This is a genomic window from Frateuria defendens (assembly GCF_001182895.1).
Classification (GTDB): domain Bacteria; phylum Pseudomonadota; class Gammaproteobacteria; order Xanthomonadales; family Rhodanobacteraceae; genus Frateuria_B; species Frateuria_B defendens.
In genome coordinates, this window is record NZ_LFQR01000102.1 from 1 (window position 1) to 40,671 (window position 40,671).

The 40,671-nt window shown below is 66.2% G+C and carries 33 protein-coding genes, 1 tRNA gene and 2 pseudogenes; 18 read left to right on the forward strand and 18 right to left on the reverse strand.

Features of this window, described 5'->3' with window-relative positions:
• Together ACH65_RS20840 and ACH65_RS19935 are read left to right on the forward strand one after the other, a co-directional pair.
• A pseudogene (locus tag ACH65_RS20840) lies at positions 1 to 1,201 on the forward strand (hypothetical protein); the annotation flags it as partial.
• A gap of 319 nt (positions 1,202 to 1,520) precedes the next feature.
• Positions 1,521 to 2,066 carry a hypothetical protein gene (locus ACH65_RS19935; RefSeq protein WP_161805616.1) on the forward strand — a complete coding sequence of 182 codons (546 nt, stop codon included), beginning with the start codon at positions 1,521 to 1,523 and terminating at the stop codon, positions 2,064 to 2,066.
• 150 nt (positions 2,067 to 2,216) lie between these two features.
• Here the strand turns inward: ACH65_RS19935 and ACH65_RS13720 are convergent, their stop codons facing one another.
• On the reverse strand, positions 2,217 to 3,197 hold the full coding sequence (locus tag ACH65_RS13720; RefSeq protein WP_049623173.1) for an IS5 family transposase: 981 nt from the start codon (positions 3,195 to 3,197) through the stop codon (positions 2,217 to 2,219).
• Between the two features lie 440 nt (positions 3,198 to 3,637).
• Here ACH65_RS13720 and ACH65_RS19940 point away from each other — a divergent pair, with 440 nt between their 5' ends.
• The 3 genes from ACH65_RS19940 to ACH65_RS20850 are packed head-to-tail and all read left to right on the forward strand — an operon-like array spanning position 3,638 to position 5,614.
• A complete protein-coding gene (locus ACH65_RS19940) occupies positions 3,638 to 3,982 on the forward strand; it encodes a hypothetical protein (RefSeq protein WP_153242608.1) in 345 nt (114 codons plus the stop codon).
• 3 nt (positions 3,983 to 3,985) lie between these two features.
• Entirely contained in the window at positions 3,986 to 5,023 is a 1,038-nt protein-coding gene (locus ACH65_RS20845; RefSeq protein WP_237561520.1) for a hypothetical protein, read from the forward strand.
• 24 nt (positions 5,024 to 5,047) lie between these two features.
• Positions 5,048 to 5,614 (forward strand): hypothetical protein, encoded by a 567-nt coding sequence (locus tag ACH65_RS20850; protein WP_237561521.1) that lies wholly within the window; start codon positions 5,048 to 5,050, stop codon positions 5,612 to 5,614.
• Between the two features lie 243 nt (positions 5,615 to 5,857).
• Here the strand turns inward: ACH65_RS20850 and tnpC are convergent, their stop codons facing one another.
• Positions 5,858 to 7,372, reverse strand: coding sequence for an IS66 family transposase (tnpC, locus tag ACH65_RS13730; RefSeq protein ID WP_049623174.1), 1,515 nt, complete (start codon positions 7,370 to 7,372; stop codon positions 5,858 to 5,860).
• Positions 7,373 to 7,389: 17 nt separating this feature from the next.
• Positions 7,390 to 7,761 carry an IS66 family insertion sequence element accessory protein TnpB gene (tnpB, locus tag ACH65_RS13735; RefSeq protein WP_049623175.1) on the reverse strand — a complete coding sequence of 124 codons (372 nt, stop codon included), beginning with the start codon at positions 7,759 to 7,761 and terminating at the stop codon, positions 7,390 to 7,392.
• 63 nt (positions 7,762 to 7,824) lie between these two features.
• Here tnpB and ACH65_RS13740 point away from each other — a divergent pair, with 63 nt between their 5' ends.
• The gene (locus ACH65_RS13740) at positions 7,825 to 11,184 is read left to right on the forward strand and encodes an AAA domain-containing protein (protein ID WP_082190330.1); all 3,360 of its coding nucleotides are present in this window, start codon (positions 7,825 to 7,827) and stop codon (positions 11,182 to 11,184) included.
• A 225-nt stretch (positions 11,185 to 11,409) separates the two neighbouring features.
• Positions 11,410 to 11,735: pseudogene (locus ACH65_RS13745) on the forward strand (transposase); the annotation flags it as partial.
• A gap of 158 nt (positions 11,736 to 11,893) precedes the next feature.
• On the opposite strand, the gene ACH65_RS13750 reads toward ACH65_RS13745, so the two are convergent.
• The 7 genes from ACH65_RS13750 to ACH65_RS13780 all read right to left on the reverse strand — a co-directional run bounded on the left by ACH65_RS13750 (position 11,894) and on the right by ACH65_RS13780 (position 18,360).
• Positions 11,894 to 11,969 (reverse strand) — tRNA-Thr (locus ACH65_RS13750).
• 156 nt (positions 11,970 to 12,125) lie between these two features.
• Positions 12,126 to 15,314, reverse strand: coding sequence for a pilus assembly protein (locus ACH65_RS13755; protein ID WP_237561522.1), 3,189 nt, complete (start codon positions 15,312 to 15,314; stop codon positions 12,126 to 12,128).
• 57 nt (positions 15,315 to 15,371) lie between these two features.
• Positions 15,372 to 15,926: a pilus assembly PilX N-terminal domain-containing protein gene (locus ACH65_RS13760; protein ID WP_049623178.1), complete on the reverse strand. Its 555-nt coding sequence runs from the start codon at positions 15,924 to 15,926 to the stop codon at positions 15,372 to 15,374.
• Positions 15,926 to 16,981 (reverse strand): PilW family protein, encoded by a 1,056-nt coding sequence (locus ACH65_RS13765; RefSeq protein WP_237561523.1) that lies wholly within the window; start codon positions 16,979 to 16,981, stop codon positions 15,926 to 15,928. Before ACH65_RS13765 ends, ACH65_RS13760 begins: the two co-directional genes overlap by 1 nt.
• A gap of 5 nt (positions 16,982 to 16,986) precedes the next feature.
• Positions 16,987 to 17,532: a type IV pilus modification protein PilV gene (gene pilV, locus ACH65_RS13770; protein WP_049623180.1), complete on the reverse strand. Its 546-nt coding sequence runs from the start codon at positions 17,530 to 17,532 to the stop codon at positions 16,987 to 16,989.
• On the reverse strand, positions 17,529 to 17,996 hold the full coding sequence (locus ACH65_RS13775) for a GspH/FimT family pseudopilin (protein ID WP_049623181.1): 468 nt from the start codon (positions 17,994 to 17,996) through the stop codon (positions 17,529 to 17,531). The genes pilV (ACH65_RS13770) and ACH65_RS13775 overlap by 4 nt, the downstream gene beginning before the upstream one ends.
• A gap of 4 nt (positions 17,997 to 18,000) precedes the next feature.
• Positions 18,001 to 18,360, reverse strand: a complete 360-nt coding sequence (locus ACH65_RS13780; protein ID WP_082190331.1) for a type IV pilin protein — start codon at positions 18,358 to 18,360, stop codon at positions 18,001 to 18,003.
• Between the two features lie 532 nt (positions 18,361 to 18,892).
• Here ACH65_RS13780 and ACH65_RS13785 point away from each other — a divergent pair.
• From ACH65_RS13785 to ACH65_RS13810, 6 genes are all read left to right on the forward strand, one after another.
• Positions 18,893 to 19,429 (forward strand): GspH/FimT family pseudopilin, encoded by a 537-nt coding sequence (locus tag ACH65_RS13785; protein ID WP_202594214.1) that lies wholly within the window; start codon positions 18,893 to 18,895, stop codon positions 19,427 to 19,429.
• A gap of 110 nt (positions 19,430 to 19,539) precedes the next feature.
• Positions 19,540 to 20,013 carry a type IV pilus modification protein PilV gene (gene pilV, locus ACH65_RS13790; protein ID WP_049623183.1) on the forward strand — a complete coding sequence of 158 codons (474 nt, stop codon included), beginning with the start codon at positions 19,540 to 19,542 and terminating at the stop codon, positions 20,011 to 20,013.
• Entirely contained in the window at positions 20,010 to 21,044 is a 1,035-nt protein-coding gene (locus tag ACH65_RS13795) for a PilW family protein (protein WP_064504866.1), read from the forward strand. The genes pilV (ACH65_RS13790) and ACH65_RS13795 overlap by 4 nt, the downstream gene beginning before the upstream one ends.
• 86 nt (positions 21,045 to 21,130) lie before the next feature.
• Complete coding sequence (locus tag ACH65_RS13800; RefSeq protein ID WP_049623184.1) at positions 21,131 to 21,655, forward strand: pilus assembly PilX family protein; 525 nt, start codon at positions 21,131 to 21,133, stop codon at positions 21,653 to 21,655.
• 123 nt (positions 21,656 to 21,778) lie between these two features.
• A complete protein-coding gene (locus ACH65_RS13805) occupies positions 21,779 to 25,021 on the forward strand; it encodes a PilC/PilY family type IV pilus protein (RefSeq protein ID WP_064504867.1) in 3,243 nt (1,080 codons plus the stop codon).
• A gap of 104 nt (positions 25,022 to 25,125) precedes the next feature.
• Positions 25,126 to 25,587, forward strand: a complete 462-nt coding sequence (locus tag ACH65_RS13810; protein ID WP_049623186.1) for a type IV pilin protein — start codon at positions 25,126 to 25,128, stop codon at positions 25,585 to 25,587.
• 75 nt (positions 25,588 to 25,662) lie between these two features.
• On the opposite strand, the gene mfd is transcribed toward ACH65_RS13810, so the two are convergent.
• Both mfd and ACH65_RS13820 read right to left on the reverse strand, forming a co-directional pair.
• Positions 25,663 to 29,151: a transcription-repair coupling factor gene (mfd, locus tag ACH65_RS13815; protein WP_049623187.1), complete on the reverse strand. Its 3,489-nt coding sequence runs from the start codon at positions 29,149 to 29,151 to the stop codon at positions 25,663 to 25,665.
• A 143-nt stretch (positions 29,152 to 29,294) separates the two neighbouring features.
• A complete protein-coding gene (locus ACH65_RS13820) occupies positions 29,295 to 29,903 on the reverse strand; it encodes a GNAT family N-acetyltransferase (RefSeq protein ID WP_237561524.1) in 609 nt (202 codons plus the stop codon).
• 209 nt (positions 29,904 to 30,112) lie between these two features.
• On the opposite strand from ACH65_RS13820, the gene ACH65_RS19945 reads away from it, so the two are divergent.
• Positions 30,113 to 30,256: an MmcQ/YjbR family DNA-binding protein gene (locus ACH65_RS19945; RefSeq protein WP_237561525.1), complete on the forward strand. Its 144-nt coding sequence runs from the start codon at positions 30,113 to 30,115 to the stop codon at positions 30,254 to 30,256.
• Between the two features lie 76 nt (positions 30,257 to 30,332).
• Here the strand turns inward: ACH65_RS19945 and ACH65_RS13825 are convergent, their stop codons facing one another.
• The 3 genes from ACH65_RS13825 to ACH65_RS13835 form a co-directional block, all read right to left on the reverse strand.
• Positions 30,333 to 31,241 (reverse strand): cation diffusion facilitator family transporter, encoded by a 909-nt coding sequence (locus ACH65_RS13825; RefSeq protein ID WP_049623188.1) that lies wholly within the window; start codon positions 31,239 to 31,241, stop codon positions 30,333 to 30,335.
• A gap of 73 nt (positions 31,242 to 31,314) precedes the next feature.
• The gene (locus ACH65_RS13830; RefSeq protein WP_049623189.1) at positions 31,315 to 31,818 is read right to left on the reverse strand and encodes a Slp family lipoprotein; all 504 of its coding nucleotides are present in this window, start codon (positions 31,816 to 31,818) and stop codon (positions 31,315 to 31,317) included.
• Positions 31,819 to 31,931: 113 nt separating this feature from the next.
• Positions 31,932 to 32,870, reverse strand: coding sequence for a 23S rRNA (adenine(2030)-N(6))-methyltransferase RlmJ (locus ACH65_RS13835; RefSeq protein WP_049623190.1), 939 nt, complete (start codon positions 32,868 to 32,870; stop codon positions 31,932 to 31,934).
• A 112-nt stretch (positions 32,871 to 32,982) separates the two neighbouring features.
• Here ACH65_RS13835 and ACH65_RS13840 point away from each other — a divergent pair, with 112 nt between their 5' ends.
• The 3 genes from ACH65_RS13840 (at position 32,983) to ACH65_RS13850 (ending at position 36,557) form a co-directional block, all read left to right on the forward strand.
• Complete coding sequence (locus tag ACH65_RS13840; RefSeq protein WP_049623191.1) at positions 32,983 to 33,369, forward strand: hypothetical protein; 387 nt, start codon at positions 32,983 to 32,985, stop codon at positions 33,367 to 33,369.
• 105 nt (positions 33,370 to 33,474) lie between these two features.
• Positions 33,475 to 35,295: a copper resistance system multicopper oxidase gene (locus ACH65_RS13845; protein WP_049623192.1), complete on the forward strand. Its 1,821-nt coding sequence runs from the start codon at positions 33,475 to 33,477 to the stop codon at positions 35,293 to 35,295.
• Positions 35,292 to 36,557, forward strand: coding sequence for a copper resistance protein B (locus ACH65_RS13850; RefSeq protein ID WP_049623193.1), 1,266 nt, complete (start codon positions 35,292 to 35,294; stop codon positions 36,555 to 36,557). The genes ACH65_RS13845 and ACH65_RS13850 overlap by 4 nt, the downstream gene beginning before the upstream one ends.
• Before the next feature lie 258 nt (positions 36,558 to 36,815).
• Here ACH65_RS13850 and ACH65_RS13855 read toward each other — a convergent pair whose 3' ends face one another.
• The gene (locus tag ACH65_RS13855; protein WP_049623194.1) at positions 36,816 to 37,454 is read right to left on the reverse strand and encodes an NAD(P)-dependent oxidoreductase; all 639 of its coding nucleotides are present in this window, start codon (positions 37,452 to 37,454) and stop codon (positions 36,816 to 36,818) included.
• A 106-nt stretch (positions 37,455 to 37,560) separates the two neighbouring features.
• Here ACH65_RS13855 and ACH65_RS13860 point away from each other — a divergent pair, with 106 nt between their 5' ends.
• On the forward strand, positions 37,561 to 38,457 hold the full coding sequence (locus tag ACH65_RS13860) for a LysR family transcriptional regulator (protein ID WP_049623195.1): 897 nt from the start codon (positions 37,561 to 37,563) through the stop codon (positions 38,455 to 38,457).
• A 144-nt stretch (positions 38,458 to 38,601) separates the two neighbouring features.
• On the opposite strand, the gene ACH65_RS13865 is transcribed toward ACH65_RS13860, so the two are convergent.
• Complete coding sequence (locus tag ACH65_RS13865; protein WP_049623196.1) at positions 38,602 to 39,396, reverse strand: glutaminyl-peptide cyclotransferase; 795 nt, start codon at positions 39,394 to 39,396, stop codon at positions 38,602 to 38,604.
• A gap of 28 nt (positions 39,397 to 39,424) precedes the next feature.
• Positions 39,425 to 40,351 (reverse strand): DMT family transporter, encoded by a 927-nt coding sequence (locus ACH65_RS13870; RefSeq protein WP_049623197.1) that lies wholly within the window; start codon positions 40,349 to 40,351, stop codon positions 39,425 to 39,427.
• Positions 40,352 to 40,671: the final 320 nt, after the last annotated feature.

Genomic DNA, 40,671 nt, shown 5'->3' on the forward strand with positions numbered 1-40,671 from the left:
AGATCAGAGCATCCTTAGCGTAGGGCAAGGACGAACTATTTCGGTACAAAAATTATTTTTGTACCCACTTTTGTCCCACTGCCCGAAAGCGCTGACCAAGCAAATGGCGTCATTTCGCAGGCGAGAAGAGTTCCAGTGGCAGGCTCGGGTTCGCCGCAAAGGCTACCCGGATCAGACCAAGACCTTCGACACGAAGGTCGAGGCCGAGGCGTGGGCCCGCAAGATCGAGTCCGAGATCGACCGGGGCGTATTCGTCAGCCGCACCGAGGCCGAGGCGACGTCGCTTGAAGAGGCCCTCGGCCGCTACGAGCGGGAGGTCGTGGAAACCAAGAAGGGCAAGGTGCAGGAGCAGTCGATCATCCGGCTGTGGAAGGCCACCGCCCTCGCGAAGCGGTCGATGGCCTCCATCCGCAGTACCGATGTGGTCGCGCAGCGAGACCTATGGCTCCAGCGGTGCAAGCCCGCCACAGTGCTCCGCCGTCTTGCTCTACTCTCCCACGTCTTTAATATCGCCCGCCGGGAATGGGGCATGGAGAGCCTGAGCAATCCCGTGGAGCTGATCCGCAAACCTCAACCGAACAATGCGCGGACCCGACGGATCGCCAGCGTCGCACCTGTCCAACCCACTGTGGCAGACGAACCACCTCCTGATCACGGGGAACTGGAGCGCATCATCGCTGCCAGTGGCTCTGGGGTGCTGCCCGCAGTGCTCCGCCTGGCCCTTGAGACAGCCATGCGGCGAAGCGAGATCGTCGGCCTGCGCTGGGAACACACCAGCCTGCCACGCGATCTGGCGAAGAAGCTCACGCCGGAGGAACGCGAAGAATTCCAAGCATGGTGCCGCGAACGCGACGAGAACCGGGCCAAGGAGGCTGAGCAGCGCCAGTACGTCATGGCGGCTGCGTACCTCCACGATGCTGTCATCTCCTTGGCCAACGCCAGCCGAGCCCTCGACGCCGGTATCCGCCCACGAGACCCTAAAAAGCTGTGGTCGGCGCTGGACGTGTTGTCACGAGCCCTGACCGCTGCCGGGCACCCCAAGCCCAAACAGGACCGACGGGGGCGCCCCGCGAAGGAGGATGTCGTCTTGGCCGAGGACCTGCTTTCGCCCTATGACGCCCCCATGCTCCGTGCCGAGATGGACGAGGTGCAAGAGCGCCTAGCTACCCTTCCGAACTTCATCCCTGCGGATCGCAGGTAACCGCATAGGGCACAGGCAGGCGCGCCCTCAATGGCTCGCCTGCCCGGCGGTGGTGCTATCGGCCTTTCTGGGGGCGAAGTGTGTGCAGGCGGGGGGCAAGGTGTGGGCGGCGCCAGCCGTCCATCGGCTTGTCCCCGGTCTGTGCACACGATGGCCGCAGGCCATCGTCCCCAGTTGGGCAGCAGACTGTTGGGCGTTGCGTCGCCAATCGAGGCATTCTCTGACGCCGCAGTAGGAAAATTCCTTGCCCGGAAAGGTAGGGCCAGAGTCCATCTTTGGCTAGACATGCGACCCATGTGATAGGTGGCAGGAGAACCGCATGGCCTCTGGGAATCATCGGACAGGCAGCCCCGCTCGTTTGCTCGTGGGTACGCTTCTGGCTTTGTGCGTCGGCCTGGTCGCCTGCGCTTCTAGCCAGCCAGTACAGGCAGCAAAGGCTGATTTCAATGGCGTCTGGTCGGTCAAATTGTGCGACGAAGCAAACCAGCAATTGCAATGCGGTAGCTTCGATCTGTATCTCACCCAGAACGGCGACAGGATCTGCGGAGACCACTTCGTTGCCACTCCAGGACTATCTCGGCTTGATGAAAGTGATCCTGGAACCGTGCTCGGCACATTCAACGGAAAAAGCGCGGTCCTTCTGATCAAGAGCACGCGAAACAACGCTTGGTACTTGGCGAAGGGTGAAATTTCCGGAACGGACCTTGTATGGCGCCGCGTGGGCATGGCGGTGGCTGGACTGGATGACGAGCCGCCGATCATTCCAAAGGAAAGCACACTATCCCAAACAACCGCACCCGAATACATCAAGCATCTTAAAGAACTTGAATCAGCCCCGTGCCATTGGGCAGACCAGCAGGGCTGAAATCACCAGCCCAAGGCGAGCGAAGGAGGCGTTAAGGAAGGTCTGAACAACGCGACCTGAGAACGAAAAATGCAGCGAAATTTGCGCGCCTCGCACTCCGGCCACTCGGTTTTGCGCCGCTTCCGGCGCATTTCCGGAGTATTCCCCGGTTCACAGGCGCACCTGCCCTGCAGAAGCCAACAACGGCGTTCGCTTCATCCACAGGTTCGACAGCATGAACAGCGTCAGCACCTGCGCCGTGTTCTTCGCCAGACCGCGATAACGCACCTTGACGTAGCCGAACTGGCGCTTGATGACCCGGAACGGGTGTTCCACCTTCGCCCGCAGGCTGGCCTTGGTGTGCTCCCACTTCTTCGCCGACTTCAGCTCGCGCTTGTTCCTTATCTTCTTCAACTTCGTGGGCTTCTCCGCAATCAGGAATCGCGCTTTGCACTCCTGCATTTCCTCCCGCCTCTCGATGCCGGTGTAGCCGCTGTCGCCGCACACCGTGTCTTCCTTGCCATGCAGCAGCTTGTGCGCCTGACTGATGTCCGCTTCGTTCGCCGCCGTGCATTCCACGCTGTGCACCAGCCCGGATTCGTCGTCCACGCCGATGTGCGCCTTCATCCCAAAGTGCCAGTTGTTGCCCTTCTTCGTCTGGTGCATCTCCGGGTCGCGCTCGCCCTCCTTGTTCTTGGTCGAACTCGGCGCAGCAATGATCGTCGCATCGACAATCGTCCCTCCGCGCAGGCTCTGGCCCTTGCGCGAAAGATGTGCATTGACCCGGTTAAACAGCTTGCGCGCCAGGTCATACTTCTCCAGCAAACGGCGGAAATTGAGGATCGTCGTCTCGTCCGGCACGTCGTCCAGCCCGCCGAGCTTGGCGAAGCGGCGCATCGACACCGTGTCGTACAACGCTTCTTCCATCGACGGATCGCTCAACGCATACCACTGCTGCAAAAAGTGGATGCGTAGCATCGTCTCCAACGGGTATGGCTGACGCCCCGGCTGGCCCAGCTTCGGGTAGTGCGGCTCGATCAGCGCCAGCAATGCCTTCCACGGCACCACCGCGTCCATCTCGGCCAGGAAAATCTCCCGCCGCGTCTGCTTGCGCTTGCCGTTGTATTCCGCGTCGCCGAAGGAAAGTTGCATGGGCATCACTCGTTGAGGGCGTTCGATGATTCTGGCAGATCAGAGCGAGTTGTTCAGAGTTCCCTATCGGCCTTTCTGGGGGCGAAGTGTGTGCAGGCGGGGGGCAAGGTGTGTGCGGCGCCAGCCGTCCATCGGCTTGTCCCCGGCCTGTGCCCACGGTGGCCGCAGGCCATCGTCCCCGGGCTGAGGTCAACAGATCGGGGCGTTCTCCGATGCCTCCGTAGGAAAACTCCTACACGGGGAAGTGGGACCAGAGTCCATCTTTGGCTAGACTGCACTCTACGGCAGGGCGGTAGGAGAACCGCATGGCAACTATTGGTAATCATCCGACATGCGATGCAGCTCGCCAGAGCAAAGCTACGCGCGGACCAGCCTCGCACCTTTTACACCCCATCCTGCTTTTCTTGGTCTCCATCTCATCTGCGACAGGATGCACTGCCATGAGTGACACCAACGGGCCAGATTCCAATCTGTTCCAAGATCAAAAATCCGCCAAAGAAGCCAAGGTTCAGCTTGAAAGCTGGATCACGCGGCAGAGTACGGTTGCAGATGCGATACAGAAGCTTGAATCACATGGCTTTTCCTGTGGACCAGCCAAGCAATCGTCTCCCGACGTTAGATCTTCGGTCCTTTGCATGTACACGTCAGCTCCGCCTCCGCCGCCATCTCAGCGTATTACAACCCCACCGGGACAGGTCCGCTGGTTTGTCACGCTGAACTCTAAGGACGGAATCATGGTTAGTGATCTCCACGTAGCACGTTTGCCTCCAGATATTGGAGGATGAGAGATGGCAGAAGAACAGGCCAAGATCATCGTTGGGGCAAGCCCAGTCGGAATTGACCAGCGGCACGCTTATCTTCTTTTTGAACGATCTGATGGTAGCCAGATTGTCGTCCGTGGCGGCCCCGATGCTCGCGCAGAAGGCAATGATCTTGCCAACTTCGCGGAAAGCACGCTGCTGGGCTCAGACAAGTTCGGCAATATTCGTGTTGACGCCGATCCTTACATCCCGCCATATGCCGCCGTCTTTCAGAAACAAGCGGATGGGTCCGTTCGTCCGCTACCTGTAGAGCAAGCCAATCCCAACGACCCCGCGCTCGCAAGAGACCCTCAAGGACAAATTGTTGTCCAAGAAAAAGTCGCTTATGACTGGCCGCTTCCTAGCGAAAAGCATGAGCGCGTTGTTGTCTGGCAAGGAACGGATCAAGAGCTTGAGAAGAAGTTGAATTCGGCGCTGACGGCAGGGCAACAGATCAATGATGCAAAGCTTGAATATTCTCCGCTGTACAACAACAGCAACGGTGTCGCCAGCACACTATTGAAATCAGCCGATGTTGCACCGTCTCTGCCGCTAGGCAAAGACGGGGAAAAGGTTGACGCGCCCAATTTTGGCGAGAACTTGTATCAAGACGTTGGGCTGGCCTCCAACCGCAGCGGCTACTGGTTCGACGGCAAGCAGTGGTACGACAGTGACGACCGGAAGATCAAGCCCCCTCAATCCGGGGAGCCTACGGTCCCCCTTGATCCAAACGACAAAAACAAATCGCGATCAGGGTCTTTCGACAGCAGCTTCAACGACACACAGGAAGAGAGACAACAAGAAAGGCAAGCTTTCGGTACAGGCGACCCCGATCTCGATCGGCTGGCCGCCGCGCTGTTCGCCAATGACGAGGCTGCGATTTCGCGCGTGTCCGCACAAATCGAGCAGTCCCCTCAGGTGCAATCGTTCGAGCAGTGGGGGCGCGACCTGGTTGCAGCCCAGCAGCGAGAAGAGCTCCAGCAGCAAGAAATGGCCCGACAGCAGGGCCCTGTAATGAGAATGTGATACCCAACCGGCATCGGAACGCCCATGTCTAGCGAGCAAGAACTCTCCGCCCTACTGACATCGCTTCAAAACACGCTCAAGCTGCAATCCGCGTTGATGGCCAAATTCGAGCAACGCGAGGCTCGTATGCAAGCCGCATTTGACCAGCGAATGCAGGCGCTGCAAAGCGAAGTCGCGCAGGCGCATCGCAGGGTGGACGGCATCGTGGGTGGAGCCAGTTCCCAGATCGCCAAGGAGGCCAAGGAGGCGGTAGCGCCGGTTGCGGCGCGGTACGACCGCGACGTATCAGCCACATCTGCGCAGTTGCAAAAAGCCAACAAGACCGTGTGGATGTGGTTCGGTGCCGCCGGCGCGATCATGTTGCTCGTTCTTCTCGTCGGCTGGGCGGTACTGGGCTACTACCGCCGCGAACTCTCCACCGTCAAGGAAGAGCTCCAGCGCTACGAGAACGCTATCCCTGTCCTCCAAGCCTATTACGCATCCGATACGGTCATTTGTGGTGGCCGCGTGTGCACCAATGTCGATCCCGATGGGCAACGGACGGGCGACAAGCGCCAGTATCGGCAAGCCAAACCGCGAACCCAGCAGTAAGGTCTGACTGGCGCATGCGGACAGATTCACTTGCCTACGCAGGCTACTGGCGCCATTCGCTTGCAGATGCTGAAGCAGGAAATGGGGCTCTTCAACCTGCCGACACCAAGGAATTCCAGAGCCTGTCCCGCGCGGAACTGGACGCCGGCCGGGTGGACCGAGACACCATCGATGCCTGCTTCGCCAAGGAAGCCGAGCAGACCGTAAGCGCCCGCCCGCGCCACCTTGTACCGCCAAGGCAGCTCAGCGTATGGGGCAGTACCAACTTGTCGGGAGCAGGCTGTCGAGGTGCTTGTCCAGAGTGGTGGGTAGCCGGGTCAGGACGTCGGTCAACCAAGCGTAGGGATCCAGCCCATTGGCTTTGACCGAGGCCAGCAGGCTCATGATGGCCGCGGCGCGCTGGCCGGCGGATTCGGAGCCGCAGAAGAGCCAATTTTTGCGGCCGATGGCGATGGGCCGGATGGCGTTTTCGGCGGGGTTGTTGTCAATTGGGTAGCGGCCATCGTCGAGGACGCGCGCCAGCGCGCTCCATCGCTTCTGCGTGTAGCCGATGGCACCAGCCAGCCCGGTGTTGCCGAGCACCTTCGGTTGCAGCTCGTCGAGCCAGTGTTTGAAGGCCGCCAGCTTGGGTGCGATTAAGCGCTGACGTTCGCGGTACCGTTGATTGGAGTCAAGATCGCACAATGCGCGGTCGACGGCATAGATCTCGCCGATGCGCGCGATGGCTTCCTTGGCGACGGGGCTGCCGCTGGCCGCATGGGTATCAAAGAACTTGCGCCGCGCATGCGCCCAGCAGCCCAGTTCGGTGATGCCCTTGGCGAACAATGCCTTATAGCCGGCGTAGTCGTCGACCATCAAGGCACCCTTCCAGTCGCCGAGGAAGGCGGCGACATGCTTGCCGGCGCGGGTCGGTCCGTAATCAAACAGCACGATGGGCTGCGGTTGAGCGTTGCGATACACAAACAGGTAGGCACGCTTGGTCTTGCCCGCCCCGGGATCGAGCTGGGCCACCGGCGTTTCATCGGCGTGCAACACAGGGGCCGTGAGCAGCTTGACGCGCAGCGCGTCAAACAGCGGCTGCAGCGCAAGACCCACGCGGCCCATCCACTCGGCCAGCGTCGTACGTGACAAGGCGATGCCATGGCGTGCGAAGATCGCTTCCTGGCGATACAGCGGTGCATGGTCGACGTACTTTTGAATGATGACCTGGGCCAGCAGGCCAGGTGCGGCCAGGCCGCGGTCGATGATCGCCGGCGCGACCGGCTCGGCGATGATGTTTTCGCAGGGGCGGCAGGCGTACTGCGGATACACATCGCGGCGGACAAAGAACACCAGCGGCTTGACGTCGAGCTTCTCACTGACGTGTTCGCCGATCTTCACCAGCGCACTGCCACACGCTGCGCAGTCGCAGTGATCCGGCTCGTGGATCGTGGTGACACGCTCCAGCTCGGGCGGCAGGGACCGGCGCTGTGGCTTGGCATGCTCCCTGGGTGCCGGGGCAGAACCCTTGGCCTGCGCCGCTTCCAGCGCGGCCTCCACGGCCGCGATGTCTTCGGCCATGGCCTCGTCAAACAACCCGCGCTGCACGGCGTCCATGCGCTCGGACTGGGCCGCAAACTGCCTTCGGCGCAGCCGCTTCAGCTCGTAGGTCAGCTTGCCGATCAATGCATCGCGCTCGGCGACACACGCCCGTTGCTCACGCACCATCTGGCGCAGCGTCTCGATATCGGTAATGGCTTCCAGTGAGCAAGCATCCATGAAGCTATTTTAGCCGTCTAGACGACTCTACCCAGTGAACCAGTGTCACTGGACAAACGCCGCCAATCGACACCTGCACACAACCAAGTGAACTGGCGGTGCGTAAGCGACCACAGCGTCTCGCTCGTCGACGGCCAGACAAATCGCCCCTGGTGCAAGCGACGCATCGACAACCACACGCCCTGTCCATCCACCACCAAGACCTTGACGCGCGACGTGCGGCGGTTGCAAAACACGTAGGCGCTTCCGTCCAGCGGATCGCGTCCCAACACCTCGCGCACGTGCACCAACAGTCGGTCGGCACCACACCGGAAATCCACCGGTGCACTCACCAGCCACCACGCAGACACCGCCAACCCGATGTCCGAACCCTCGATCTTCTTGCCCATCGCTTCGCTCCTGTCGTATCAGGCGCGTAGTGCAACGGGTCGTTTGAGCTTGAGGAAGGGGCGGTGGACGGACGCTTACAGCAGACCCAGCTCGTCGAGGTGATGATCCGCCCCAAGGTCTACGTTTCTCGACTCGAACACGGCAAACAGCGGCGTATCGGAACGCCGGCCATTGTGACGCCCATCGTCGCGCCCGCCATGCTGGCACGCGACGGCAGGCTCTACCCGCTCTCCCGGACGGTAGTGCCCCGCGACATTCTGGAGCCCTTGGAACGCGGTACGTTCTCTATCGGCAACGTATCCGATCAGGATGCCTATCTCACCACGAACACCATTGCCGGGATCAACGTTGCGACGGATGACGGCGAGCCGCTCAGCGATGCTGAGTTCGACCAGCAATGGGCAAGCTACATGGCCGCTTGCGATCAACTGCTGGAGCAGATCGGTCAAGGCTGGCCCGGTGCGGAAGACGGGTACGAACTCGCCGAGCATGGCTACCTCCTGAAGAAGGAGTCGTTCTCCGCCAGCCGGCACATCCTCCCCCTTTACGACCACATCCGCACCAATTCGCCAACCGTTCCTCTGTTCGACCGTTACGCCAGTACCGACATTTCTCCTCCCGAGCCCTGCCTGCCTGACAACGCCGCGTTCTCCAAGCGGCTGGCGCATGCCAGCGACCAGTTTTCATTGGCGGCAGCGCAGCGCGACGCCTTGACTCACCTGCTGGCTGCTGAAACAGGAGAAATCCTTGCGGTCAATGGACCTCCCGGCACCGGGAAGACCACACTGTTGCTATCGGTGGTCGCCACGCTATGGGCCGAAGCGGCAATCGCCGACGCAGCGCCGCCGGTCGTGGTCGCGGCCTCCACCAACAATCAAGCCGTCACCAACATCATTGATGCGTTCGGGAAGGATTTTGCAACCGGCGAGGGCCCGTTCGCCGGCCGCTGGCTGCCCGGCGTCAACAGCTTCGGCGCCTACTTCCCTTCCGCAGGCAAAGAGGCTGAGGCATCACAAAAGTACCAGACCAGCAGCTTTTTCGGGATGGTGGAGTCGGAAGCCTATGTCGCCAAAGCACAGCAGGCGTATCTGGATGCCGCGGCGGCTGCATTCCCCGACATCGCCAAGGAACAGCTCGAAATCCGGATCGTCGTGGACGCATTGCGAGCATCGATTCAAGCCGAAGCGAAGAAGCTTGCCGCCATCGAAAGCGTCTGGTCGGAGTTGATCGCCGCACGCTCAGCGGTTCGGACCGAGTTGGGCGAGGAGCCGACCATCAGTATGGCGCAGCGCCGCCAGCTGCTTGAAACGGCGATGGCCGAGAAATGCACCATCGACGAGCTATCGGAGCGATGGGAACACTATCTCGCAAAGGAGCCCCTTCTCTATACCCTCTTCTCCTGGCTGCCGCCTGTCGCGAAGAAGCGTGTACGGCTGGCTCGCCTCTTCCTGAAGCCGGTCTGGCCCGCTCAGCATGCGCAAGGCGCTTGGGAGACTATCGATCAGATCGAATCCGCCATCAAAGCCGTTGCCAGCCAAGCCGACAGGGCCCTACGCGAGCAGACCCACAGCGTCGAGCGCGGCGAAGCTGTCCTGAAAGCGGAGCGCGATTATCTGACGCGCTGGCAAGCCGCACTGGTTCCGCTCGGTGTCTCGGATCGGGCAAGCAGCTTGTCCATAGCCGATTGCGATCCGCTTGCCGACACGCATATCCGCTTCCCGATCTTTCTGCTGACCACGCATTACTGGGAAGGCCGATGGCTACTGGAGATGCAGGAACTACTGCCGAAGATCGAGGAAGTGCGGAAGCAGAGGAGGCGTGCCGCCTTGGAAGAACGCTGGCGGCGCTGGATGAAGCTGACGCCCTGCATCGTTTCGACGCTCTTCATGCTGCCGAAGCACATGGTCTTTCGTAAGAGGGGGGACGGCGGCCCAGTCGATGACTACCTCTATGACTTCGCCGATCTGCTGATCGTCGATGAAGCCGGACAAGTGCTTCCGGAAGTCGCTGGCGCTTCATTTACGCTCGGCAAGAGAGCTTTGGTGATCGGCGACACATTGCAGATCGAACCGATCTGGTCGATCCCACCGAGCGTTGACATCGGCAACCTGCACAGTGCCAAGCTACTTTCAAACGAGAACCATGAGGATGGCTACGACCACCTTTCCGAGATAGGCAAGACAGTCGCTCGCGGCAGCGTGATGCGGATTGCGCAAACGCTGACCCGATATCACTACGACCCCGATCTCGCCCGTGGCATGTTCCTATACGAACACCGCCGCTGCTTCGACGAAATCATCGGTTACTGCAACGCGCTGTGCTACCGGGACAAGCTCATTCCGAGACGCAAACTGAAGACCCAAGCGCCTGCCGATGAACAAGATGGGCTGCCGGCGATGGGCTACCTCCACATCGATGGAATTTGCCAGAAGAGCGGCGGTGGCAGCCGGCGTAACCTGCATGAGGCGGAGACCATCGCCGTCTGGCTTGCCGAGCGCCGCGCCTCGCTGGAAGCTGCCTACGGACAGCCACTGCACAAGATCGTGGGGGTGGTGACACCTTTCGGGGGACAGGTGCAAGCCATCTCCAATGCCTGCCACAGCCTGGGCATTAAGGTTGGCAATGACGACGGTGGCATGACTGTCGGCACCGTGCACTCGCTGCAAGGCGCCGAGCGCCCGGTCGTGATCTTCTCTCCGACGTACACCAAGCATGCCGATGGCGGCTTCATCGACCGCAGTGCGAGCATGCTGAATGTTGCAGTGTCGCGGGCGAAGAACACGTTTCTGGTGTTTGGCGACATGGATGTGTTCGAGTCGGCTCCTACGGCGACGCCCCGCGGCCTGCTGGCCACCTATCTCTTCCGGGATTCCACCAATGCCCTCCACTTCGAGCACCGGATACGACGGGACCTGCGAGGGGCGGGCACTGCTATTCATCCCCTACGGGACGCACAGGAACACGATACCTTCCTACTGGACGCCATCGCCAGAGCGGGACGAGAAATCCACATCGTCTCGCCCTGGATCATCCTTGAGCGCATCGAGGAGATCGGCGCCCTCGACGCCATGCGCGCTGCAATCCTGCGTGACGTAAAAGTGACGATCTACACGGACCCGGAACTCAACACCGGTAGCGCCCCCGAAGGTCGCGATGAAAAGCGCAAGACGCTGCATGCCACCGCCGGCATCCTGCGCGATGCGGGCATTCAAGTCGCTTTCGTCGCCAGAGTCCACAGCAAGGTGCTGATCGGCGACGACGATCTGTACTGCGTCGGTTCGTTCAACTGGTTCAGCGCCAGACGGGACGCACAGTACGCCCGCCACGAAACCTCTCTAGCATATCGAGGACCGGGGCTGACAGGCGAGATCGAAGTCATGCGAGCGAGCTTGCGGGACCGCATCATGGACGACTACCCCTGATTCGTCAGCCGACGATGGCGAGATGCTGGGCACAACTTGGCATCTTGTTGTAGAGAACGTGGCACCCTGGTGGTAGCAAGTGGGTAGCAAAGTGATCCAATCGTGGCGAATTTCTTCTCCGCAACACCATGAAGCCATCCTTCGCCCACCTTCCCGCCGACGTCCCCCCGGTTTTGAGTAGCACGACGATCTGGAGTCCAATCCCCAACCTGAAGGAGATTGGACGTGAAGAAGCGCTTTTCCGAAGAGCAGATCATTGGCTTCCTGCGTGAAGCCGAGGCCGGGCTGCCGGTCAAGGAGCTATGCCGCCGGCATGGCTTCAGCGAGGCGTCGTACTACCTGTGGCGCAGCAAGTTCGGCGGCATGAGCGTGCCGGATGCGAAGCGGCTGAAGGAGCTGGAGGGCGAAAACGCCCGACTGAAGAAGCTGCTGGCCGAACAGGTGCTGGAGAACGAGGTGATCAAGGAGGTCCTGCGAAAAAAGTGGTGAGCGCACCGGTCCGGCGGGAGCAGGTGCGCTACATGGTGGACAAGGGATTGAGCAAGCGCCGGTGAGGGGGATTTCCGGGATACCAGCGTATCAGCCAGAGTCACTGGCGATCACAAAATGCACCTCGTAGGCTGATCCGTTCCTCATCAGACCTATCTCAGATTCAAGCGCTTACGATGAAAAAGCCCCGAGAAGCCTGGGCTTTTCGGGGCTCTTGAGATGGTGCCGGAAATAGGAATCGAACCTACGACCTACGCATTACGAATGCGCCGCTCTACCAACTGAGCTATTCCGGCGATGAGCAGGAAATTCTAAGAGCTGGGGTGGGTTGGCGCAAGACGGCATTTCGCGCCGTGGCTGCCCTGCGGCCTTTCCAGGGCAGGTGGATGTGCGTCCGGCGCGGCCGGGAGCGTGGCGGCGGCGTGCCACGGCCGCCGCCCGGTCTTCGGTGCTTATTTCACGCCGTCGATGTACCAGTAGGTGCGCTTGCGCTTGCCCAGGGTGGGCGGGGATACCTTCTGCGCGCCCAGCGAGGAGGTGTTGTTGCCGCCGGTGGCGTTGGTCTGGTTGCCGCCACCGATCAGCACCGGGGTGATCACGCTGCCGCTTCCCTGGTCGATCGACACCAGCCCGAACACCGGCGAGGGCGGCAGGCCGCCGCCGCTGAAGGTGACGTAGCCGTCGGCGTTGAGGCCGGTGCCGTTGAGGAAGTTGATGGCATAGCCGCGTGCGATGCCCAGGTTGGGGTAGCACATGGTGGTGTCGACCTTGGGATTGGCCGGCGTGTTGGTGCCGAAGTAGGTGTAGCCGGCGACCGTGAGCGGGGCGTTCACGGCCTTCTCGCCGTTGTGGCCCAGGGTCACGTAGAAGCCCTTGTTGCCGAGGGTGGTGGAGTAGGGCGTGGTGGTGCCGCTGGCGGCGCCGGTTTCGTCGACCAGGTCGGACTCGGTGATCGGGGTCCAGGTGGTGGGCACGGTGTTGCCGGTGTTCGGGTCCTGGATCATGTACATGCGGTTCACCACGTTGTACGCGGTGCCGGCCGTGGTCGAGGCCGAATACAGCGGGTGCTCGCGGTCGCCGCTGGCGGCCATGACCGCGTCGAAGTTGCGGGTGGGCACGACGTCGGGCGGGTAGAAGAACTTGCGCGCGTTGTTGCCGGTGCCGGCGAGGCCGGCCAGCTTGGTGACGGCCCAGGTGTCCGGGGTGGCGGCGGTGGTCGCCTCCAGGTCCACGCGCCAGATGTTGCCGCCCAGGTCGGCGGCGTAGAGGCGGTCGGTGTTGCCGTCGGCGTTGCGGTCGAGCAGGGTGATGTCGGCGGGAATGGCGCGGGTCATGCCGCTTGCCGTGCTGCAGGGGGAGAGCCCCGTGCAGTTGGGCGCGGCCGCCCACACCAGCGAGCCGTCGATCGCATCGAGCACGATGATCGCCCGCCCCTGGGTGTCGCTGGTGGGGGCCGGGTCGCTGTCCTCGGCCGGATCATAGCCGCCGCCCATCACGATCACCGGGTTGGTACGGCCCTTGACCAGGGTGACCTTGGGCTGCGACCAGGTCTGGCCCAGTTCCGCGATATGGGTGCTGGACTTCTTCCAGAGGAAGGCGGGCCTGAGCGGGTCGGTGACGTCGAAGGCATAGATGAACCGTCCGCCACGCCGGGCCGTGAGGTAGATGTAGACCTTCGGATTCTTCGGGTCGCGCAGGTCCTGGTACACCGAGGTGGTGCCGTCGAAGAAATAGTCCTTGCGCCTGAGCGTGGGGTCGGTCATGCCGTACAGCAGCACGCCGGGACTGTTGCTGTAGAGGCGCTGCAGCCGGTCGAAGAATTCCGGCGCCACGAACGACCACAGTTCGCCACCGGGGCGCACCGAGCCGATGCCGGCGGTCTGGTTGCCGTTGATGGCGTGGAACATGCCATCGTTGGAGCCGTAGAAGACCACCACGCCGGTACTGCCGGCGTAGTTGATCACCGTGGGGCGCGAGTGCAGCACGTCGCCGTGGATGGACGGGCGGACCGTGACTGGCGCGCCGGGGCCACTCTCGACTTCGTTGTTTGCGATGTCGGCGCCGCGCACCCAGTTGATCAGGTCGGACGCAGTGGGCGTGGTGGTGGTGCTGCCCAGCGCCGTGCCGCTGGTCAACGCGGTGTTGGTGGCGACGAAACTGGCCATCGGGTAGGTGGTGGAGCAGCTGCTGGTCGTGGTGCAGGTGTAGACCGTGCGGTTCTTTTGGTCGGAGAGATTGTCGGCGCGGAGCATTTCGCCCACGCCGCCCTTTTCCACCACCTCGCCGTCGGGCGCGTCGAAGGCCTGGCCAACGCCCGCCGGCGCGTTCACCCAGAAACCGTTGGTGGGCCAGTTGGTGACGATGGAGTTGCCCGAGAACGTGAAGGGGCCGTCGTTGGCTGCCGAGGTGTCTGCAGTCCAGAAGCTGATGGCGTTGGGCGAGACGAAGCCCGTGCCCGAGCTGTTGATGGCCGCGTTGCCCTTGGCGTCCTCCAACTGCACGTTGTTGTCGCCGTCGAAGCCGAGCTGATACTGCTTGAGGTTGCCGAACCAGCGTGGCTTGCCGGAGCCGTCCGGCCGGAACATGCCAATGTAGACCTGGTTGAGGTAGGTGCCCTGGGTGTTCACGCTTATCGGCAGGCTGACCGAGGCGAACACGCTGTTGACGGCCTGCACCTCGTTGAAGATCTGGGTGATGTCGTTGACCAGGTCGTTGAGCGCGGTGGTGCTGTTGATGTTCACCACGAAGTTCTTGCCGCCGCCGTTGTTCGCCATGCTCTTGACGAACTGGTCGTAGTCGGGGTTGCTGTTATCGGTGACGGTGATGGTGTAGGTGATGATGTTCTGCGGGTTCGTGCTGGACTGGCCCGACAGGTCGGTCTGGTACATGAAGCGCGCCCACTCGTCCGCCCAGTTCTGCTGATAGGCGTTGCCCTTCTGCGAATTGTTGTAGGGCGGAGGGATGGTGATCTGTGCGAGCTGGGCGCTGGTCGCGCCCGCGCTCTTCAGGGCCGTGTAGGCGTCGGTGTCGCCGTTGGCGACCTTGGGCCCGTTGTTGTTCACCGCGTTGGCGATGAAGATCACGAAGCTCTTCTGGCAGTTCTGCAGGTTGGAGGTGTATTTGGCCTTCGACAGGCCGGTCTGGCTGGCGTAGTAGGCCCAGGCCTCCTGCATGATCTCGTCGGCCTTGTTGGTGTTGGTGCCGCTCTGGGTGGTGATGCCGTCCCTGACCACGCCCTGGAACGCGCTGATGCCGCTGTCGTCCATCAGCGTGAGCGGGCCGGGCGCGGGAGTCTTGCCGGGGAAGTAGAAATCGCCGCCGCTGAACTGGTTGTACATCATCAACCCCATGTTGATCTGGCCTTTCAACAGAGGGTTGTTGCCGATGCCGGTGACCGCATTGTAGAGCGCGCACCGCATGAAGTCGGCGTCCTTCGTCTTGCTGGTGGGCAGGAAGCTGGGGCAGTTGGAGCCGGCCGGGATGGTGACGTCGGCGCTCCAGGCGCTCGCGTCGTCCATCAGGATCAGCACGTTGGGCTTGCCCCCCGCGACCGGCGCGCCGGTGTACAGGTCGATGTCCTCGCCGGCGGCGAGCCCGGGCAGCGCCAGCGCCAGGGCGCAGAAGGCGACGGCTTTCGGCATCCTGCCCGATGGTTTGCGAGGCGTCATGGCGGCGTTCCCGTACGTGGGGACCAGCGGTTAAGTGCAAGTGGTGCCGTTGAGCACGCGCACGGACACGCCCTGGTGGACGGTGACCGAGGCGGCCGTGTTGCCGGTATCGGTGACGCTGGACTGCACGTCCCATTGGGTCGCCTGGCAAGGCGCCGTGGCGGCGGCGCCGCCGCTGGGGATGACGCCGGTGTTCTGGCCAGAGCCGCTGAACATGCAGCCGAGGTCATTGGGGTCGGTGGGGTCCAGGTCCTGGTTCAGCACCGGCATGGTGTTGATGCAGGTGGGCGCCGCGACCTTCGCCGTGAAATCGGTGGTGTCGTCGCCGTTGACGTCCACCGGCACGTCGGTGGTCGTGGTGATGGGCGTGGTGGTGAAGGGTTGGCTGATCACCTGCTCGATGCCCTGCTGCGCCACCGTCTTGGCCTCCAGCCGGAACTGCTGGTTGGCGGCGATGCGGGTGTTGACCATGCTCGCGCCCACCATCGAGATGGCGAGGATCATGAAGATCGCCAGGAAGATCAGCGTGGTGACCAGGGTGAAGCCGCGCGGCGCGCGGCGAAGAGGAAAGCGGGTGGTGATCATCACTTGATCTCCCTCATGCCGCCGGTGTTCCACACGCGGGCCAGCGCGCTGTAGACGTGGCGTTTGTAGTTGTCCGTGTATGGCCCGTCCTTGGCCGCACGCCCGAGGTCGTAGGTGCGCGAATCGGTCCAGCCCGTGCTGCGATCGAGGTTGCGCGAGAGCAGGCTGACCCGGATCGCGGTGACATTGGCCCAGTTGATGGCCGCGGTAGCCCAGCTGTAGGAGGGCGAGAGCGTGCAGGCGGCGCTGTTGTCCACGGCGGGGTCGCCGACGTAGCAGTCGGGCGAACCGTTGGCGTCCTGGTCCACGCCGTAGCTGTAGTGGATGTCCTGGATGCCCTGGACCAGCGAGGAGACGCTCACCGCGCCCTTGACGAACTCCGCCACCTTGAGGGTGGGAATGCCGTCCCCCTTGGTGCAGTCGTCGCAGGAGGCGAGGTAGTAGCTGCGCACCACGTACTTGCGCAGTTCGGTCTTGTCGGCGGCGCAGGTGCGCGTGCGCAGCGTGAAGGCGCTGGCCGAGGTGTCGTAGACCAGCGGCGCCGAGTCGAGGCGACAGTTGGAGAGCTGCACGTAGTACTCGGAGGCGGTCGGTGCGGCGACCGCGTCGCTGGAGGCGTAGCGCACGGTGAGCACCTCGGTGCCGGCGAGCAGGTTGGGCAGGCAGGCCGGCGCCGCGGCCGTCGTCGGCCGGCCCGCCACCGCCACGGGAATGGCCGTGCCGCCCGAGGTGCTGAAGCCCATCGCATCCTTCGCCGTGGCGCAGAGGTCGGGCAGGTTGTAGGTCACCGAGGCGCCCAGGCTGGAGCGGCCGTAGAAGCCGGACATCTCGATGTCGCGGGTGATCGACTCCAGGGCGTAGCGGCCGTTCTCGACCTGCTCGGAGGTCTTGTTGAACTCCGCCCTGGCCTTGCTGGTGGTGACGTACAGCGAGCCGAGCGCGGCCAGCAGCACCAGGCCGATGGCCATGCCGATCATCAGCTCGATCAGCGACAGGCCGGCTTGCCGCCGGGCGGCGAGCAGCCTGGAGCGCCATGCGGGAAGAGGGCGGCTCATGCGCGTCATGTCGAAAGGTTGCCGATGCGGATCGCGACGCTCACCGCGCGCCGCAGGTTTTCGGTGCCGTACTTGTCCTTGCCGCAGCCAAGGCTGGGCGCGACCGTGGGCATGAGGCCCTGCCAGACCACCGTGACGCGGTAGATCTGGTCGACGGCGTCGATCTGCTCGACGCAGCCGATGGCGTTGATCATGGCGCCCACCGAGGCGCCGCCGGCGGTCTCGCCCGAACCGAGCAGGGCGCTCTTCCAGGCGGTGAGGTCCTGGTTGGCGGTGGCGATCTGCACGGCGGTGCCGGTGGCGCAGGTCGGCAGCGTTTTGCTGGTGTCCACGCCGGTGGCGCCGCTCGAATAGCAGCTGGCGACCTGCCGGTTGGCATTGATGCGCGAGACCATGTCCTGCACCAGGGTGAGCGCCTGCACCCGCTGGTAGGACTCCATCTCGCCGCGCGAGGATTTCACCATCATGGTGGCCGTGCCGAGCAGCGCGATGGCGGCGATCAGCATCGAGACCAGCACCTCGAGCAGCAGCAGGCCGCGCTGGCGTTTCATGAGCAGGTCCCCTTGGTCGATTGCACGCGCCCGGTGGTGCCCACGGTCACGCACAGGGGCTGCTGCCGGGTGTTGCTTTCGGTCGGCTGCAACTGGAAGGACAGCGCCGTGGTCTGCATGCGGCCGTCGCCGCTGAAGCTGAAGCTGGTGGCGCTGCCGCCGGCGGAGATCGACACGTTCTGCAGCGCGCCGTAGCTGCGGATGGTCGTGCTGCCGGTAACTACCGACCAGCCCTTGGACCAGTTGCTACCGCTGGCGGTGACGTTCACCGTGGCGTTGCGCTTGAGCGCCTCGCTGCGCGCGAAGGCCACGGTGGAGGCGATGTCCATCGAGGCGTTCTTGATCCGCTGCGACTGCAGGAAGCCGCCCATGTACGGCATGGCGATCAGCATCAGGGTCACGAACACGGTCAGCGTGACCATCAGCTCGATCGTGGTGAACCCCCGGCGCGGGCGTGGGCGCATGGCGCTATTTCCAGCAGCCGGTCGTGGGACCCTTGCTGCCATCGCCACCAAGCGTGAGCTTGGTGCAGCCGGTGTCGGCGGCCTGGCTACCCTGGGCCGTGGCGGTGATGCTGTAGCTCGGCGGCGGGCCGGCGGAAACGGTCATGTCCAATTTGTAGTTGGCGCTGACCGAAACCGGCTGCGTGCCGTAGCCGAGATCGTCCAGCGAGCCGTAGCTGCGCTTGTCGATCAGGTAGCGCTCCTGGGCGCTGGCGATCTCCATCATCAGGCTTTCGGCCGCCGCACGGTTGGCGTGCAGCACGTGCCGTCGGTAGCTGGGCAGGGCGATGGCAGCCAGGATGGCGATGATCGCCACGACCACCATCAGCTCGATCAGGGTGAAACCCGGCGACGGGCGGCAACGCCCCGTCGCCCGCGCAAGCGCACGGCCTGATATGGAAAGCGCACTAGGGCAATCGGATGTTCCCACCGCCCCTCCCCCTGCTTTTTTTTGTCGTTGCCGGCACGCCACCTGGCGGGTTGGGCAATGACATTTTGTCGCAGCCTAGATGGCCGCATGATGCCTGTCAATTTGCCTTTCGTGCGGGGTCTGGCATGACTTCGAGCACGAGTGGGCCGTGACCGGCTTCGCATTGCGAGCGTGAGACTACGCCCTTTTCGGGGGCGCTTCTTGCCGCCCGTCGGGGAAATGCGTCCGCTCGTCGGCTGTCGCCGCGGCAGGGCGGGCAGGCCTGGTTAGACTCCCCGCCGGAACGACAGGGGAGAACACCATGCGGAGTGCGCCGCAGCGGCGAGGCGACTCGCCGGCTGAGATTGTGGATCGTGGCAACGCCGGCCGCCGGCCGTACGCGCCGTGTCCCGAGCGGCAACCGCACAGGGCGCGCCCCGCGCGAGGCATGGGGCCGGCGCGGCGCGGCGGCGGCTTCACCCTCGTCGAGTTGATGATCACGCTGGCCGTGGCGGTGGTGCTGCTGACCATCGCGGTGCCGAGCTTCCGGTACATCATGCTTTCCAACCGGCTCACCACGGCCGCCAACGACTTTGTCGCCGCGCTCAACACCGCCCGGATGGCCGCCATCGCGCGCAACGCCAGCGCCCAGCTGTGCAGCGATTCGGCCAGCAAGAACACGAGCGATACGCTTGGCGCGGGATGCGGTGCGCAGGCCGGCGCGGTCTACGTCGCCACCGGCAGCACCGCCACGCGGGTCCGGGATGCGGTGACCGGCATTGCCTCTCCCATCAAGCTCAACGGCAACGTGGCCGCCATCCGCTTTGGAAGCGAGGGAGTGGGGCACGTTGCCGGCGGTACGGATACGAACCCCGTCATCGCCGACCTCTGCACCAGTGCGATCAGCAGCAACAACCACCGCATCATTACCATGGCGGCCGGTTCGATCGTCACGACGACCACCTCGACGGGGACGTGCTCCTGATGGGCGACATTTCCCGAGAGGCGACGCGCATGCGTATGCCAGCATCCTTGTTCCCGATGGCCAGTGCTGCGCCGCTACCGCGCCGGCACGCCCGACCGTTCCACGCTCCGATGCAGGCAGCATGTACTTATAGGCGCGTGACTAGTCAGTCTGGGGTGGGGCTCATTGAGGTATTGGTCGCCGTGGTGGTTCTCTCCATTGGGTTCCTAGGCATGGGGGCATTGCTGGCGAGGTCGATGTCCACCAACAACAGTTCGATGGCGCGCAGCATGGCCACGATCGCCAGCTATTCGATCCTGGATGCCATGCGGGCGGATGGTCGCAACGCCAAGCAGGGCGCCTACAACACCGACGCGCCCATCACGGCCGATGCCTGCCCGACGGATACGGACACCCTCGCCAAGGCCCAACTCGCCCAATGGTGCGACCTGCTCAAGCGCAGCCTGGGCGCGGCGAGCAGCACCAGTGGCAAAGTCAATTGCCAAGGCGACGGCACGTGCGCCATCACTATCACCTTCGACGACAGCCGGGCCGGCGACGGTGGCTCCGACAAACAGCAGCTCACTACCCGGGCCATGCTATGAGCCGCCTTGTCACGAAGTCGCTGGGCAAGACCCGCCCTGCGCGCGCGGCGGCCGGGTTCACCCTGATCGAGCTGATGGTCGCCATGGTGCTGGGGCTGATCGTCATTGCGGGGGCGATCAGCGTGTTCCTTGCCAGCCAGCGCACCTACCGCACCAACCAGGCCTTGAGTGACGTGCAGGAGAATGCTCGCATCGCCTTCGAGCTGATGGCGCGAGACATCCGCGATGCCGGCTTGACTGGCTGCAACAACAACGGCCGCGTCGCCAATGTGCTCAAGAACAGCCCGGCGGGCGGTGGGACCGCCTGGTGGGCCAACTGGGGCAATGCGCTGGTCGGCTTCGACAGCGGGCAGAGCGATCCGGCGATCGGGACGAGCATGCCGAGTCGGTCGGGTGACACCGATTCGCTCGAACTCCTGGGAGCCGACGACTCGGGCCTGAGCGTGGCTAGCCACGATCCGACTTCGGCGCAGTTCACGCTCAACGAGACCAGCTCTGATTTGCAGCCTGGGGACGTCGTCGTGGTGTGCGATCCCGATCATGCGGCCATCGTGCAGGTCACCAACTACAACAGCAGCAACGTCACGCTGGTACATAACCCGGGTGAGGGAACTCCCGGCAACTGCTCGAAGGGGCTGGGCTATCCCACCGTTTGCATGACCAACGGCAACGCCTACGCCTACGGGCCCAACTCGCAGATCGCCAAGCTGTCGGCTGTGGACTGGTACATCGGCGACAACAGCGCCGGAGGCCATTCGCTCTACCGCGTCAGCGTGGCCACCAATGCTGGCGCGCCTACTCCAACGGCGCAGGAGATGGTGCGCGACGTAACGGACATGGAGATCGTCTATCACCGGTCCTCCGATACCAAGTTCGGGACCGCCACCGACATCGCGGGCAACTGGGCTTCGGTCGATGCCGTGCGGGTCACCCTGACAATGGAAAGCGTGGACAAGCGCGCCGGCACCGACGTCAAGCCGATCACGCGCGAGTTCACCGCCACTACCACCGTGCGCAATCGGGTGCCGTGATGAACGCTTTCGTATTCCGACCTTTGCCCGCCGTTCGTCGGCGTCTGGCTGCTGGCCGGCCCGTACTGCGCGGAGGTCAGCGCGGAGTGGCCCTGGTGGTGGCGCTGGTGCTGTTGGTCGTGATCACCCTGGTGGGCCTTGCCGCCGTGCGTGGCACCATCATGCAGCAGAAGATGACGTCCAACTTCTACGACCGGCAGATCGCCTTCCAGGAGGCCGAGGCGGCCCTGCGGCAGGCCGAGGCCAAGATCCGGTCGACGCCCTCGGCCGCCGCTTTCCGCGACTGCTCGCCGGGAGGCACCAACTTGTGCTTGACCAATCCGTTCGCCAGCGGCTCGAGCATTTCCGGCAGCGACATCGTTACCGTCGACGCGGGCTCTTTCGACGCGGGCAAGCTTGCAGCGAGCCAGCCCCAGTACGTCATCGAGTTCATGGGCAACTTCAAGATTCCGGATTCGGAGGTCAAGCAAGTTTCCAACTGCGCAGGCTATGCCGCGTGTGGAGCGGCGAACATCGCGGGCTTCTACCGCATCACCGCCCGCAGCGGCCCGCCCACCGTGGATACGCTTGGGCGCGCGTCGGTCACGCTCCAATCTATGTTCAGGAAATGACAGCGTCTGGAGGACGGGTGTCGAAGTGGGCTCCCGTCATGCCGGTTATCGCTGCAGTCGCAACCGGCGACTGACCCGCATGCTCGGTGCGGGCCGATACAGCCAAGAGGTAAAGGGGTTGTCATGTCTACAAAACATGTCTGGCGATGGGCTTTGGTGGCCGGACTGTGGCTGGCCCAGTCGGCCGCAGCGGTTACGTACACCGAGAATTTCTCCGGCGCCTCAAGCAGCCTGAAATGGCGCGCGCTGGACTACGCCTGCCTCACCGCCGGCGATGGCACAGGCAGCATTCCGGCGTGCGCTTCATCCAAGGATGATGAAGGGGCTGGCGCGTTGCGTCTCACCCCGGCGGAAAACCAGCGTACCGGCGCGATCCTTTCCGACTTCACTTTCCCGCTCAGCCAAGGCATGCAGGTGACATTCACCACCTATACCTATGGCGGTGACAGTGGCGGCCTTGCAAGGGACGGTGCCGACGGAATCGCGTTCTTTCTCACCGATGGCACCCAAACCATTCCGACCACCGCCGGCGGCAGCGGCGGCAGCCTCGGCTACAGCTGCTCCAACGTCAACGGCAAGAGCGAGGGTATTGCCTATGGTTATCTCGGCCTGGGTGTCGATGAATTCGGCAACTACCTGAATATCGGCGACAACACCAACTCCGGCGTCCTCAATTCGAATAACAGCGGCGACACCAGCAACGGCACCAACAGCTACTACGACAGTAGAGTCCCCTTTTATCAGCCAGGACGAATTGGCCTGCGCGGCGCCGGCAATGTGACATGGGCTTGGCTGCACGCTGAGAACCCGAGCTACTACGGGGACCAGCCGGACAGCTCCAAGGTGCATGATGCCTGCAGATCTGGACAGTATGTGTACCAAGGTTCTGACAAAGCCAGTGGAAACATGAAGGCATTGCCGTACAACTATCCGGCGATCGCTGGCGGGTACCAGGTCATGCCCGACGATCAACCCATCGCCAACGAGTCGACAAGTGTGAGGAGCGGGGCAACACCCATTACCTACAAGCTGCAGATCTCGACCTCTGGCCTGTTGAATTTCTTCTACAGCTACAACAACGGCGCCTTTACCCCGGTGCTGGTCAACAATTCCATCGCGGCCAGTAACGGCCCGCTGCCGGCCTCCTTTCGCTTTGGCTTCTCAGCGGGTACCGGCGGTAGCAACAACGTGCACGAGATCACCTGCTTCCAGGCCACGCCGCTGCAATCCAACAGCAGCTCCGGTGCCAATACGGTGCAGTCGGGCGAGGTGAAGATCGGCACCCAGATCTATTTGGCGAGCTACTCCGCGGACAATTGGTGGGGCTCGCTCCAGTCGATTCCATTGGTGGTCAACAACGGCGTGTTGAGCGCTTCGTCGGTCGCCAACTGGGATGCCAAGTGCGTGCTGACGGGGGGGGGCTGCGCATCCATGGGCACGGATGATCAGGGCAACCCGACGAATACCGTCGACGTGCAGAAGCCCGACGCCCGCATGCTGCTCACCGCCGATGCGAGCGGCAAGGGGCTGGCCCTGGAATGGAACAGTCTCACTGCGAGCCAACAGAACAACCTCAACAGCAAGGACAGCCAGGGCCAGCAGCGTCTCGATTGGTTGCGCGGCGATCGCAGCGACGAGCAGCTGCAGAACGCCTCCGGCACCTTGCGCAACCGCACGGCGGTGCTGGGCGACATCATCGATTCCAGTCCGACCTGGGTTGGCGCGCCGGTGCCGGGCGTTTATCCCGATGCGTTCGGCGACGCGCTGTACGGCAACAATGTCAAGTCACCGGAGAACGGCAGCGCGGCACAGACCTACAGCAACTTCGTGACCTCGAACGCGACGCGCCTGAACGTGGTCTACGTCGGTGGCAACGACGGCCTGATGCATGGATTCAGAGCCGGCTCCTACACGGATACCGGCAGCTACAACTCAACCAACAACGACGGTCACGAGGTGCTCGGCTTCATGCCTGGGGGAGTGCTGGCGAGCCCGGAGATCGTCGGCCTCACGTCGCCAACCTACAGTCACAACTACTTCGTGGACGCGACGCCGGCGGCGGGCGACCTGTTCTACGGCGGCAAGTGGCATACCTGGCTGGCGGGAGGCGTGGGAACGGGGGGCAGCGAGATCTTTGCGCTCGACATCAGCGATCCATCCATTTTCAGCGAGTCCATGATCTCGACCGTCATCGGCGATTGGACTAGCCGCACCAGCGGCTTTTCCCATCTGGGCAAAACCGTGGGTACGCCCATCTTCACCCGGCTCCATAACGGCCAGTGGGCGATCATCTTCGGCAGTGGCTTGAGTTCCAGCCAGAGTGCCGGCGTCTATGTCGGCATGGTCGATGCGACCAGCGGCGCCCTCACCTTCAAGTTCCTTGATACCGGTATCGTCTCGGGCGGCATCACCTATGCCACCTCGGTGGATCTCGATGGCGACTACATCGCCGATTTTCTTTACGCCGGCGACCTGAAGGGCAATGTCTGGCGCTTCGACGTAACCGACAATAAAGACGCGAAATGGGGAGCGCCCACGCGCGTGTTCACGGCCAAGGATGCGATCGGCAATGCGCAGCCCATCACGACCGCACCGGTTGTGGCGGCGGTAAAGATGGGCGACGTTTCCCGGGTGATGGTGTATTTCGGTACGGGCCAGAAGTCGCCGTTCACTAGCACCAGTGGCGACACCTACGCCACGGGCACGCAGACTTTCTATGGCATCTGGGACTCGAACATGGATGCCTGGAACCAGGTCGCGGGAAGCTCCGCCCAATACGCCAGCCTGTCGGGCAGCCAGGTGGTGGTTCGCGACAAGCTCCTGTCGCAGACAGTGTCGTCCACCTCGACCGGCGGGGGCAGCAACCAGGTGCTGGGGTACCGCTATCTCAGTACTACTAAGCAGGTGTGCTGGGTGGGCAGTACCGCATGCTCCACGGACACCAGCCAGAACACCCAGTACGGCTGGTACTTCGACTTCCCCGAGACTGGGGAGCAGATTATCTACAACCCGGCGCTCATCAGCGGCGCAGTGGTGGTCAGCTCGGCCATTCCGCCGGCCATCTCAGCCTTGAAGTGCAACCCTGGCCTGCAGTCTGGCTGGACGATGGCCTTCGACCCGACTTCGGGCGGCGGCATGACTCAGGATTTCTTTCCGGGCGCGGGGGGCGGCTTTGGTACGGGCACAGACGGCTCGAGTATCGGTGGCATCCGGCTCGATGCGGTGGGTAGTCCGAGCACCGTGACCTATGGCGGCCAGACCTATCTCGTCACGCAGACGGTGAAGGGTACGGCCGCGCTCAGCCAGGTCAATCCGCCAGCCAGCAAGAATCCCAGCCGGGTCTCCTGGAAGGAGATCCGATATTGATGGCACGACACGCACCTCGGATGCCGGGGACGGTTCACGCTGGACCGACGCGGCTTCCGAGGGCGAAAGTGATACAGGTCGAAGGAAAAAATAACAGGGGAGCCATGAATAAGTTTTCGTCCGAACAGCTGCGGCGCTGCGGGGCTGCATGGGGTTTCAGCCTGATCGAGCTGATGATCGTGGTGGCGATCATCGCCATCCTGGCGGCGATCGCCTATCCGTCGTATACGCGCTATGTCGCCAAGACCCGGCGAGTGGCGGCGGAAGGCTGCCTGTCGGAGTACGCCAACTACATGGAGCGGTACTACACCACCAACCTTGCCTACGACAAAGATCCAGATGGCACTGACAACCCGCTCCCGGGGCTGGATTGTGCGAGCTCATCGCAAACCGGTGGGGATTACGACTACACCTTCCCGGTTCTGACGGTATCCAGCTTTACCGTGCAGGCCAAGGCGAAGGGTGCGCAGGCTACCCGCGACGCGCAGTGCACGCCGCTGACGCTGGATCAGGCCGGTACGCGCAAGGTCAACGACGCCACCACGCTGGTGGGCCAGTGCTGGTAGGCGGCGCCTGATAGCCAGTCAGGGAAGGGCGGCGCGGCTATTGGCCGTGATCGGCAGGGCCGGCAAGGCCAGGCCCTAACCCAACCGCCGCGCCCCCAACTGCACCAGCACTTCCTGCGCACTGCGAATCCGCTCGCTCGCCCCGGGCAGGTCGAGGATGATCCTCAGCTTGTCCTGGCCGTCGAGTTTGTACACGCGCGGCTGGCCCTGGATCAGGCGGAGTATCGCCATCGGCTCCACTTCGGGCTGATCGCGGAAGCTGATGCGGCCGCCGTTGGCGCCGAAGTCGAGCTTGCGGATGCCGAGCGGGGTGGCCATCAGCTTGAGGCCGGCGAGGGCGAACAGCTGCTTGGCGGGGTCGGGCAGCAGGCCGAAGCGGTCGATCATCTCCACCTGCAGGTCGCGCAGCGCCTCCTCGTTGCGGGCGCTGGCGATGCGCTTGTAGAGCGTCAGGCGCGTGTGCACGTCCGGCAGATAGTCGTCGGGGATCAGCGCGGGCAGGTGCAACTCCACCTCGGTCTCGTGCTCGGAGGAGAGGTCGAAGTCGGGCACCTTGCCGGACTTGAGCGCGCGCACCGCGCGGTCCAGCAGCTCGGTGTAGAGGCCGAAGCCGATCTCCTGGATCTGGCCGGACTGCTCGTCGCCCAGCAGCTCGCCGGCGCCGCGGATCTCCAGGTCGTGGGTGGCGAGGGTGAAGCCCGCGCCCAGTTCCTCCAGCGAGGCCAGCGCCTCCAGGCGCTTCTCCGCATCGGCGGTGATGGCCTTGCGGTCGGGCACGATCAGGTAGGCGTACGCGCGGTGATGCGAGCGGCCCACGCGGCCGCGCAGCTGATGCAGCTGGGCCAGGCCGAAGCGGTCGGCGCGGTCGATGACGATGGTGTTGGCGGTGGGGATGTCGATGCCGGTCTCGATGATGGTGGTGCACACCAGCACGTTGAAGCGCTGGCGATGGAAATCCGCCATCACGCGCTCCAGCTCGCGTTCGGGCATCTGGCCGTGGGCGATGCCGATGCGCGCGTCGGGGATCAGCTCCTGCAATTCGCGCGCGCTGCGCTCGATCGACTCCACCTCGTTGTGCAGGAAGTACACCTGGCCGCCGCGCGACAGCTCGCGCTGGAACGCCTCGCGGATCAGCGCCGGCTCCCACGCCGAGATGAAGGTGCGCACGGCCATGCGGTGCGCGGGCGGGGTGGTGATGAGGGAGAGATCGCGCAGCCCGCTCATCGCCATGTTGAGCGTGCGCGGGATCGGCGTGGCGGTGAGGGTGAGCAGGTCCACCTCGGCGCGCAGCTTCTTCAGCTGCTCCTTCTGGCGCACGCCGAAGCGCTGCTCCTCGTCCACGATCACCAGGCCCAGCTGCTTGAACTTGATGTCCGGCTGCAGCAGCTTGTGGGTGCCCACGATCACGTCGATCTGGCCCTCGGCCAGGCGCTTGAGCGCCTCGTTCACTTCCCTTGTGGACTTGAAGCGCGAGAGCACGTCCACCTTCACCGGCCAGTCGGCGAAGCGGTCGGCGAAGTTGCGGTAGTGCTGCTGGGCGAGCAGGGTGGTGGGCACCAGCACCGCCACCTGCTTGCCGGCGGCGGCGGCGGCGAAGGCGGCGCGCAGCGCCACCTCGGTCTTGCCGAAGCCCACGTCGCCGCAGATCACGCGGTCCATCGCGCGCGGCGCGGCAAGATCGCCCAGCACTGCGTCGATGGCGTGTTCCTGGTCCGGCGTTTCCTCGAACGGGAAGCTGGCGCCGAATTCCTCCACCAATTGGCGGTCCACGACCATCGACTCGCCGCCGCGCGCCTCGCGCTGGGCGTAGATGGCGAGGAGTTCCGCCGCCACGTCGCGCACCTTCTCCGCCGCCTTCTTGCGCGCGCGCTCCCAGGCGTCGCCGCCCAGCGAGTGCAGCGGCGCCAGTTCCGGCGCGGTGCCGGAGTAGCGGCTCACCAGGCCAAGCTGGGCCACCGGCACGTAGAGCTTGTCGCCCTTGGCGTACTCGATCACCAGGAACTCGCCGTCCATGCCGCCCAGCTCCATCGACACCAGGCCCTGGTAGCGGCCCACGCCGTGGTCCACGTGCACGATGGGCGCGCCGAGGGTCAGCTCGGTGAGGTCGCGGATGATGGTGTCGGGGTCGCGCGCGGCGCCGCGGCGGCGCCGGCGGTCGGTGCGCACGCGCTCGCCGTAGAGCTCGCGCTCGGTGAGCACGGTGAGCGCGGGTTGGGTGAGCGCGAAGCCCTGTTCCAGCGGGGCGATGGTGATGGCGAACTTCGGGCCCGCCTGAGCCCCCTCCCCGGCTTGCAGGGGAGGGTTGGGGAGGAGAAAGGCTTGCCAGCCCTCGATGTTGTCCGGCTTCAACCCCGCCGCGGCGAGGGTCTCGATCAGCGCCTCGCGCCGCCCCGCCGAGTCGGCAGCGACCAGCACGCGGCCGGGGTAGCTGGCGAGGAAGTGCCGCAGCGAGGTGCCGGGCTCCTCGCCCTTGCGGTTGAGCGGCAGCTCGGGCGCGGGCTGGGTGCCGACGTCGATGGCGTGGGGATGGCCGGGCTCGACCACCTCCGCACGCAGCCGGCGATTGAGCTGCTCGCGCAGGGTTTCCGGGCCGAGGTAGAGCTCGGCCGGCGGCAGCACCGGGCGCTCGATGTCGTGCGCGCGCTGCTCGTAGCGCTCGGCGGTCTGGCCCCAGAACTGCTCGGCGGCGTCGAGCACGCCTTCACCCAGCACGAAGAGCGCATCGTCGGCGAGGTAGTCGAACAGCGTGGCGGTCTGCGCGAAGAACAGCGGCAGGTAGTATTCGATGCCGCCCGGCGTCACGCCCTCCTTCATGTCCTGGTAGAGCGGGCAGCGGCGGATGTCGATGGGGAAGCGCTCGCGCAGGCGGCTGCGGAAATCCTTGGCGGCGTCCTCGGTGAGCGGGAACTCGCGCGCGGGCAGCAGCTCGACCTTGTCCACCGGGTGCTGCGAGCGCTGCGTCTCCGGGTCGAAGCTGCGGATGGATTCCACTTCGTCGTCGAACAGCTCGACGCGGTAGGGTTCGGCCGCGCCCATCGGGAAGATGTCGATCAGCGCGCCGCGCACGGCGAAGTCGCCGGGCTCGGCCACCTGCGGCACGTTGCGGTAGCCCGACGCCTCCAGCCGCCGCTGCTCGGCGGCGAGGTCGAGCTTCTGGCCCTTGGCCACCACCAGTCCGGAGCCGGTGATGTGCGTGCGCGGGGCGATGCGCTGCATCAGCGTGGCGACGGGCACCACCAGCACGCCGCGCTGGGTCGAGGGCAGCCGATACAGCGTGGCGATGCGCTGGGAGACCACTTCCGGGTGCGGGCTGAAGACGTCGTAGGGCAGCGTCTCCCAGTCGGGGAAGTGCAGCACCGGCAAGTCGCCGGCGAAGAGGCGCAGCTCGTCCTCCAGCGTGTGCGCGCGCTGCGTGTCGCGCGTTACCGCCACCAGCAGGCCGTTGTGCGAGCGGGCTGCCTCGGCCACCAGCAGGGCGCGGGCGGAGCCGTGCGGCGGCGTCCAGTAGCGGCGCTGCTTGGGGCTGGTGGGGGGCGGGGGATGCGGAAGCGGGGGAGTGGGCATGAAGACGCTTGGATTCGCTCGTGGCGGCGGCCGCGGGCCGCGCCGGGAAAGCGTACAAGTGTAGCGCGACGCCTCCGCGGGCTGCGGGAGGCGACCCGCGACGCAGGGCGTTCGGGTGCCCGGCCGCGCCGGCGGCCGTGGCGTTACAGGCGCAGCGAGACCTGCGCCGTGCCCGGCTCGTCGGCTATCAGGCGTGTGGTGAAGCCGAGCCGGCGGCAGAATTCCAGCATCGGCCGGTTCTCGATCAGCACGTAGCCCCACAGCTCGGCGAGGCTGCGGCGGCGGCATTCGTCCAGCAGGTGGCCCATCAGCAGCGCGCCGAGGCCGAGGCGGCTCCAGTCGCGCTCGACCAGCACCGAGAATTCGGCGCTGTCGCTGGCCTCGTCCACGTAGATGCGGCCCACGCCGCGCATCTCGGCCGGCGCGCGCGTCTCGTCCATCAGCACGAAGGCGGCCTCGCAGGCCGGGTCGATGCGGCACATGCGCTGCGCCATCGGCTCGGGCAGCTCGGACATGGGGTGCAGGAAGCGGCGGCGGACGTCCTCGGCCGGCAGGCGGGCGAAGCAGCGGCGCATGGCGGCCACGTCGCCGGGCACGATCGGGCGCAGGTGCAGGGTGCGGCCGTCGCGGACATGCACCGGCTCGCCCGGCGACGCCGGCACCCCCTGCGGCCGCGCAAAACGCTGGCGGCTGGGTAGCGGCAGCGTGGCGGGCGCGGGGAGCGGAAGGTCGATGGCCGGAGACATCAGCATGTCCATACTTTGCCGTATTGTGTGCGGTGCAGCATGAACGGAAAAGTTCAGTGTAGCGCTTCGGGCTGTGGCGTAATGTCGCGCTGACCTGGCGATCCGGGCGGTGCGAGGCGGTGCGACGGACGGACGTCCACTCCTTCGTTCTTCCTTGCCCTGCGCGCAAACAGCTCCCGGCGCGGGGCACTGGGAGATCATGAACAGGCTCTTGCATGGCGCGGGCGCACTGGGTGGCGGTCGTCGAGCCGGGGCGTTTCGCCACCGCCGAACTGGAGCGCTTCGTGCGCGAGTCGTATGCGCTGGTGCGGGCCAGGCTCACCAAGAAGGCGCAGGCGGCGCTGGGGCCGCTGCCGTAGGCGGCCGGGCGAAGCGGCGAGGGTGGGGCGGGCGTTGCCGCCCCGGCGATGCGAGCGCGGCGGCCGCCGCCGTGCGTCAGTCGGCCAGGTCCGGCTCGAAGAAGCTCCAGCGCACCTCGGCGAACTGCGCTTTCATGGCGGCCTCGACCACGTTGATGGCCTCGGCCAGGCTATGGCCGTCGGGGGTGGGCGTCATCTGCGCCTTCACCGCCACCATCACGTCCGGGCCCATCTGCAGGGTGATCAGGTTGAGCACCTCGGCCACTTCCGGGCGGCTCTTGAGGAAGGTGAGCAGCTCGGCGCGCCGGCGCGGCTCGATGCCCTGGCCGATCAGCAGCGCCTTCACCTCCACCGCCACGGCGACCGCCACCACCACCAGCAGCACGCCGATGGCGATGGTGCCCAGCGCGTCGAACAGCAGGTTGCCGGTGAGCATGGTGGCGCCCACGGCCAGCGCCGCCAGCACCAGGCCGATCAGCGCGGCGAGATCCTCGCCGAAGATCACCAGCAACTCGCTCGAGCGCGTGTGGCGGAACCACTGCCACAACCCCATCTCGCCGCGCGCCTTGTTCACCTCCTGCAGGCAGCCGCGCATGGAGATGCCCTCGGCCACGATGCCGAACACCAGCACGCCCAGCGCCAGCCACGGCCATTTCAGCGGCTCGGGCTCGCTCAGCTTGTGCACGCCCTCGTAGATGGAGAACATGCCGCCCACGCTGAAAAGCAGGATCGCCACCAGGAACGACCAGAAGTACAGCGCGCGCCCCCAGCCCAGCGGGAACTCGTCCGAGGGCGGCCGCTTGGCCTGGCGCAGGCCGAGCAGCAGCAGGCCCTGGTTGCCGCAGTCGGCCAGCGAGTGCACCGCTTCGGCCAGCATCGCGCCCGAGCCGGTGATCACCGCGGCGACCAGCTTGCTGAGGAAGATGGCGAAGTTGGCGCCGAGCGCGAGGAAGATGGCTTTGGTCGAATCGGCGTGACCGGACATGCGGCGTCGTGCTCCGTCCTTGAAGAGGGTGCCGGCAGTTTACCGGCGGCGAAGGATTTTGCGGCGCGGCGCGTCAACGGATGCCCACGCCCACTCCCACGCCAAAGTGCACGTTGTTGCGGCCGCGGGTCATCTCGTCCGCGCTCCACACGTGGGCCTGCGCCACCCGCACCAGCGGGAACACGTAGCCGGCATCGCCCACCCTGCCGGCGCGGCTGCCGTCGAGCTTGCCGCGCACGGTGAGCATGCCGCCCACTGGGTAGTCCAGCGATTCCACGTAGCCGGGCATGATGGCGATGAAGCGGCCGCTGCCGCTGTCGTTGGCCTTCGGCCGCTGCGAGCCGTCGAGCGGATAGGCCAGCACCTCGATCTCGCTGCGGTCGGCGAGGTTGGTGACGCCCACCACGCGACCGCCCCAGATCACCTCGCCGGCGGCGTAGCGCTCGGGCGACTGGGCCACCTGGAACGGCGGCACGGCGAGGGTGGCGGGCGTGCTCTTGTAGATCGGCGCGGGCGCGCAGGCGGCCAGCGCCAGCAGTGGCAGGGCGGCGAGCAGGGTGTGGATGCGGCGGGACATGACAGGGGCTCCGAAGAGGACCGGCGCGCGGTCCGGGCAGGCGTCGACACGGCCTACGCTACACCAAGCCAAGGTAGTCGCCGCCGTGTCGCGCCGGTGTGTCGGAAGGGCGCTCAGCGCCGCCGCGGCGGGCGGGCGCCGGCCGGGTGATGCACCGGTGCGCGGGCCACGGCCGGGTCCGCTTCCTCGACCAGCCAGTCCAGCGTGCACGCGGCCGGCTGCTGCGGCGAAAGCCGCTGCGCCAGCGCGCGCAACGGTTCGCGCAGCGCCTCGTCGAGCTTCCACGGCGCATTGAGCACCGCCATGCCCGAGCCGATCATGCGCAGCGGGGAATCCTCCGGCTGCACGCGCAGCTCCGCCCGCAGCACGCGACGGGCACCGCAATGCTGCAGCCAGCGCAGGAAGGGCTGCACCTGGCTGCGCTGTTTGAGCGGGTACCACACCGCGTAGACGCCGGTGGGCCAGCGCTCGAGCGCGGCCTTGAGCGCCTGTTCGATCCGCCGGTACTCGGCCTCCTGCGCCTCGTAGGGCGGGTCGATCAGCACCAGGCCGCGCTTCTCCTGCGGCGGCAGCAGCGCCTTGAGCGCGGCGTAGCCGTCGCGCTGGTGCACGTGCACGCGCGCATCGTGGCGGAACAGCTCGCGCAGGCGCGCGGCCTCCTCCGGGTGCAGCTCGCACAGCTGCGCGCTGTCCTGTTCGCGCAGCAGGCGCGCGGCCTGGAGCGGGGAGCCGGGGTAGAGCTTGAGGCCCGCCTCGTTGCCGGGCAGGGCGAGGATGTCGTCCAGCCAGTGGCGCAGCAGCGGCGGCAGCTCCTTGCCCGCGACCGCCGCGGGGGCGAGGTCGGGGAACAGCAGCCGCGCGATGCCGTCGCGGTATTCGCCGGTCTTGCCGGCCTCGCCGCCGTCGAGCGCGTAGCAGCCGCTGCCGGCGTGGGTGTCCAGGTAGGCGAACGGCGCGGGCTTGGCCTTCAGGGCTTCGATCAGCGTCCGCAGCACGACGTGCTTGAGGACGTCGGCGAAGTTGCCGGCGTGGTAGGCGTGGCGGTAATTCATGGCGAGGGCATCGGGGAGGGCCTTGCGAGTATAGACGGCCGCACCCGCCTGGCCCCGCTTGGAGCCTGCTCCAGGGTTGAGCAGGTGGGCAGCGAGTGGCTATGCTCGGGGCATGGTTCTGCTCCGCTTCCACCGCCTGCGCCGTTGCCGCGTGCTGTTCGCGCTGGCTTTCTGCGCGTGGCTGGCGCTGGCCGGCGTGGCGTGGGCGCAGCACGGCTGCTGCCTGGGCGGCGACGGAGCGGGCTCGGCCATGGCGGGCGCGATGTCGATGGTGCACCACCACGGCATGGCGCACGCCGGGCATGGGGAGCCGTTGGCCAGCCCTCACCACGACCATGCCGCGGCGGACGACTGCTGCTGCGCGCACCTGCCCGCCTCGCTGCCACTGCCGGCGGGCGTGGCGATGAACACCCTCCCGGTCGCGGCGGTCTGGCACGCCTCCATCGTCGCGGCGCCGCAGCCGCCATGGGGGCCGCCGTTGCGGCCGCCGCTCGCCTGATCCGTCCCCGATCGGCGTGCCCACCGTTCCCGGTGGGCGATGGCCCGCCTGCGCGGGCATGACGGAAGCACCGGCGGCACAGGCCGCACGGTGCCGGAGCGAGCAATGAACACTTGGGATGCGCGCGGCTTCAACCTGCCGCGCCGACGTTTCGTACAAGGCCTGGCCCTGGGCGGCGTGGCCGCCGGCCTCGGGCTGTGGCGTGGCAACGCGCTGGCCCAGGCCGCCGCGGCCATGGGCGCGCCGCGCGAACTGCGCGGCAACCATTTCGAACTGGAGATCGGCGAGCTGCCGGTGGACTTCACCGGCCGCCGGCGCGTCGCCACCACGGTCAACGGCCAGCTGCCGGCGCCGGTGCTGCGCTGGAAGCAGGGCGACACGGTGACGCTGCGCGTGCGCAACCGCCTGGCCGTGACCAGCTCCATCCACTGGCACGGCATCGTGCTGCCGGCCGACATGGACGGCGTGCCGGGCCTGAGCTTCGACGGCATCCCGCCGGGCGGCGAGTACGTCTACCGCTTCACGGTGAGCCAGGCGGGCACCTACTGGTACCACAGCCATTCGCGCTTCCAGGAGCAGACCGGCCTTTACGGCCCGATCGTGATCGAGCCGCGCGAGGGCGAGCGCCACGCGGCGCAGCGCGACTACACCGTGCTGCTCAGCGACTGGACCGACACCGATCCGGAGCGCATCTACGCCAACCTCAAGAAGCAGAGCGACTACTACAACTACGGCAAGCGCACCGTGGGCAGCTTCCTGCGCGACGCGCGCCGCCAGGGCCTGGGCGCCACCTGGAACGAGCGCAAGATGTGGAACCAGATGCGCATGGACCCCACCGACCTGGTGGACGTCTCCGGCTACACCTACACCTACCTGTGCAACGGCACCACGCCGGCCGGCAACTGGACCGGGCTGTTCGGCGCCGGCGAGAAGGTGCGCCTGCGCTTCATCAACGGCTCCTCGATGAGCTTCTTCGACGTGCGCATCCCCGGCCTCAAGATGACCGTGGTGGCCGCCGACGGCCAGGACATCGAGCCGGTGACGGTGGACGAGTTCCGCATCGGCCTGGCCGAGACCTACGACGTGATCGTGGAGCCCAGTGCCGACCGCGCCTGGACTATCTTCGCGCAGAGCATGGACCGCAGCGGCTACGCCCGCGGCACGCTGGCGCCGCGCGCGGGCCTCGGCGCCGAGGTGCCCGCGCTCGATCCGCGCCCGCTGCTTTCCATGGGCGACATGATGGGCGACATGGGGGGCATGAGCGGCATGGATCACGCTGCGATGGGCCACGACATGGCCGGCATGGACATGTCGGGCATGGACATGAGCGGCATGGACCACGGCGCCATGGCGGGCATGGACCACGGCTCGATGCAGCACGGCGGCATGGATCATGGCGCGATGAACCACGGTGCCGGCGCGCCGCTGCGCACCGGCGTGCAGGTGGACATGCGCGTGCCCACGCCGCGCCGCAACCTCGACGATCCGGGCGTGGGGCTGCGCGACAACGGCCGGCGCGTGCTGAGCTACGCCGACCTGCATGCGGTGAACGCGCCGATCTCGCCGGAAGTGGACCGCGAGCTGACCCTGCGCCTCACCGGCAACATGGAGCGCTACCTGTGGTCCTTCGACGGCAAGCGCTACTCCGACGCCGGCGGGCCGCTGCGCCTGAAGTACGGCGAGCGCGTGCGCATCACCCTGGTCAACGACACCATGATGACCCACCCGATCCACCTGCACGGCATGTGGAGCGAGCTGGAATCGCCGGACGGCGAGTTCCAGGTGCGCAAGCACACGGTGATGGTGCAGCCGGCGCAGCAGGTGAGCTACCGCGTCAACGCCGACGCGATCGGCCGCTGGGCCTACCACTGCCATCTGCTCTACCACATGGAGGCGGGCATGTTCCGCGAGGTGGTGGTGGCATGAGCGCGCCGATCTCCCTCCGCCACGCCGTCGCCGCCGCACTGCTGGCCCTGCCGCTCGCGCTGCCCGCGCAGGACGCCTCGATGCCGGGCATGACGATGCCCGCCCCGGCCGGCACGGCCGACGCACCGGCGGCGGCCTCGTCGTCCGACGAGCATGCCGGCCACGCGATGCACGACATGGCCGGCATGGACCACAGCATGCACGGGATGCACCACGACACGCCGGCCGCCGCGGTCTCGTCGCCCGCGCCGTCCGACGAGCATGCCGGCCATGCGATGCACGACATGGCCGGCATGGACCACAGCATGCATGGGATGCATCACGCGATGCCGGCCGGCGCGGTCTCGTCGCCTGCGCCGGCCGGCGAGCACGCCGATCAAGCGATGCCCGACATGCCCGGCATGGATCACAGCATGCACGGGATGCACCACGCGATGCCGGCTGCCGCGGCCTCGTCGCCTGCGCCAGCCAGCGAGCATGCCGATCACGCGATGCACGACATGGCCGGCATGGATCACAGCATGCACGGGATGCATCACGACATGCAGGCGGCCGCGTCGTCGCTGCCGCCCAACGACCACGTAGCCCCGCCGCCACCGCAGCACGCGATGCCGGGCATGGCGATGGACGCGATGGCCGACACCATGGAGATGGACGACAAGGCCTGGCGCGGCATGCTGCTGGCCGACCGGCTGGAGCGCACGCGCAGCACCGGCGGCGACTACGCCAGCGCGTGGGAAGTGGAAGGCTGGTACGGCGGCGACGTCGATCGCGTGTGGCTGCGCAGCGAAGGCGAGCGCAGCCGCACCGGCACCGAGGACGCGCGGGTGGAAGCCCTGTGGGGCCACGCCTTCGCCGCCTTCTGGGATTGGCAGCTCGGCGTGCGCCACGACTTCGGCCAGGGCCCGGGCCGGCAGTGGGCGGGCTTCGGCGTGCAGGGCCTGGCGCCGTACTGGTTCGAGGTGCAGGCGATGGTCTATGCCGGCCCGCAGGGCCGCACCGCGGCGCGGGTGGAGCTTGCGCACGAGCTGCTGCTGACCCAGAAGCTGATCCTTCAGCCGCGGGTGGAGGCGAACTTCTACGGCAAGGACGACCCGCGCCGCGACGTGCGCTCGGGCCTCTCCAGCGTCGAGGCCGGGCTGCGCCTGCGCTACGAGTTCAGCCGCCGCTTCGCGCCGTACGTGGGCGTGAACTGGTCGCGGCGCTACGCCGGCCCAGCCAACGAAACCACCTGGGTGGCCGGCGTGCGGATGTGGTTCTGAAGACGGCGGAGCGGGGCGCGGTGCGCGGCCCCGCTCCGCCTTCCTGCGCAACGGACCGGCGAGGCGCGGTGTTGGCCGTGCGGCTGGCCGTCGTCCGCGTAGTCCGCAGGCAACGTGTTCATCGTCCACCCAGCTAGTGAACGCCTCTCCCCGCCGGGGAGAGGCTGCCGGCAGGCCGGTGAGGGGCGGGCGGAGCGGATGCGCCAAGTGCGCCACGCACTCCCTTCCCGAGCTTTGGAAGCCAGCGCCACCGCGCCGTCAATAGGCCGCCGTAACGCGCCGCCGCCCGGCATCGTCCCGCTCGATCTGGTCGAGCACTGCCACCGCGAAGTCGGCCACGCTGATGCGGCTCCTGCCCTCGCCATCGACCAGCAACTGGTCGCCGCCGAGGCGGTAGCGGCCGCTGCGCTCGCCGTCCTCGAGCAGGGCGGCCGGGCTGACGTAGGTCCAGTCGAGCGCCCGCTCGGCGCGGAACAGATCCAGCGCCCGGCCCTGCGCCTGCGCTTCCGGCTTCCACTCGGCGGGGAAGGCCGGATCGTCCATCACGCGCACGCCCGGCGCCGCTTCCAGTGAGCCCGCGCCGCCGACCCACAGCAGGCGGCGCACGCCGGCCTTGGGCAGTTGTTCGAGCAGCACGCCGGCGTTGCGCGCAATGCTGTCGGCGTCGCCGTCGCGGCGGCCGGAGAGGCTGGCGAGAGCGGCCCCGGCGTCGCGCACGGCATCGAGCCAGCTGGACGGCTGCGCCACGTCGCCGCGGCTCACGTGCAGATGCTCGTGCCGGCGATCCAGGCGGGCGGGATCGCGCACGATGGCGACCACCTCGTGCCCGCGCGCCAGCGCTTCGTCGAGGATGGCGTGGCCGATGTGGCCGGTGGCGCCGAACAGGGCGAGCTTCATGGAGGCACTCCGTTGGGATAGGCGATGAAGTCTGCGCCTCGGCATTGGTTCGATAAACCGATCCATGGATAATTCACCGTCAAGTCTGGCTTTACAGTGAGTCGGCATGGGCCGCGACATCAACCTCAACCGCCTGGGCGTGTTCGTGGCCCTGGTGCAGGCCGGCTCCTTCACCGCCGCGGCCGAGGCGCTGGGCCTGACCAAGGCGATGGTGAGCCAGCACCTGGCGCGCTTGGAACAGGAGCTGGGCGTGGCGCTCCTGGTGCGCAGCACGCGGCGGATGGCGCTCACCGAGGCCGGCGCGCTGTTCCACGCCGACTGTGTGCGCATCCTGGCCGAGACGGCGGCGGCGATCGAGCGCGTGGGCGAGGCGCGCGACACGCCCAGCGGCGTGCTGCGCCTGACCACCACCACCGATTATGGCGTGGCGGTAGTGGCGCCCGCGCTGGCCGAGTTCGGGCGCCGGCATCCGCAGCTGCAGTTCGACCTGGTGATCGACGACGAGGTGGCGGACCTGATCGCGGGGCGCTTCGACCTATCCATTCGCGTCGGCTGGCTGCGCGATTCGGGCCTGCGCGCGGCGCGGCTGGGCGGCTTCCGCCAGCTGGCCGTGGCCGCGCCCGCCTACCTCGCCTCGCACGGCACCCCGCGCCGGCCGGAGGACTTGGCCGCGCACGACTGGCTCGCCATTGCCGTGCTGGCCTCGCCGCTGCGCTGGACCTTCACCGCCGCCAACGGCCGGCGCCGCACGGTGCGCATGCGCCAGGTGGCACAGGCCAACAACGCCGCCGCCGTGCACGCGATGGCGCTGGCCGGCGCGGGCGTCGCCGTGCTGCCGGACTACCTGGTGGAGGCGGACCTGCGCGCGGGGCGGCTGCAAGCCTTGCTGGCCTCGCATCGCCTGCCCGAGGGCGGCATTCACGCGGTCTATCCGGGCCGCCAGCCACCGGCCAAGGTGCGCGTGTTCATCGACTTCCTGCGCGAGCGGCTCGCGCAGCGGTGAGGGCCTGTTCCACGATCTCCTTGCGGGCGCTACCACCGTGTAGGAGCGAGCTTGCGCGCGACCGTCGCACCACGGCCGCCGCTCCGTAGGTTTGTCGCGCGCGAGGCGCGCCTACACGGCTTTCGACGCAGTAGTGGGCGGCGCTTATGGCGCCGCCTTCGTGCGCGCCCCCTCCGGCGGCGTCAGCATGATCTCGAACAGCTTCGGCCAGCGCTTGCCGGTGACGAACAGGCGGTCGTGCTTCGCGTCGTAGGCGATGCCGTTGAGCACGTCGTCGACGGGGTTGCCGAGCCGGCTGGTGTCGAGCAGGCCGGCGAGGTCGATCCAGGCGGTCACGCGGCCGCTCTTGGGGTCGATGCGCGCGATGCGGTTGGTCATCCACACGTTGGCGTAGAGCTCGCCCTTCACCCATTCCAGCTCGTTGAGGTTCTGCACCGGCTGGCCGTCGGCGGTGACCGGGAGGCTGCCGGTCTGGCGCATCGTGGCCGGGTCCAGCACGCGCAGCACCGCCGTGCCGTCGCTCATGTAGACGCGCGCGTCGTCGCGGGTCAGCGCCCAGCCTTCGCCGGGGTAGCGGAAGCTGGCGAGGACCTTGAAGCTGGCGAGGTCGCGCACGGCGCCGATGCCGCTGCGCCAAGTGAGCTGCATCAGGCGGCCCTGCCAGTCCACGATGCCCTCGCCGAAGTACTGCGGTGGCAGCGCGTCCTGCTGCAGCACCTTGCCGGTGGCCAGCGCCACCTTGCGCACGGTGGATTCGCCGCGCTCGCCGGTGCTCTCGTAGAGAAAGCCGTCCTTGTAGAACAGGCCCTCGGTGAAGGCGCCGGTGTCGTGCGGGTAGCTGCGCACCACCTTGTAGCCGTAGACCGGCACGGCCGCCATGGCGGGGGCGGCCAGCAGGGCCAGCGGGAGGGCGAGGGCTTGCAGGAGGCGTCGGGTCATGGGCGATGGGAACCGTGGCGAGTCGGGGCTAGTCGGTGATCTGCCGCCCCTCGGGCGTGCCCGACCACTCGGCCGGCGTCGCCGCGCGCGGGCGGTGCAGCAGGGGATGGGCGAACACCGCGGCGAGGATCACCACCACGCCGAGGTAGAAGCGCAGGTCCAGCTGGCGCTGCTCGCCGAGCAGCAGCATCGCCAGCACGATGGCGTAGACCGGCTCCAGGTTGGTCACCATCTGCGTGCCGAAGGCGCTCAGGTGGCGCAGCGCGACCAGCGCCAGCGCGAACGGCAGCAGGGTGCAGCCGAAGGACAGCGCGAGCAGCAGCAGCGCGTCGTGCGCGCCCGGCAGCACGAAGGCCGCGCCGGCGTGCGGCAGCAGCGGCGCCAGTGCGGTGAGCAGGATGGTGCCGGTGCCCAGTTCCAGGAAAGTGACGGTGAGCGGATCGCCGTGCTCGACCAGCCGCTTGTTGAACGCGCCGAACAGCGCCACCAGCAGCGCGGACAGCGCGCCCATCGCGATGCCGGCACGCATGCCCGCCGGCACGCCGCCCACCACCAGCAGCACGCCCGGCACCACGGCAGCGCCGATCAGGAGCTCGCGCGGGTCGAAGCGGCGGCGGGCGATCCACGGCTCGATCAGCGACAGGAACACGGGCCCCAGCGCGATGCAGGTGGCGCCCACCGAGGCGTTGGAGAGCTTGATCGCGGCGTAGAAGGTGAGCCAGTGCAGCGAAACCAGCGCACCGATGCCGGCATAGGCCAGCCGCAGCCGCCAGCCCATCGCGCGCAGGCCGCGCCACACCTTAGGCAGCGCCAGCAGCGCGATCGCTACCAGCAGCATGCGCCACCACACCAGCGGCAGCGCAGGCAGGGTGATCAGCTTGCCGAGGATCGCGGTAAAGCCCCATAGCAGCACGCAGAAGTGGATTTGCAGGCGGGCCTGACTGAGGGCGTGCATGCGCGGATCGCGGAAGATGATGGAGTGAGGGATTGTAGAGGGCTGTGCGGGTGGCGTGGTGGTGCGGGAAATTGCGGTGGCGCGGGGTTGTGCGCGCGCAGACACATGTGCGCCGGCGTAGAGCTGATGGGGGCTAAGCGATAAGAGCCTGTTCGCGATCTTCCTGCGGGTGTCTGTGAGGGAGGGCTTGCTGTGCTGTTGAAGCTTCGTCGCAATCTGGCCGGCCCTTTGGGCCGGAGTTTCGCTCCCCTGCCGGGGAGCGAGTTACTTTCTCTTGCTTGTCCAAGAGAAAGTAACCAAAGAGAAGGACACCCCGAGGG

Bases quoted from the DNA above. Each gene is read 5' to 3' on its own strand.
- ACH65_RS19935 (WP_161805616.1), top strand. From the start codon at position 1,521: ATGGCCTCTGGGAATCATCGGACAGGCAGCCCCGCTCGTTTGCTCGTG.
- ACH65_RS13720 (WP_049623173.1), bottom strand. From the start codon at position 3,197: ATGCAACTTTCCTTCGGCGACGCGGAATACAACGGCAAGCGCAAGCAG.
- ACH65_RS19940 (WP_153242608.1), top strand. From the start codon at position 3,638: ATGAGTGACACCAACGGGCCAGATTCCAATCTGTTCCAAGATCAAAAA.
- ACH65_RS20845 (WP_237561520.1), top strand. From the start codon at position 3,986: ATGGCAGAAGAACAGGCCAAGATCATCGTTGGGGCAAGCCCAGTCGGA.
- ACH65_RS20850 (WP_237561521.1), top strand. From the start codon at position 5,048: ATGTCTAGCGAGCAAGAACTCTCCGCCCTACTGACATCGCTTCAAAAC.
- tnpC (WP_049623174.1), bottom strand. From the start codon at position 7,372: ATGGATGCTTGCTCACTGGAAGCCATTACCGATATCGAGACGCTGCGC.
- tnpB (WP_049623175.1), bottom strand. From the start codon at position 7,761: ATGGGCAAGAAGATCGAGGGTTCGGACATCGGGTTGGCGGTGTCTGCG.
- ACH65_RS13755 (WP_237561522.1), bottom strand. From the start codon at position 15,314: ATGCCGAAAGCCGTCGCCTTCTGCGCCCTGGCGCTGGCGCTGCCCGGG.
- ACH65_RS13760 (WP_049623178.1), bottom strand. From the start codon at position 15,926: ATGATCACCACCCGCTTTCCTCTTCGCCGCGCGCCGCGCGGCTTCACC.
- ACH65_RS13765 (WP_237561523.1), bottom strand. From the start codon at position 16,981: ATGAGCCGCCCTCTTCCCGCATGGCGCTCCAGGCTGCTCGCCGCCCGG.
- pilV (WP_049623180.1), bottom strand. From the start codon at position 17,532: ATGAAACGCCAGCGCGGCCTGCTGCTGCTCGAGGTGCTGGTCTCGATG.
- ACH65_RS13775 (WP_049623181.1), bottom strand. From the start codon at position 17,996: ATGCGCCCACGCCCGCGCCGGGGGTTCACCACGATCGAGCTGATGGTC.
- ACH65_RS13780 (WP_082190331.1), bottom strand. From the start codon at position 18,360: ATGGTGGTCGTGGCGATCATCGCCATCCTGGCTGCCATCGCCCTGCCC.
- ACH65_RS13785 (WP_202594214.1), top strand. From the start codon at position 18,893: ATGGGGCCGGCGCGGCGCGGCGGCGGCTTCACCCTCGTCGAGTTGATG.
- pilV (WP_049623183.1), top strand. From the start codon at position 19,540: ATGCAGGCAGCATGTACTTATAGGCGCGTGACTAGTCAGTCTGGGGTG.
- ACH65_RS13795 (WP_064504866.1), top strand. From the start codon at position 20,010: ATGAGCCGCCTTGTCACGAAGTCGCTGGGCAAGACCCGCCCTGCGCGC.
- ACH65_RS13805 (WP_064504867.1), top strand. From the start codon at position 21,779: ATGTCTACAAAACATGTCTGGCGATGGGCTTTGGTGGCCGGACTGTGG.
- ACH65_RS13810 (WP_049623186.1), top strand. From the start codon at position 25,126: ATGAATAAGTTTTCGTCCGAACAGCTGCGGCGCTGCGGGGCTGCATGG.
- mfd (WP_049623187.1), bottom strand. From the start codon at position 29,151: ATGCCCACTCCCCCGCTTCCGCATCCCCCGCCCCCCACCAGCCCCAAG.
- ACH65_RS13820 (WP_237561524.1), bottom strand. From the start codon at position 29,903: ATGCTGATGTCTCCGGCCATCGACCTTCCGCTCCCCGCGCCCGCCACG.
- ACH65_RS19945 (WP_237561525.1), top strand. From the start codon at position 30,113: ATGGCGCGGGCGCACTGGGTGGCGGTCGTCGAGCCGGGGCGTTTCGCC.
- ACH65_RS13825 (WP_049623188.1), bottom strand. From the start codon at position 31,241: ATGTCCGGTCACGCCGATTCGACCAAAGCCATCTTCCTCGCGCTCGGC.
- ACH65_RS13830 (WP_049623189.1), bottom strand. From the start codon at position 31,818: ATGTCCCGCCGCATCCACACCCTGCTCGCCGCCCTGCCACTGCTGGCG.
- ACH65_RS13835 (WP_049623190.1), bottom strand. From the start codon at position 32,870: ATGAATTACCGCCACGCCTACCACGCCGGCAACTTCGCCGACGTCCTC.
- ACH65_RS13840 (WP_049623191.1), top strand. From the start codon at position 32,983: ATGGTTCTGCTCCGCTTCCACCGCCTGCGCCGTTGCCGCGTGCTGTTC.
- ACH65_RS13845 (WP_049623192.1), top strand. From the start codon at position 33,475: ATGAACACTTGGGATGCGCGCGGCTTCAACCTGCCGCGCCGACGTTTC.
- ACH65_RS13850 (WP_049623193.1), top strand. From the start codon at position 35,292: ATGAGCGCGCCGATCTCCCTCCGCCACGCCGTCGCCGCCGCACTGCTG.
- ACH65_RS13855 (WP_049623194.1), bottom strand. From the start codon at position 37,454: ATGAAGCTCGCCCTGTTCGGCGCCACCGGCCACATCGGCCACGCCATC.
- ACH65_RS13860 (WP_049623195.1), top strand. From the start codon at position 37,561: ATGGGCCGCGACATCAACCTCAACCGCCTGGGCGTGTTCGTGGCCCTG.
- ACH65_RS13865 (WP_049623196.1), bottom strand. From the start codon at position 39,396: ATGACCCGACGCCTCCTGCAAGCCCTCGCCCTCCCGCTGGCCCTGCTG.
- ACH65_RS13870 (WP_049623197.1), bottom strand. From the start codon at position 40,351: ATGCACGCCCTCAGTCAGGCCCGCCTGCAAATCCACTTCTGCGTGCTG.